Origin of the sequence: Anaerobacillus sp. MEB173, from assembly GCF_052119505.1 — a bacterium.
GTDB lineage: Bacteria > Bacillota > Bacilli > Bacillales > JBJMAU01 > JBJMAU01.
In genome coordinates this window covers 1-57,671 of record NZ_JBJMAU010000015.1, presented here as the reverse complement: position 1 = coordinate 57,671, position 57,671 = coordinate 1, and the positions used below count along the sequence as shown (strand labels likewise).

Below are 57,671 nucleotides of genomic sequence, written 5' to 3'. Positions count from 1 at the left end.
TGTCTTCATGCCCGATTTAAATGGTGGAGGTAGAACAGAAATGGTAATCCATTATAAGTGTCCAAATTGTGGTGCCGATATGGTGTTTGATAGTAATTCAGGGAAACTTTCATGTGGCAGTTGTGGCCGTAAAGATGATATTGAAAGCTTTCCGAAAGAGAATATTTTGAATGAATTTTCGGAAGGGGAAGCAGTTGAGTATCATTGTAAAAACTGTGGAGCAGTCATCTTAACTGATGCGGATACGACTGCAACGAAGTGCAGTTTTTGTGGTGCAGGGGTCGTTCTCGCAGACAGATTATCAGGGAACCTTGCTCCGGCTTTAGTTCTGCCATTTACAATTAGTAAGGAACAGGCGACTGAAGCATTTAAGACATGGTGCCGTAATGGACGGCTAACACCGAAGGGATTTATGACCGCCAATCGAATTAAAAGTATAACTGGGATGTACGTGCCGTTTTGGTTGTATGATTTACATAGTGCCGGAAGCGTGGACGCTGTTTGTACGAAGGTGCGAACCTATACGAGAGGGGATTACATTTATACCGAAACGAGCTATTATGATGTTCACCGAGGTGTTGATTTAACCTATCGGAAAGTACCGGCAGATGCCTCTGAAAAAATGGATGATATGCTGATGGATAAGCTGGAACCATATGATTATCGAAATCTTAAAGAATTTAATACACCGTATTTAGCGGGATATATTGCTGAAAAATATAATTATGATGACAAAGAGCTGTTCCCAAGAATTAAGCAGAGAGTTGATAAGTATGTAGATTCATATATTAAATCAACAACATCTCAATATACGACGACAATGATCAAGAGAAGAAACATTGATACGAATCAAAAGCATGCCTATTATACACTAATTCCAGTCTGGATGGTTTGTTATGATTATAATAAAGCAGAGCACATTTTTGCGATGAACGGACAGACTGGGAAAATCGTTGGTAAACCTCCAATTAGCTATAAAAAAGTAGCCGCATGGTTTGGTGGAATAGCCGGAGTGACGTTTGTAGCGCTGAAATCACTGGCCTTGATATTTGGGGGTGGATTCTAGTGAGAAGGAAACTGTCTGCAAGTATGCTGCTGATCTTTCTCATGTTCAGTTTTATCCAAAGCCAAATAGTAGCATCAACAGAGCAAAAGGTATACGATTTTGCTGAACTTTTAACTGCACAACAGCGAGATGAAGTGGAAAGGCTTGCGGATTTGTATAGTGAACAAAGTGAAGTCGATATAATTATCTTAACAACAGCACAGACAGATGGTAGAGATATCGAAAAATACATGCAGGATTTTTATGATGAGATGGGGTTAGGCTATAATCAGCCTTTTGGTGATACGGTGATTTTAACGATTGATATGGAGAATCGAGAGGTTTATGTTGCCGGTTTTTATAAAGGAATGGAATATATAGATAATGATCGGGCACATGTCATCCGCGAGAGCATTACCCCTTACTTGTCTAATGGCGATTTTTTCAGTGCTATTACGACGTATATTGAATTAACGAATGAGTATATGGGGATTGAGCCTGAAGTACATGAAGATAATCAGATTCCAATTTCGCCAGGTAATGATCAGATCTATGTTCAACCTGGTGTCAAATCTGAAAATCTTTTTTATCAATTATGGTTTCAGATTTTTGTTTCGATTTTCGTTGGTGGTGTCAGCGTTGGTGTAATGGCTTACCGTTCAACAGGCCGTAAAACGACAACAGCGAGAACATATTTGGATGATAGCAATTCTGCAGTAACTAGCAGTAGAGATACATTTGTAAGAACAACGGTTACAAAACGTAAAAAACCGTCCAGTAATAATAATAATTCTGGCGGCGGCGGATTTGGCGGGGGAATGACTGGTGGTGGCCACTCCCATAGCGGAAGTAGAGGCCGCTTCTAAAGGCAAAGGGGGAAGATGATGTTTTTTCGAAATCAATTTGCTAATGTAGTTGAGTGGGAAGAGTTTCGCGATGATATGATTTTTTGGAAGTGGTGCAATCGAGAGATCAAAAAAGGGAGTAAGTTGATCATTCGCCCTGGTCAGGATGCGATTTTTATGCATTCAGGTCGGATCGAAGGGATCTTTAAGGATGATGGTGAATACGATATCGATTCGCAAATTATTCCTTTTTTATCAACTTTAAAAGGATTTAAATTTGGTTTTAATAGCGGAATGAGAGCTGAAGTTCTTTTTGTGAATACGAAGGAGTTTACGGTGAAGTGGGGAACGCGTAATGCAATTCACATGCCTCACCCACAGCTGCCGGGCGGAATTCCGATCCGTGCCAATGGAACATTTAATGTGAAAGTAAATGATTATATTGCTCTTATTGATAAAATTGCTGGAATAAAAAATAGCTATTATATAGAGGATGTAAAAATAAGAATTACTTCAATATTAGATCAGCTGTTAATGGAGTGGATTAGTAAAGAAGGAAAGGATCTTTTTAATTTACAAGCAAATGCCGCTGATATTTCAAAAGGAATTCGTGAAGATCTTGATATGAGTATCATCGATGACGGACTAACCATTACGAGATTTAATGTAATGAGCTTCAATTATCCAGAAGAAATTCAAAAAATGATTAATAAAACAGCATCACACAGTATGATTGCTGATTTAGGGAAGTATCAGCAAGTCGAAATGGTTGATGGCATGGCCTCAGGAAAAACGCAAGGAGGCGGAGCGGCTTCAGACATGGCGGGAATGATGATGGGGATGAACATCGCCAAGGAAATGATGAAGAACATGGAGCAAAATAAATCAAATACCGAAAAACCACAACAGAGCCAAGACAATGAACCTCAACAAAATGAATCGAAAGCAAAGGTGAATTTTTGTCCTAACTGTGGTGCTAAAGCAACGGGTGGTAATTTCTGCTCGAATTGCGGACATAAGTTAGTTTAGGTGCAAAACAAGAAATAAATAAAATTCCCTCTTGTTCCATACAATCATCATTAACAAGAGGGAAATTATTGGTTAATATGAGTTTTCATGTTTGAATTACCTGCCAATTTTTTTGATTTTTTTTAAGCTGGGCGTGGTGTATATTCTGGTCCATCTGGCTTTTCTACCGGTTTCAAGCGGAAAACTTTTGTTTCCTTAGCAACATCTCTTGTTATTTCTTTTGCTGCAGGCTTCATAATTTTCTCTTTTTTTACTTCCATTTCACAAAAATCATGACAAATCATATAGAAATCTTCGAACATAATTAGAGACATCATGGAAATTCACTCCTTTCATATATGGTAGGGGAAATTTGCCTCCCTTCACTATTATTATATACTTTGGAAAAAAAAGTATATTAGTTAAATGTGAAAGTTTTTAGAATGATTTTAATAATTATAAAGTACTAGGTTATTTGTCACATGACTATTTAAACGGGAGATAAGAACTGTATTGTCTGTGTTACGATGGTAATTTATTAAGACGGACAGATTACTCGAGTAAACCATGAAAATAAAGCTAAAATTATAGCTATACTAGAAAAGTAAAGTACATCATAAAGGAGAAAGATAAGATGAATTTTGTAACATTAAATAACGGTGTAAAAATGCCCCAACTAGGCTTTGGAGTTTGGCAAGTAGAAGATGAACATGCAACTGCTGCAGTTTCAAAAGCGTTGGAAGTTGGGTACACGTCTATTGATACTGCGATGATTTATCAAAATGAAGTAGGTGTTGGGAAGGCAATTCAACAGTCAGGAATTCCGCGTGAAGAGTTGTTTATTACAACGAAGGTTTGGAATAGTGATCAGGGGTATGAAAATACGTTAAGAGCATACGACGAAAGTTTAGAGAGGCTAGGGCTAGATTATGTTGATTTATATTTAATCCATTGGCCGATGCCAGAGGTTGATCGGTATGTGGATACATATAAAGCATTAGAAAAGCTGTATCACGATGGACGCGTAAAAGCAATTGGTGTTTGTAACTTTGAAATTGAACATTTAGAGCGGTTATTAAAGGAATGTGAAGTAACTCCTGTGTTAAATCAAATTGAGTGTCACCCGTACCTGGCTCAACATGAGTTAAAAGAATTTTGTTCAAAACATAATATTTTTGTGGAAGCATGGAGTCCGCTTGAACAAGGGGGAGAAGTGCTAAAAGACAAGGTTATTACCGACATTGCAAAGGCACATGACAAAACACCAGCACAGGTAGTATTACGTTGGCATTTACAAAATAAAAGCATCGTCATACCTAAATCGGTAACACCTGCCCGAATCGAAGAAAACTTTCAATTATTTGATTTTGACTTAACTGCTGAGCAAATGGCAGAAATAAACAAATTAAATATTGATCGACGAAAAGGCCCACATCCAAATGACTTTCATGTACGTTAAAAACAATGGCAGAGAAACGTAAACAACTGTTTATGTTTCTCTGCCATTTTATTCTTTCTGAAAAATTTAACGGAAGTTTTTCATAATCCGTTTTGCTCTAATATAATCTAACGCTTCTTTTAGTAATTCTTCTTCTACTATTTCATTGTCAACAATTAGTTTATTAGTCCCTTGTAATAAGCCCATATCAGAAACATAATGGGCAATTGTGGCATTATTTTCATCAGTAGCCTGGTTCGGTATATCAGAGTATCCGATAAGGTAATCAATCGAAGTTCCAAATAAATCGGCAATTTTCTTTAATGTATCCGTTTCGGGGGAGCGGATGCCATTCTCATAGCCTGAAACAGCTACTTTTGAAACACCAATTCTGTCACCGACTTCTTGTTGGGTAAGGCTCTTCTGTTTTCTTAATCGTTTTAGGCGTGATTTAAAGTCTGGCATGAGAAGGTCCTTTCTACAAAAATAACTAGTTAAATTATATCAAGTTCTCTTCTATATTAGCAATTTTCATTTAACACCGATCGATAAAAAAGACAGGAATCGGCTCAGTCAACTTGAATATAAACATTGCGAAAAATAAGCCTATTTGAAATAATTGTGCTAAGCAACAGAAATATCGTTTCCATGAATGGACGAGTATGATGAGGTGAAACATGGTTAATCTTATATATTCAGGTAAATATACGAATGTTGAAGCGTGTCAAATTTCAAATGACATTTTGAAGGAAACGTTTCAGGAAGCAATGGCTATTCATAAAACATTATTGTTACATAACAAAAAAATAGCGTATTTCTTTATTGATCCGTTACTTAACGCCTTTGAAGCAGCGAATCAATTCTATTTTAATATCTTTGAATGTAAAGCAATTTCGAAAATCAATACATATAAAAGCGGGGCAAGTCCAATCCAAGCGTTAGCAGACGCGAAGGAGCTTATAGAGAGTGGGTTATATGATGCCGTTTTTCTGTTTGGTCATGAGCCTTTACTAACAACTAAGAGAGTCTATGGTAAAGAAGCCGTGACAAAGGCGATGAGTATTTTTGACAGTCATACTATTATCCAATGCTACAACGAACTCGCTCATAAGCTTTGTGATGAACTGGAATTGTCTGAAGATCGATTTATGCAATTGTCTGATCAATTATATAGCAATTATCTTAGAACTTATACTCGCGTTACAGGTTATGAGGTTTCCAAGCTTAGAGGCAGGGCTCTCGATGAGCTTCACGCCGATTTGTTTAAGTTGACTGATTGTGCTAACCCAAATATTGATTTTTCCGGGGGGCTGATCTTAGCAAATGATGAAAGTGCGACGTTATTGCAGATTTCACCTAAAGATCGAATTACTGTTTCAGGGGTGAGCTATGCTATGGTAGCTGGGTCTCCTGAGAAAATTAGTGAGATTGTTGGCACAAAGGATAATATCTTTCCACATTTGCGCACTGCATTTCAACAAGCGGAGCAGCAGTCAAACATCAAGGTAATCGAACATTTATATAATAGAAATCTTTATCTTGAGTCGTACACGTGTTATCCACCTGTTCCAATCGCCTTATTACTGGTGTCAGGGATAATTTCAAGCATTGACGAATTACCACATTTCCTAGATCAATATGACATCACAATAACGGGCGGGATGAACCTTGCAAAAGCACCTTGGAATAACCCTGCTTTAAATGGAATGATTGAGATGTATCAAAAATTAAAAAAAGGACCTGTATCGTATGGTTTAGTCCATGGAAATGGCGGGATTGGCGAAGTACAAGGTATCGCTATTTTTGAAAGAAAGTAAATTCAGCAAGGCTGAGTATGGTTTTTGGTATTAGTTGTTCACATTACTACCTGTACTTTGAGTTCGTTCAACAAAAAGAAACTATTATTCATGGAATGATATAGATTTAGGTACATTATAAGTAGTCGTTATAAAAGTGAACGTTCGAAAGGCAGGGATAAAAGTGAACAGCTTGTTTAGTGTAAATGAGAAAGTTGTGTTAATTACAGGTTCGACAAGAGGATTAGGGTTATGCTTAGCCAATGGATTTGCTGACGCAGGGGCAAAGGTTGTCATAAACGGGAGAAAACAAAGTGATGTAGACAAAGTCGTTGAGCAAATCCAATGCTCTGGTGGAAGGGCAACAGGAATTGCATTTGATGTGGCAAATAAATCGGAAGTGGAAACATGTATAAAAAAAATAGAGGCGGAAGTAGGACCGATCAATGTACTCATTAATAATGCGGGGATTCAAAAACGGGCTCCACTGGAAGAACTTCGCATCGAGGACTGGAAAATGGTCATCGAAGTAAATCTCAGTTCAGCCTTTTATGTATCGCAAGCTGTTTTTCCATATATGAAAGAAAGAGAAAATGGAAAAATCATCAACATTACATCATTGAATGCGGAGGGGGCTCGTCCAACAATAGGGAATTATTGTGCGGCAAAAGGCGGCCTAAAAATGTTGACGAAGTCTATGGCAACAGAATGGGGAAAATTCAACATTCAGGTCAATGCCATCGGGCCTGGTTATTTTATTACCGATCTCACTGAGAAGCTTGTAAATAACCCGGATTTTGATGCTTGGGTAAAAAGTGAAGTGCCGCTAAACCGCTGGGGAATACCAGAGGAATTAATAGGGACTGCCATTTACCTCGCTTCAGCTGCATCGAATTATGTCAATGGTCAGACTGTATATGTAGATGGCGGCTGGCAAGCGTCCCTTTGATCAATGAATGCTTTAGGCTTCTTCACCTAGTTGTTTAAATAATTGAGTATAGAGTTTTTCTTCTTTTGCTGCTGAAATGTTCACGCCGTCAACGACGACAAAAGGATGATGCTTACACGTTTTACATTTTCCGAGACAGCCTTTACGTTTAATTTTTTTATCAGGGAAAAGTAATTTCAGTGCTTTAAATAATGGTTTTGTTTCAAAGTCATTTTTTTTACAAAAATATACCTTTTTCATTATAACCACCCTTTTTATATATGATAATGATTCTCATGATCATATATTAGCATAGAAAATAGGATTCGTCATTATATTTTTTATTTTCAAAATATTTAATTGTATTAAAGGTAAGGAAAGAAAAGATGTTACAGTTTAGTATTGGAGGGGAAAATGATGAGTCAACAATGTCCGTTTTGTTCTATTGAAGATGTAGTTTTATCGAATCAATCCGCCTTTGCAATTTATGACAAATTCCCGGTAAATAAAGGTCATTTGCTTATTATTCCACAGCGGCATGTTCGTGATTTTTTCGAGACTACGGATGATGAGAGACAAGCATTTAATGAGCTTTTGGAAGAAGGAAAGAAACTGTTGGATTTGACGTACAGCCCTGATGGCTATAATATTGGCATTAATTGCGGTAAAGCAGCTGGCCAAACGATTTTTCATGTGCACATCCACCTTATCCCTAGATTTATTGGAGATATGGATCGGCCTGGTGGCGGTGTACGCGGAGTGATTCCAACTAAACAAAAATATTAAAAGCTATTTAGCAAAAGCATCCACTAGAGTAGTGGATGTTTTATTATGTTGAATTTCTTTTTAACGTTAAGGAATAGGATATGACGGCAAAGGATGATGAGGTGTGGATGGCGAAATATAGTATATTCCGTATTATTTTAATCATTATTTGAAAATACGACCGCTATGTTCGTGAAAATTTTTATGTGTTTGACATATCTCACTTACAAGAACTTTCACAAACGACATAATAAGAAAAAGTTTCGTTACTTAAGGACTGGGGTGATAGTATGAGGAAGTTAAATAAAGCTGAAAAGAAAACATTGCTAATTGCGGTGATTGCTATACTCGTACTATTGTCTATTCGACTGCTTTCTAATCCATTACACGAGATGTATGACCCGATCAATCACCTTGCTGTTCATCTTATTTTAGAGTTTTTTAGCATTACGATTTCTTTTGCCATTTTTCTCTACGGTTGGCTTACATATCGTCATTATCAATCTCAACAGCTATTAATGATTGGAGCCATCTTTCTGGCCGTTGGTGTATTAGATTTATTTCATACATTAACATTTAAAGGAATGCCATATTTTATTACAGAAAGCTCGATTCAAAAAGCAACTTTATTTTGGCTTGCTGCCCGTTTTACAGAAGCGATATTTATGTTAGCGGCAATCCTTTTACCTAGAAAAAACAACAACGAGAAAGACTATCGGTATGTTTTTCTTGCAATAGCAATGAGTTATGTTAGTTTCTTTGCATTTGTTATTTATATGTTTGAACATTCTTTTCCAGTATTAGTTATTGAAGGGATGGGAACAACACCGCTCAAAAATGGAATTGAATATGTAATTAGTCTGATACATATCATTGCAATTCTTATTATCTTTACTTATTATCGGAAAAATCAAAACCCGGCTGAATTATCGATTGCGCTAGCCTTTTTCTTTTTATTAGTCTCCGAACTCATTTTTACTATGTATAAGAGTGTGTACGATTTTGATAATTTTCTTGGGCACCTCTATAAAGTAATTGGTTACTATTATTTATTAAAAGGTTTTTTCTTTCCGGCAATTGATGAACCGTTTACGCAAAATAAATTAATAAAAGATCAACTATCAACGACACAACAGCAATTTAAAGCAATGTTTGATTTTTCTGCTGATGCGATTGTCATTATTGATTTACAAAGAATAGTACTTCATGTAAATCCAGCATTTCAAAAAATATTTGGCTATCATCCAGCTGAAGTGATTGGAAAACCTTTGCCAATTATACCTTCTGAAAAAGAAGATGAGGCAAAGCGATTGTTTACTAAAATAAAGGCCGGGGAATCGGTAATCGACTTTGAAACAGAAAGACAACGAAAGGATGGAATGTTAATTCATGTTAGTTATACAGTTTCTCCTATAAGAAATGATGAAGGAAATGTCATTTTCTTTTCGATAATTGTTCGTGATATAAGCCATCGCAAGGAAACAGAAGAACTACTTATTAAATCGGAAAAGCTATCGGTCGTCGGTCAGTTATCAGCCGGTTTCGCTCATGAGATACGTAATCCTTTAACAACGATTAAAGGTTTTATTCAATTAATTGAACGGAACTCTAACGATGAACATAATCAGTATTTTTCTTTAATAAAATCTGAATTAAATCGAATTGAGTTCATTACAAACGAATTTATGTCCGTTGCTAAACCACAAGCACTTCAATATAAGAAAGAAAATATCTCAAATTTGATTTTTGAGGTAACAAGATTTATGGATCCACAGGCGCTAATGTACAATGTTCAAATTTTTACATCAGTTGAAGAGGGACTTCCCCCTATTACGTGTGAAGCAAACCAACTAAAGCAAGTACTCATTAATTTGTTGAAAAATGCCATTGAATCAATGCCAAAAGGTGGTAATGTATTTATAAAGCTTTCACGAATAGATGAGCAAAGTGTTTCGATAAGCATTACTGATCAAGGCTGTGGTATTCCTGCTGAATTGCTACCGAGGTTGGGGGAACCATTCTATACTTTAAAGGAAAAAGGGACAGGATTAGGGTTAATGGTTACTTATAAAATTATTGAAGAGCATAATGGGACGATTGAGGTGGATACAGAGCTTAATAAGGGAACAACGTTTACAGTTACATTACCAATTGATAGTTGAATTGTGTTATATATCACGATTGCGAGAAAATAAAATAGAACAAATACAGACGCTTACCAATATGATGGTGAGCGTCTCTTTTTTATATGGTTTCGACAAAAGTTTAGCTATTTAACTCCTTTTTTCGAGGATGTTCTTTCAATTTATCTTTCTCTTTTTTCGAAATAAAGAATTTATTGAAAAAAGTTTAAATAAATAGTGGTAAATATTTCTCTTGTGTTATATAATTATAAAAAAATAAGTGATTTGTTATATAACAAAGAAACGTTAAACAAAAATAAAACACAAAGGGGTAGTTAACATGATGAAAATTGATTCAATCGCTCGTAGAATACTAGGATGGAAATTAAATAGATGGGATCGTTGGTATGATCGGGAAAAGGGAATTTTTATTCAGACATCTGATTTTCAGCCAGAACAAAATCTTGACCATGCAATGTTAATCGTTGAACGACTAGAACAGTTAGGCTATACGTATAGAAAACTTGGAGCAAATGATGTTTGTTTTAATGATATCAGAGCGACAGGAAATACGTTATCACAGGCAATTACAAATGCAGCATATTCAGTCGTTTTAAAAACCTCTGTTGTTGATACGAGTACAGCTGAATATCAAGTATGCTAATCAAATTACAAGTTTAGTAGTTAATAAGAGTTGAAAAAGCAGAGCTGTTTATGCTGAAGTCAAAACGTGTGAAGTGAATAATTTTAAACTGAAGAGCTTACATTTAGTAGGGTTTGAGGAGAGGAATTTAGATTGTTATCCCAATTAAAAAAGTTAATAAAACAATAAAGGATAGTTACGTAGATGTATTTTCTACTACTATCCTTTTTATTCTCTTTGGATGATACGTTGATCAATCACCATAGCGTCACCTAAATGCGGCAAACTTGCACTGGACAAGGTGCGTCTGTTGGACATTTACATACGCCACGGAGGTCACTAAGCTTTCGAATGATTATATGACCGTCAACGATGGCAATTGTTCCTTCATCGCGCCATTGATTTAGGAAGCGGTTTACACTTTCTCTTGTCATTCCGATAAAGTCACCGATCTCTGTGTTTGTTAATTTTACATCGAGCTTGATCCCATCAGCACGAATGATTCCATACGTATTACTCATACGAATTAAAGTAGAAGCAAGTGCCCCTTTTTTACCGAATAATAGTAAATCACGAAACTTTGATTGGTTTTTTTGGTAGGTTACACCTAACCAATTCATAAATTCCATTGAAAAGCTGCCAAATTCGAATAATAGATTATGCAAGTCCTGTACATCAATGACACCAATTTCAACATCTTCTAGAATGGCCGCTGTATAACTATGAAAAGCGTTTCCTAATCCGGAATAGTCCCCTAGTAATTCACCCTTTTTTGCGATTGAAAGAATAAGGTCTTTACCGTCTTCTGTCGTTTTCATCAATTTTAAACGTCCAGAGCGAACGAAATAGAAGTTACTTGCTGAGTCACCCTCCCAAAATAAGTATGTGCCCGCCTTTTCTTTCATCGGTTTCATTAATGCTTCTAGTTTATGAAAGTTTTCCATTGAAAAGTAATCCTCGATACCATTATAAAAAGTGTGGCTTTGTCTTTCCGCTATATTCATCATTGCCATTGTAATTCCCCCTTCAAAACTTATCTTACTTAGATAATAACATTGGCATTGTGGGAATGTTATCGGGGGAATTCCTGAAAAACAATTACGAAATCCCCTATCTTTAAGTGAGGAAAATCACACAAGTGCTCAGTGTATGTTAGTAAAACCCTGAAAAAACATACAGGAATCAGGGATACTGAAAAGATAATCAGGGAATTCACCGAGTTACATTGAGGACAAAATGGCTTAGAATAAAGATATAGATTAGACTAAATAAAGGGAGAGGGAGCATTATGGGACAAGATTACAGCACAAGTTTACAATCCCTCATAAATGATAGTAATAGTGATTTTGCTGCATTGGCATTTGTTGATTCGCGGAAACGGCATATACATTGGAAACATGTATCGGGAAGTTGCAGCCAACGTTTAAAAAAAATGGTTGGAAAGCCAGGCATTGACTTATCAGGTATGGTTGTTCGTTTCGGGGATGTCATGATTGTTGATAATTCGGATGCAAATATTAATGAAAAGAGGCTGGAGTTTCCCAGTATGGTTGCAGAAGGCCTATACTCAGCAATGGCTTCTCCAATTGCGATTGACGGACAGATAAGCGCTGTATTAGTCGTAGGAAGTCGGACGGAGCGTACGTATACACAGGCTGATATCTGCTTAATAAAAAAGGAGGCAGAAAGGTTCGCTTCAATGATTAAAGCAAAACTGAATATAGTTACTTAAAAGGGGATGTTTCAAAAGTGAAAGCTCTCCTCGAACGTTTACAAAATATGAGGTTAATCACGGATCAACTTCTATATTTTATGGTCGAGGTGACTGTTACTTTGCTTTTGAGACAACCCATTTTTTATTTGAATGATTGGTATGTTCGTGTCTATTAGTAAATTCACAAACCTTTCAGGTCCTGAAAGGTTAGAAGGTTAGAATTATTTTTGGCTAATGGCAATTTGCAAACTAATCAACATCAAAAGGCCACCTTTTATATGTGGACAATTAATCCGTACAAAGTCCTAATGATGTTGCGATTCCTGCCCGTTTATTTTGTTATACTTTGTGCAATTACGAACAAATTGTCTGGACCAGGCATTAACGTAAGGAATATCGCAACACCAAGAAAAGACAAGATTACCATGATATCCATTTTATCCCTCCATCATGATGATTTTATTATTTAACATGAATTAATGGTAGTATATAAACAGATATGAGTCTAGATATAAAGAGTGAATAGTCGGAAAAAATTTTTGCGGACAATAGATGAAAGAAGTGGTAGAGATGACAACAGAAAAATTATATTATCACGATCAATACATACGAACGTTTTCAACGAAACTACTAAAGCAGGATAAGGATGAAGGAGGGCATAACTATGTCGTGTTAAAGAAAACGGCATTTTATCCTACCGGTGGGGGACAGCCTCATGATATTGGAACACTTCAAGATGTAAGTGTGATCAATGTTGAGGAGGTTAAAGGGGAGATCCGTCATATTATTAATCAGCCGCTTAATGTCGATGATGACGACGAGTTAGTTGGAATTATTGATTGGGAACGTCGCTTTGATCATATGCAGCAGCACGCGGGGCAGCATATTTTATCCGCAATATTTGAAAATTTTTATGGATATAAAACCGTTAGTTTTCATTTAGGGAAGGAAGTGTGTACGATTGATCTAACTACTGCCAATCTTACTGAGGATGAAGCCGTGCATGTTGAAAGTAAGGCAAATGAAATCATACTTGAAAATCGGCCAATCGAAACAAAGTGGGTAACTGAAGCAGAGTTATCCAATTATTCGCTTAGAAAAGAATTATCAGTTTCAGAAAACATTCGGTTGGTGATTATACCTAATCTCGATGATAATGGCTGTGGTGGCACACATCCTGATTCGACCGGACAAGTTGGTTCTTTGAAAATTTTGGGCTGGGAAAAACAAAAGAAAAATATTCGTGTGTCTTTTGTATGTGGGAAGAGAGTTTTGAGGCAGTTTCATGATAAACACCGTGTTATCCAGAATGTCACGAGTATATTAAGTGTTCCGCAAGAAAAAATCGAGACTGCGGTAGAACGGATGGTACAGCAAACGAAAGATTTAGAAAAAGCGATTGATGAATTGAAGCTTGAGCTCATTGAGCATGATGCAATCCGGTATATGAAAACGGCGGAGAACATCCATAGCTATAAAGTGATAACAGCAATTTTTACTAACCGACCAATCGTTGAGTTACAGCAATTGGCGAGAGTAATTGCGACGAAAACGAACGATAATCTTGTTTTGTTCATCAATGAAAATGACAATAAGCTTCAGCTTATTTGTGCGCGAAGTGTTGAATTGAACTTGAATATGAATCAGGTAGTGAAGTCGATTTTACCGTTGATAAATGGGAAAGGTGGCGGGAACGAATTGTTTGCCCAAGGTGGAGGAGAGAAGACGATTTCAGCTCAACAATTAATGGATGAACTGATAAATGTGATAGCTAACTGATGAACAGATTACGATAACCCTCTCTATGTCAAACTAATCTATACTTAGAATTTTTCATTGTTGAATGTTAAATAATAGGTACAGTGTATATTGGATAGGGAGTGTTGAGGACTTTGATCAAGTTACAGAGGAAAGTGTTATTATTAAGTACTATTCTGTCACTATTTCTACCGGTGCATCTATATGTTTATGCAGAGCCTTATTTAGCTCCCGATGTTGTTATTGACGTTGGACATGGTGGGATTGATGGTGGTACATCATCTAGTGGAGTTTTAGAAAAAGACATTAACTTAGAAGTTGGTCTTAAATTATTTAATGAATTAAATAAAAAATCATTTAATGTTGGGATCACAAGAATTAACGATGCCACGTTAAGCGATGAAAGTCAATTCACTAACCTAAGTCGGCATATGAGGGATTTAAAGCAACGAATGATAATTGCTAATACTCTCAAACCTAGGGTGTTTATTAGTTTGCATGTCAATTGGTCAAAAAACAAGAAACGTAGAGGACCAGTTATTATTTATCAAGTGAGCGAAAAAAGTCTTCAATTGGCTCATCTTGTACAGGGACATTTGAATGAATATTACGGTGTAAATAAGAATCCGTTTAAGGGCAATCCTTATTTTCTGATGAAACATTTGGATATGCCATCAATTATTGTTGAGTTAGGCTATCTTAGTAATTCCAAGGATTTCGGTATTTTGACAGATGAAGAGTCACAAGGCGAGCTCGTTGATGCAATGGTTCGAGCAGTTGAAGAATACTTTATGCTGTATCCGCATGAGAATGTAACAGATACTGTAAACCGTGGAGCAATATTTCAATCTCGAATTAGATAGTGCTGAGGGTCCTATCAAATATACAAAGTTATTTATCAAAAAAAAGATAGTAAGTACAGAAGAAATTCTGCTTACTATCCTTTTTGATCTGATTTATATACGGCAAATAGCTACTGGACAAGGGGTATCTTTCGGACAATTACATACTTCACGTAAGGCGCTTAATTTTCTAATGATAATGTATCCATCTTCAATTGAGATCGTTCCTTCGTCGCGCCATTGGTTTAAAAAACGGTTTACGCTTTCTCTTGTCATCCCGATAAAGTCACCAATCTCTGTGTTCGTTAATTTAACATCGATTTTGATTCCATCTGCTCTCATGATTCCATAAGTGTTTCCCATGCGAATTAAAGTGGAAGCAAGTGCCCCTTTTTTACCGAACAGAAGGAGATCACGGAACTTTGATTGATTCTTTTGATAGGTTACACCTAACCAGTTCATAAACTCCATTGAAAAACTACCAAATTGACAGAGTAAGTTATGAATATCTTTCATAGAAACCATTCCAATTTCAACATCTTCAAGAGTGATTGCTGAATAACTATGGAACCCGTTTCCTAATCCAGTATAATCACCAAGTAGTTCACCTTTTTTGGCAATCGAAAGAATGAGATCTTTACCGTCCTCAGTTGTTTTCATTAATTTTAACTGACCTGAGCGTACAAAATAGAAGTTTTTTGCCTGGTCACCTTCCCAAAATAAATATGATCCTGCTTTTTCTTTGATTGGTTTCATTAATTCTTCTAATTTATGAAAATTTTCGCTTGAAAAGAAGTCTTTAATCCCGTTGTAGAATGTATTCTCTTGTTTCGCAGCTAAATTCACCATCGCCATTGTTACATTCCTCCCTAAAACTTATCTTACTTAAATAATATCATTGGCACTGTGTAAATGTTATCAGGGGAATTCCTGAAAAATAATGACGAAAACCCCGATCTTTCAGTGAGGAAAATCACATCATATGATCCGGATGAAGTAATAAACCCTGACAGGAAGCGGAGGATATAAGAAACACCGAAAGAAAGATCAGGGAATTCACTGAGGGAATACACCTAGTAAAGAACATATAAGGGATATCATTTTAAATGGTTATCTTAAACCGATATAATTTACGTAATGGTAAAAATGATTGAGGAGGGGAATACGGCAGAATTTCATTAAAAAGTTTATAATAACAAAAATTGGTAATAATTATATTACAAAATGATTTCTAGCGGGAGGAAAGAGTATGAATTTACAAAAAGAAAAGTTTGCTAAAGGATACTCGGTATTTGCGTTGATTAGAGGACTTAATTTTTTGATAGAAAATGATATTCGAAAATCAATAAAAAATAATGAGTTAACCTTTCCATCCTTTCGCGTTCTATGGATTATGTATTTTGATTCAACGATTACAATGAAAGATCTTAGCTATCTAATTCAAACAGATCTTTCCAATGTATTTCGCCAGTTGATAAAATTAAAGGACATAGGCTTTGTTACATTAGAGAATGGTGAAGATGCAAGGACAAAGAAAATCTCTTTAACCAAAGCAGGGAGAAAAGTTGTTCAAGATTTTATCAATCAAAACAGTACTGGCTCAGAGTTACAAATTGTTAACCTAATTGAAAAAATTCCAAAAGAAGATTTCCACAAATTTATTGAAGTTTTAACTTTGTTAAGTAATCAATTGGTCGGAGAAAATTACAGTGAATTTATAGAAAAGTCGTCAAAAGAACTAGTTAGAAACAATGCAGAAACTGCTTAAACATAATATTAAGTATTGTTAATGCCGATGTCTACAGTATTTGTAAATGTCGGCTTCTTTGTGTTGTATTGATAAATTTGCGAATGCAAATAATTTTGCCTGTTTGAATCATACTATAGTTAATAAATTTTGAGAATTTGTCAGGAGGGAAAAGAAGAATAAGTTGAACCATTAACTTTATTCAGACCTAAATAATTTGAAATTATTGAAATGAGGAGTTAAAAATATGCCAAATCCATTTGAAGCGTTTTGGAATACATTAAAAACAATGACTGATTATGATACAAAGGCACCTTTGCATGTTGGTGAAGTGATGACGTGTTGGACGTATTTGGCAGGGATTAAAGATATGCTGAGATATGAGGAAATTGGTTTAAATACAACAACTGATGATGAAGTTAGGGAAATGCTCAATGATGCGTATACAATGTGTAAATCACAGGCGGATCGTCTAGAATCATTTCTTATAAAAGAAGGAGTACCTCTACCTGAGACTGTCCCTCCTAAGCCACAAGCACAGACGAATAATATTCCTGCAGGTGTAAAAATTTCGGATGATGAGATAGCCAATGGTGTCTCAATTAAAATTGCATTAGCCATTATCGAATGTGCCACCGGTCAATCTCAATCGATACGCAGTGATGTTGGAATGATCTGGGCAGAATTTCAGTCTGAGATGCTTACTTTTAGTACAACATTAAAGAAATTGATGAACAAAAGAGGATGGCTCAAAATTCCGCCATATTATTCGGCTGCATATGAAACGAAATAAGATTCTTTTTATGATAGAATAACAAATAAAGCGTACAGCTTTGTGCTGCACGCTTTAAATTGCAAAGGCATGATTCCCGATAGTTTTGATTACTTTACGAGTGAAAATCCAATCGCTTGTAGCTGTTTTTGGGTTATAAAAAAACAATAATTCCTTGTCTTCGTTTTCTGGATTGGTTAATGCTTCATGAACAGCTAGATGTGCTTCTTTATCGGCAGGTTCACTAATCGATCCGTTACTAACCGGTTCAAATGCATTTTTTTGATAAATCACTTCTTCGATTGTATCAGGGAATTCCTCGTGTTCAACTCGATTTAATACTACTGTAGCAACAGCTACTTTTCCTACATACGGTTCCCCTTTTGCTTCAGCATGAACAAGACGAGCAAGCAGTTCAGTTTCTTCATTTGAAATGGATAGTAGTTCTTCTGAAGTTTCTATTTCATTCATTGCTGGTTGAATATAGAGTAATTCTGTTAGCTTTACTTCATTGCTTTCAATCCCGTTTATTTTATAAAATAATTGGATGGTTTCATCATTTTGAATTGTATCTTCAGTTTCAGCATTTACTTGCGTTGTTGGAATAACTAGATAGGTAACAAAGAATAATAGGAATGTTATCATTAACATAAATAACTTTTTCATTTGATATCTCCTCCTGTTTATTTATAGAATAAATGTGTCATCGTTTTTTTTCTTAACAACCACATCTTGTAGAATAAAAACAGGCCCATATTCAAGGCTAACAGGAAATCAAGAGTAAAACATTAGTGAACGATTGGGTGGATTACCATTATATAGCTTGTGCAATAACTTAATCTTCATTTAATTGAGGTATATCGAATTAGGCAGGCTCTTCTTTACAATGAGTGACTTAATGCGATACTATATCTAAAGAAAGAAAATGAGAGGAGGGTATTCGAATTGCTCTCACAAAAAGAAAAAGAGTTAATTAAAGAGTACATATCGAAAAATTCATCGTTTACGTTAATTGATTTATGCAATTACTTGATCGATCATGGTTCGAGTAGCAGTACTTATTTAACTGGGAAATATAAAATTTACCCTTATGCTGCCATTTTTATAGAATCTTATCTACCTCAACCAATGGTAGACATTAAACACAGTGAAAATAACGTTCACTATAAAATTATTGGTGAGCTTTCGAATCAAGCTGAGGATAACAACGATGTACTGAAAGAGAAAAAAGAGGAAGAACACAAGCAAACAAAAGAGGAAAGTCCAATACCTGAATCTCAACAGCTAAGTTTGTTCTAAGTGTGACCAATCCAATTTATTTTTACGGGGGGGATCTGATTTGATCAGATGCCCCCTTTATTCGTTCAACAACAGACTTTAATCTTCTTTTTTGATTATATTATCTAAAAAAAAACATTTACATAAATCCATAAGGGTGAAAAATGTCACATAAAAGCACATTTTTACATGGTAAAATTAGTTTATAATGACTTTAAGGAAAGAATTGTAGTTTAATGTAAGTTTAAGAGAAAAGGATAAACGTGCTATTTCTAGATTGTTTCAAAAAATATAAGGGGTATGAACTTGAAAAGGGTAATAGAACCAGCGATACGATTAATGAATCATTTAAACTATCCCCAGAAATTCACCTTAATAGGGGTGATAATTTTATTTCCTGTTCTTTTCTTCATCTATACAATTATTGCTGACATTGATAGAGATGTATCGTTTACAAAAAAGGAACAATTGGGAGTAGAGTATAATCTACATTTGAAATACTTAATGGATGATTTTCAACAGCATCGAGGCATGTCGCATGCATATTTAAGGGGATATGTTGCGTTTAAAGATGATATTAAAGAAAAAAAACTGCAAATTGAGATGAGAATTGAAGACATTGATAATGTCGATGACAGGCTTGGGGAAACATTGAAAAGTACAGAAAAATGGGAAGCGATTAAAGAGCGGTGGAATCATTTCGAACGTGATGCCAATTACTTAACAGCTGTAGAAAATTATGAAGAGCATACCCGGTTAATTGAAGAATTATTACAGTTTATGAGTTATATAGGGAATACGTCGAATCTTTTTCTGGATTCTAAGCTGACAAACTATCATTTAATTACCACTTACTCTAAGCTCCCATACATGGCAGAAAAGCTCGGACAAGCAAGAGGACTTGGTGCAGGTTATATTGCTCAAAAAAGTTTGAGTTTCGATGAAAGAACTGAATTGTTTATCCGTTCAATTTTAATAGATTCTACTTTAAAGGAAATCAAGCAGGGAGTAGAGCTCATCCTCAAAGAAGATATTCCGCAAAAAGAATTAATCGATTTATTAATCACTGAAACATCCATCAACACAAATGGGTTCTTGTATCAGCTAGAAAATGATTTGTTGCAAGCAGCAACCGTAAATATGGATTCGAGTTATTATTTTAATATTGCAACGAAGGCAATTGATAGTGCGTTGAATTTATATATTGTCGAAGCGAAGATATTAAATGACTTGCTAGAAAAAGATATTAGGGTTCTTGAATCGAAACGAAATGGATTAATTATCTTATCACTTGTTATATTACTTACTGTAACGTATCTATTTATTGGTTTTTTCCTCTCTGTTAGAAATACAATTGCAACACTGGAACATACAGCATCACGTATGGGGCAAGGACATTTAGATGAAAAAGTCAAACTCGATACAAAAGACGAGCTTAAGCTTGTTGGTGATTCCTTCAACAAGATGGCTGAAGCATTTCGAATGAAAATTAAAGAACATGAAGAGATGACAGAATCTTTGCGGCGAAGTGATGAGCGATTTAGAAAGATCTTTACTCACTCGGGTATCGGAATCGGTCTTAGAAAACCAACTGGCGAAATTATTGAAATCAATCCTGTTTTAGAAAAGATCACTGGGTATACTCGTAAGGAACTTGAAAATATTCCGATTACAAAAATCTCAGAAGCAGTCCAACCAGAAGGAAGGCTATTTCAAGAATTAATTACAGGGAAACGTGATGCGTATAGTATTGAAAAAAAATATTTTCAACCGAGTGGTCAAATCGTACTTGGGAAACTAACAGTTACACTATTCCCATCAGATGACCCTCAAGAAAACTATTACATACTAGGTATTGTTGAAGATATTACTGAGAAAAAGAAAATGGAGCAAGAGCTTAAAGATAGGGAGAAATGGTTTCGATTTATTACTGAACACTCCACAGACATTATTACAAATCATAAAAAGGATGGTACATATTTGTATGTCTCACCTGTGATGCAAGATATATTGGGGTATCATCCAGACGAATTGATCGGGCAATCCCCGCTTGATTATATCTATAAAGATGATCAAGACTTAGTAATAAAAGAAATATCAGAAGTAATCGATCCAAATTATAATGATATTAATACATTTAGTTACCGAATGTTAAAAAAAGATGGGTCTTTTACATGGATTGAGACGACTGCCAGAAGCTCTTATCAAGAAGGTGGCAGGTTAGGGGAAATTATCGCGGTTTCTAGGGATATAACAAAACGTAAAGTAATCGAAGAACAGCTGAGGGAAACAAATGATATTTTACAAAAACTTTCATCGCTCGATGGTTTGACTGGAATTGCGAACAGACGGAGTTTTGATGACTTTTTACAACGGGAATGGCATCGAGCTTATCCGTTGTCATTGATTATGCTAGATATCGATTTCTTTAAAAAGTTCAATGATACATACGGACATCAACAAGGTGATGTTTGTTTGCAAAAAGTAGCCAATACATTAAAGAATACTGTTAGACGTTCCACTGATTTAGTGGCTCGGTATGGTGGTGAGGAATTTGCGGTTGTCCTCCCGAATACCGATGCAGATGTTGCTTATCAATTAGCTGAAAACATACGAAATAACATAAGCGGTCTAAACATACCTCACGAAGCTTCATATATAGCTGATTATGTAACAATTAGTGTGGGTGTTGCAACAGTTGTCCCTGCTCAATATAAGGATCCGAAAGAACTGATTGAGAAGGCCGATCGAGCTCTCTACAATGCCAAGAATGAAGGCAGGAACCAGGTGAGGGTGAGTGAAATGTGATGATTTTAAGTAAAATAAATAACGTTGTATAGAAATTAGAAAAGGATAGAAGGGAGAATATTTTTCCCTTACTATCCTATTTTTTAGCGTTTTAAAGATTTTTATGTATAAATTTGTAAGGAAGTGTCATATGAGGTCAAAAAAGGAAATAATTATATAATTCTATATTATTTATTAAGAATTATTGTTAAGATTAATATAGTAAATAATAGTTTGATATAAATTTAAATGTGGATTGGAGGAGGGAAAAAGTTGAAAAAAATAGTTGTAGGAATATCTGGGGCAAGCGGAGCGATATACGGAATAAGGACACTAGAGGTATTGAAGGAGCTAGGTATTGAAAGTCATGCGATTATCAGCAATGCAGCGGTCCAAACAATCCATTATGAGACTTCGTATAAAGTAGAGGATGTACTAAAACTAGCAACGAGAACGTATGACCAACGCGATATTGGTGCAGCTATTTCAAGTGGCTCATTTAAAGTAGATGGAATGATTGTTGCTCCATGTTCAATCAAGACACTTTCGGCAGTTGCTAATAGTTATAATGATGAATTAATAACAAGAGCAGCTGATGTTCAGTTAAAAGAACGAAGAAAGCTAATACTTATTGTAAGAGAAACTCCATTTAATTTAAGTCATTTACAACATATGACGTTAATTACCCAAATGGGGGGAGTAATCTTACCACCAGTACCTTCTTTTTATCATAAACCTAAAACAATTGATGATATTGTCAATCAAACAGTTGGTAAGGCTTTAGATCAATTTGGAATCGATGCGAATTTGTTTGAAAGATGGACAGGAGAATAAGTGAATAATGAAATGACTTTCTCAAATAGTGGGATAGTCATTTTTTTATTTTGAGAATTTTGGTAAAATTTCTAACAAAAGTAATGAAAATATCTGATAATTTAGCAATAATCTATATAAATCCTAGTTTTTGATAAGATGTTCTTTGTTAAATGTTAAGTTGTTAATCAGTATTGTTATTATTTATTAAAATTTTTTATAATATACTGAAAATTATGAATTGACAGTAAGAGTTAATTAATGGTAGATTTGGTTTAAATATTCTTATATGAAGGGAATGTTGTTTCATAAATTAAGAATGAAATTATAGAGATGGGAGAGAGTGCTATCAATGGAAAAACTTTTTGATAAGATTGTCCGTGGTCAGCTTGTACTAGAGGATAAAGTAGTGCTTGGAGAAATAGGGATAACGTCGGGTAAAATATCTGAAATTTCTGATAAACAAGGCTTGCTTGCGTCTAATCATATATTAGATTTTGATAAAAAATATATTTTTCCAGGTTTTATCGATGTTCATCTTCACTGCTTTAGCAATCCGAATGAAGGTTTTACAAATGTGTCACACTCTGCCGCGGTAGGAGGTATCACAAGTTTCCTCGATATGCCGTATGACCTGCCTAACCCAATAAATAATGTAGAAGAGTTTAATTGTAAAAAAGAGCGCTTACAAAAAGAATCTGTTGTTGATGTTGGATTGATTGCAACGATAAAAAAGCAAGGTGGCTTGGATCAAATTGCACCTCTTGCTGAGGCAGGAGCAGCTGCATTCAAAATGTCACTCTTTGAGACTGACCCTTACAGGTTTCCAAGAATACCAGATCATGAAATCTTACAAGCGTTTGAATTAATTAAAGAGACTGGATTACGAGTGGGTTTTCATGCTGAAAACGATGATATCATTAATCCGATTGTCAACCAATTTATAGAGGAAGGCAAAGTATATCCCCTCGCACATCCTGAGAGCCGGCCTCCTGTTTCTGAAACAAGTGCAGTTGTAAAGCTGTTGGATTTTGCTTATTGGACTGGTGTAAAGCTACATATTTTTCATGTTACCCACCCACGCTGTATTGATTTAATTCAGCAATTTAAGAAGGATGGTGTTGATGTTACGTCAGAGACATGTTCCCACTACTTATTATTAAATCAGGAAGATTTAAATAAGTACGGTCCATTGGCAAAAATGAATCCGCCATTACGGTCAGCTGATTCAGTCGAAGGTTTATGGCGGCAATTAAAGACCGGTGACATTGATTTTATTACCTCTGATCACGCGCCATGGTATTACGAAGATAAGGCAAAGGGTAATGACAATATCTTTAAGTCTCCATCCGGACTACCTGGTGTTGAAACTTTAGTCCCGCTAATGTTTGATGCAGCAGTAGCGTCGGGAAGAGTTGCGCCAGTCGATTTTGCAAAACTATTATCTACGAATCCAGCGCACTACTTCAATATAAAAAATAAAGGTGCCATAAAAATTGGATACGATGCTGATCTTACTGTAATCGATGGGGATGAACGTTTTCAAATTAAGGCTAGTGAGTTTCAATCATTAGCAAAGTGGTCGCCATATGATGGCATGACTTTACAAGGTAAGGTGAAGCAAACGATCGTCCGTGGAGAAACAGTTTATGATGGTGAAAAAATTGTAAAGGATCCTGGGTTTGGAAAGTTTATCACCGGCATAGGTGGCAAAGAAAAGGTAAAACAGTAGCGAATGTTCAATGATAAAGAAATAAGGAGGGGTCATATGATTAAGTTTGATAAAGTTGGAAAAGTCTATGACGACTTTACTGCACTAGAAGAGATTAGCTTTGAAGTAGCAAAAGGAGAGCTAATCGCTTTAATCGGTCCTAGTGGATGTGGTAAGACAACGAGCTTACGAATGATCAATCGTTTAATTGAACCTAGCTCAGGAACGATTTATATCGATGGGGAAGATATATCAAAAAAAGATCCAGTCGAACTAAGAAGAAATATTGGGTATGTTATTCAACAAATTGGATTATTGCCCCATTTAACAATCGGTAAAAATATTGGACTTGTACCAAAATTAAAAGGTTGGAAAGAGAAAGAGTATTCGAACCGAGTCGATGAATTATTAGACATGGTTGGATTAGACCCAAGGATATACCGAGATCGTTATCCTTCTGAATTAAGTGGGGGACAGCAACAGCGAGTGGGAGTCATTCGCGCACTGGCTGCTGAGCCGCCGGTTGTATTAATGGATGAACCATTCAGTGCGTTGGACCCAATAAGTCGAGAGCAATTACAAGATGAATTAGTACGATTACAGAAAGAGATTCACAAGACGATTGTGTTTGTTACACATGACATGGATGAAGCACTAAAAATAGCAGATCGTGTAGCAGTTATGTTAAATGGTCACATCATTCAATTGGATACACCAGATGCAATCATAAAGAATCCAGTGAATGATTTTGTTAAAGATTTTATTGGTGAAAAACGATTAAACAACCAAATCGATGAAGGGAAACAGAAGCTAACAGTAGGTAATGTCATGAATGTGCAATCCTTTGATATTTTTGTTGATCACAGTGTTTCAGAAGCATTAACGCTACTTAACATTACGGGAGCGGATTGTCTGGCTGTTACAGATCATAATAAGAAGCTGTCAGGTATTGTCACAAAGGTAGATTTAGAGAATAATGCTTCAAAAGGTGACACCCCTATTGAAATGTTACTTGAAAAAAATATCCCTACGATTGATATCAAAGATAAGTGGGAGAATGCTACCAAGATATTGCTTTCATCAAATGTAACTGGAATTCCAGTTATTCAACATAACGAGGTAATTGGGGTAGTAACACAAAAAAGTATCTTAAAGAATTTAGCTATATTAGATGAAGTGAATGTGTAAAAAGAGTAGGGGGGATTGCTGTGAATGATATAAAGCTGCTTTGGGAAGTTTATACAACCCGTACAGATATGATTATGAACGGGTTAATGCAGCATATTTTTATGACAGTTGTTACGATGAGTATTGTTTTGGCAATAGCGGTACCATTAGGAATTTATTTAACAAGAAATCAAAAATTTGCAGACCCAATAATAGGTGTGACAGGTGTGTTTCAAACCATTCCAAGTATTGCGTTATTTGGATTTCTAATGCCTTTTGTAGGTATTGGATTAAAGCCTACAATTATTGCTTTAGTCATGTTTGCATTACTCCCTGTCCTACGGAATGTTTATACAGGAATTAAGGAAGTTGACCCAGCATTAATAAGTGCGGGTAAAGGAATGGGGATGACTGATCGTCAAATACTATTTACAATCCAAATTCCATTAGCTTTGCCGGTTATTATGGCGGGGATAAGAACAGCAACGATCATGACAATTGGTGTAGCAACAATCGCAGCTTTTATCGGAGCCGGTGGACTTGGTGAAATTATCTTTCGAGGTGTTTCATTAATGAGAAATGAATTAACACTAGCAGGAGCAATACCAGCTGCAGCTCTAGCACTAACTGCTGACTTTTTACTAAAGAGAATCGAAAAATGGGTTTCACCACACCGTAGAGCAAAGAAAAGTTCACTCAAACCAAAACCAGTGTCAGAAAGCAATATTGCTCAACAAAATTAAATAAAAATTGGGGGAAAAGCTATGAAAAAAATTGGTGTTCTTCTAATAATGTCGTTGTTGCTTATCGTTACCGCTTGTTCTGGTGCTCAAGGAAGCAACTCAGGATCAGGTGAGGATGAAACAACTAGAATTGCAATTGGAGGAAAAAACTGGACTGAACAAATTTTGTTAGTTCATCTTATGGGTACATTATTAGAGCATCATACTGATCATGAGATTGTTCATCGTGATGGTTTAGGCTCTTCAGATGTACTAGTTCAAGCGTTAACAGATGGTGATATTGACCTTTTTGCAGATTATACTGGTACAGGCTTGATTAATGTATTGGGTTTAGATCTTGAAGAAGGTGATACACCTGAATCTGTTTATGATAGAACAAAACAAGGTTATGAAGAGAAGTATGGATTTACTTGGTTAGAGCCATTAGGGTTTAGTAATACATTTGCATTAATTTTAAAAAGAGAGACAGCAGAAGAATTAAATGTTAAAACAATTTCTGATTTAGTACCGCATATGTCAAATCTAGTTCTTGGATCAGATGCACAGTTTTTTGAAAGAAAAGATGGATATAAAGGCTTGGCTGAGGCATACGGAATCGAGGGTTTTAAAAGTAATAGCGAGATGGACATCGGACTTGCATTCGCTGCATTAGATGAAGGGAACGTCGATGTTTTAGTTGGATATTCAACGGATGGTCGAATCCCTGCACTTGATTTAGTTGTTTTGGAAGATGATAAAGGGTATTTCCCTCCTTATTATGCGGCACCTATTTTAAGAGAAGAGACTCTTAACCAGTATCCAGAGATTGGAGAAGTATTAAATAAGCTTGCTGGTGTCATTGATGAGACAACGATGGCAGAATTAAACTCCAAAATGGACAATGATCGCATCGATGAGCGTAAAATTGCCGAAGATTTCTTACGTGAGGTTGGCTTAATCGACTAATAGAATTACGGATCTAATATTCTTATAATTCAAAATAGAAAGGAAAAAATATTATGAATATCATTGATCTTTCGTTAACTATTGATGAAGAAACTCAATTTGCCGGTTTTCCAAGAAGTCTTGTATATGGAAAACCAGAATCCTCTACAAAAATTGTTGAGGTTGCCTCACTAAAAGAAAATAAAGTTCAGTCCCACAATTTTACGATGTGTACTCAGCACTTTACCCATTATGATGCGCCAGCTCACTTTCTGGAAGATGGACTGAAAAATCATGAGGTGCCCATTGACTCGTTTATAGGGGAAGCAGTTATGTTTGATATGCTTCACAAGGAACCAGGGAGTTATGTAACTGCAGACGATTTAATACAGACTGGAGTGAAAGTAAAAGAAGGTGATATTGCTGTCATTCGAACCGGCTGGACAGATGAGTCCTGGGGGACCTACCGTTTTTGGGATGAAATGATTGGTTTATCCACGTGTGCTGCAGAATGGTTAATGGAACAAAAAATAAAATCAGTCGCAGGTGACTTTATGCTCTGTGATTCACCACTACATCCGCCAGAAGGACGAAAGTGGGATTCTGAAAATTGGAGTCCTAACCATTTTACCTTTTTAGAAAATAATGTAGTGATGCTAGAATGGCTAACGAATTTAAAATCTATTAAAAAGGAAAGATTTTTATTTGGATGTGTTCCTATTAAGTTAAAGGGGACAGATGGTGCACCGTGTCGGGCATTTGCAATCGAAGGGTTATCTTTATCGTAAGATCAATTTGATCATGAGATTACTAACTTAGAATGAAAGGGGAGAAAGTCATGGCTTCAGATTCGAATAGGACACTAGAAAAAGGGCTAGAAATGTTATTTCAATTTACAGAAAGACAACCCGTACTAGCTGTTAAAGATATCATGACTTTGCTAGATTTACCGAGAAGTACAGCTTACCGGTTATTAGATACGCTAAAAAGCAAGGATTTGATTCAAGAATGTGGATCTGGCCGATATAGTTTAGGGCTGAGTATTCTCCAATTGGCGAAGGTTGCAACTGCGGGTATGGATCTCCTTCAACTTGCCACACCGATCATGGAAAGTTTATCAGAAGAAACAGGCGAAACCGTTATCCTATCAGGTGTCGTTAATAATAAGGCCATATGTATCGACAGAATTGAAAGCACCCAAGCGATAAAACTAACATTTGAGAGAGGAAGACTGCACCCGCTGCACGCGGGTGCCTCTGCCAAAGTGCTGCTCGCATTTATGGACAAAGAAAATCAGCAAAAAGTATTGCAACAGCTAAAAAAAGAACAGCTTATTGATGATATTGAGATTGTAAAACAAGCACTTAACAAAGTGAAAGAGCAAGGGTATGTCATTAGTAGTGAGGAAATTGATGTAGGAGCATGGGCAGTTGCTGCGCCGGTATTTGGTGCGAACGGTAATATTATTGCTGGATTAACAGTGGCAGGACCAAAGTTTCGCGTCAATATTAAACAAGAGAATCTTATTACAGATCTCTTACTTGCCAAAGTTAAGGAATTAAATGAAAAACTTAAGGTTACTGAAATTAATTACATTTAATAAGCAGTACTTGTTAAAGAAGGAGGGATTCTAGTGGTCATAAACGGTCAGGATATGAGATCTGCTCTTCAAATATTAAAAGAAAACAAAAGACTAACAACCGTAAAAGGAGAAGTTGATCCAAACTTTGAGTTAGCGGCAGTTTTAGCTCAAAATCCCGGGAGATCAGCCGTAATCTTTGAAAATGTTAAAGGCTACGAGGTACCTGTTGTTGGTAATTTAGTCGATCGTAACAACTTTGCATTGTCTTGTGGGATCGATAACACGCTAGAGGCATCTCTCAGCTTAATCAATAAAGGAATTGAGAATCCAATCACTGCAAAAGTAGTGGATCAAGCGCCGTGCCGGGAAGTCATCATTACTGGTGCAATTGATATTATGAAGCACATCCCTGTTACGACATTCTTTGAAAAAGAAGCGGGCTTCTATATCAGTGCAGGCCTTATTGTTGCAAAGGACCCTGAAACAAAGAAAAGGAACGTATCAATGAACCGCCTATTAGTGTTAGGGCCTGATAAGTTAATGATCGGAATGTCGCCAAGTCATCATTTGCATCGTTTATTAGAAAAGGCACAAGAACGAAATGAAACGTTAGAAGTATCAATCTCGTTAGGAAATCATCCAGCTACATTAGTTGCTGCAAATGCATATGTAGACCTGGGATTTGATGAATTTGATATCGCCGGAGGAATGTTTGGTGAGGCGTTAGACCTTTCCCCTGGTATAACCGTCGATGTAGAGGTCCCTGCTGGATCAGAAATTGTCATTGAGGCAGAGTTTGTCCCTGGTGAACTATATGAAGAAGGACTTGTTTCAGAGTTTCATGGGATGTATGTTGACTATGGAAAAAGCCCTGTTTTAAAAGTAAAAGGGATCACTCATCGAAAAGATCCAATCTATCAAGTGATCTTACCTGGTAGATTCCATGAACATTTTATTATTGGGGCTATGGCGATTGAGACGACAACATATCGACATATTCGAGCTGCTGTACCTCGAGTCAAAGAGGTGTTTATTACTGAAGGTGGAATGGGCAGATCACATTGTGTAGTAAGTTTATCCAAGCCAAGAGCAGGTGAAGGTCAAAAAGCTGCATTTGCTGCTTTTGCCCACTGTAATCTTATTAAACAAGTAACAGTTGTTGATGATGATATTGATATTTCTGATGCAGTAGATGTTGAATGGGCTTTAGCTGCTCGAATGAAGGCACATCGAGATATTTTTATTGTTCCAGGAGTACGAACAGACCGTGCAGAGGCTGTTGTTGAAAACGGGACAGTCTCAAAAATAGGAATCATCGCATTACGAGAAGAAACAGCACTACCAAAAGCCGAAATTCCAAAGGATATTATGGAAAAGGTGAAAAATGAGTGGAGTAAATACGAGGTTCAGGAGGAAGAGGAATGCTTGGTAACCAGTTCCAAACAAACATAAATCCTGTTGTTATAACCGGGGAAGAGCTGACATTGCAAGACGTTGTCAATGTAGCAAAGAATAAGGCAACAGTTACTCTTGGAACTGGAGTTATTGAACAAATTCGCCACGAAAGAAATGCCCTGCTAGACATAACAAAAAATAGTGCACCGATTTACGGGGTTACAAGAGGTGTTGGAGCGAATAAAAACATTGAAGTACCAAAAAATTTAATCTCTGAATACCAGACTCGTATTCTTCTAAGTCATTGTATCGGAACTGGCCCATTTTTTTCTGAAGAGATTGTGAGGGCAGTAATGGTGACGAGAGCAAATTCTTTAGCGAAAGGAAGAACTGGGGTTCAGCCGGAAATCCTTGAGATGTATGTAGATATGCTCAATTATGAGATTCACCCACTCACTCCTTCACAAGGTTCAATAGGTGCTGGTGATTTAGGCCCTATGGCTGAAATGGGTTTGGCGTTCATAGGGAAGGGAGAAGTCAGCTTTCAAGGTGAAGTAGTTCCAACAAAACAGGCATTCGAACAGGTTGGGTTAACACCGATTACATTGGGACCGAAAGATGGCTTAATCCTATGCAGTCATAATGCCGTTTCAATTGGTCATGGCACATTACTACTTGATCGCTATGCGGCTCTTTTGGATCATGCTGATATGGCTTATGCATTATCGTTAGAGGCATTTCGAGGAAATGTCACACCATTACACCATAAGCCAAATGAGCTTCGCCAGCATCAAGGGCAGGCTCGATGTACAAAAAATATAGTCGCATACTTAGAAGATAGCTTCCTATGGGAAAAAGGCATCCAAAGAGGGGTCCAAGATCCAATTAGTTATCGTAGTGCGGTTCAAGTTCATGGAGCATGTAGGGATGTTCTTTCCTTTGCTGCGGATGGAATGAACATCGAGCTTAATAGTGTAGGGGACAATCCATTGTTATTACTTGAAGAAGATAGGTTAATATCACATGGAAATTTTCATATTCAAACAATTGCCATGCGGTTTGATTTTCTAGGAATCCAGTCCTCTTCATTAGCAAATATGATTCAAAACCGATTTCAAAGGTTGATGTCACCAGAGTTTAGTAATTTACCGAAGTTTTTAACCTCAGATCCTGGATTAAGCAATGGTTTCTCTACTTTACAGAAAACTTATACAGCATTAGCTGCTGAAATACGGCATTTAGCTAACCCTGGTTGTTTGGACGCTTTACCTGTTGCAAATGGTGTTGAAGATCATGCCACAATGGGACCTTTCGTTATTCAAAAAATGGAGAAGATTATCGAGAAGCTAGAAATGATGATTGGTATTGAGTTAATGGTTGCTGCTCAAGCCATTGATTTACTGGACAAACCGAAATTAGGTAAGGGTACCGAAGTAGCTTATCAATGTATTAGGCGTTACATACCTAAATTGGAAAATGATCGGGTATTAAGACAGGACATCGAGCAAGCCCATAACATTATTAAGAATCGTTTTATCCTCGAAGATTTGTGCAGCATCGAAAAAGTTGAGCCAAAACTTTCATAACTTTATGTTGAGGAGTGCTGATATGAAACTTAAAGGTAAAGTTGCTATTGTAACTGGTGGAACAAATGGCATTGGGAAAGCAACAGTCGAATTATTTATCAAAGAGGGAGCGAATGTTGTTATTGCTGATTTAGATGATAATGGGGCTGTACTAGCGAAGCAGTTATCTTCTTCTCCATCAGATTGTCTATTTATCCGGACTGATGTAACGAGTGAAAGTGATGTTCGTGATCTTGTTAATGAGACTGTTTCAAAATTTGGAAAACTTGATATCCTATTTGCAAATGCAGGGATTGGAGAAGCAGCAATGGCCCATGAAATGTCAATCGCGGATTGGCAGAGGGTCATTGACATTAATCTTAGTTCCGTTTTCATTACAAATAAAATTGCGATCGAAGCGATGCTTGAATCAGGTGGTGGTTCAATCATTAACAATGGTTCTGTATTAAGTTTTGTAGGGCAGCCTTCAGTTACAGCAAATGCTGCCGCAAAAGGTGGAGTAGCTAATTTAACAAGAACTTTAGCCGTCAATTATGCCAAAAATGGCATTCGGGTAAATTCTATTTGCCCAGGGTATACACTAACTCCAATTATCACATCAAAGCCTAAAGAGTTTATTAATAAATTAGTAGCAAACCATCCAATTGGTAGATTAGCAGAACCTGAAGAAATTGCGAATGCTGTTCTGTTTTTAGCAAGCGATGATTCATCCTACGTGATTGGTTCAAATATTTTGGTTGATGGCGGTTATACAGCACAATAAAAAATTATTTTCGGAGGTAATAGCTATGAGAGTAATAGATTTAAGTTTAACAATTGATCCTGAAACACAATACCCTGGATTTCCAAGAAGTAAAGTGTATGGAAAGCCTGAATCAAAGAATGTTATTCGAAAAGTCGCTTCTGTAGAAGAAAATCAAGTTTCATCACATGAAGTAGAATTATGTACACAACATTTCACTCATTACGATGCACCATCTCACTATGTAATTGGTGGATTAAACAATGATGAGGTACCACTTGATTGGTTAGTTGGCGAAGCGGTAGTGTTTGATATGATGCACAAAAAAGCGGGGGAATGTGTATCAGCAGCAGACCTTGAAGCGTCTGGTGTTCAAATGAAGGAAGGAGATATTGTCATCATTCGTACAGGGTGGGTTGATAAAATGTTCGGTACGTTTGAGTTCTGGGAAAATATGATTACTTTATCACCAGATGCAGGTCAGTGGCTAATGGATCGTGGTATAAAGTCCTTGGTTCAAGACTTTATGACGTGTGATCATCCACTTTACCCACCAAAAGGACGTGAATGGGGAACGGATCAGTGGGCTCCGAACCACCAACTATTTTTAGGGAACAATGTATGCTTAATTGAGTGGTGCACAAATTTAGCTGAAATTAAAGAGGAAAGAGTACTACTATGTTGTGCGCCAATTAAGTTAAAAGGTACAGAAGGTGCACCATGTCGTGTATTTGCGATTGAGGGTGTATTAAACAATAAGTAAATTCCAAGAGGCAATCACTAAAACTTTTTTAGTGATTGTCAATTTTTATACTGTTAACAAGTGAAAGGATGGTTTAAATAAATGATCACAAAGGATTTTCAATTAAAGCCAAATACGGCTCGAATCCAAAATGATATTGAAACATTGGCGAAATTAGTTGATTTAACAAAGCCGGGCTGGACACGAAGACCATTTACACGTTGGTATGAAGAAAGCAGAGAATGGTTAAAAAATGAAATGACGAAATATGGATTAGAAGTTAGCATCGATTCCGCTTCAAACTTAATTGGTAGAATTCCTGGAAAAGAAGAGGGTTTAGCACCTATCATGATTGGATCTCATACGGATACGGTTATGGGAGGAGGACGTTTTGATGGTATTATCGGTGTGGTAGCCGGACTAGAAATTGCGCGAAGAATAAAGGAAGAAAACATTCAGTTAAGACATCCACTGGAAATTGTAGACTTTACTGCAGAAGAGCCGAGTGAGTTTGGTATTTCTACAATTGGCAGTCGTGGTATGGTTAATAACTTAACGGATGATATGTTACAACGAAAGGATCCTTCAGGACTAATTCTTAAGGAAGGAATCCGTCAAATGGGTGGACACCCTGAACGGATTCGCCAACAAGCAAGAAATGAGGGCGATGTTGCACTTTATTTAGAATTGCATATTGAACAAGGACCTGTCCTAGAACAAAACAATAAAAAACTAGGAGTAGTGACGGGCATTGTCGGCATCCAGCGCTATCGAGTAATTGTAGAAGGGAGACCAAATCATGCCGGAACGACACCAATGAATATGAGGCTTGATGCCTTACCAGGTGCGTCAGAATTAATTTTAGCATTAGAAAATATTTGTAATGAAACATATTCTGAGCAAGTTGTTGGGACTGTTGGCAAACTGAATGTAGAACCTAACGGATCGAATGTGATCCCGGGAAGAGTTGTATTTGATTTAGAAATACGATCACTAGAGACAGAGCTCATGGAGCAAATAATGAATAGACTGATAGAACGAGGACAATCTATTGAAAGCTTGAGAGGCTTATCGATTTCGTTCGATTGCTTATCAAAATCGGAGCCAATTAGAGTAAATTCCAGAGTGATTGATACAGTTAAAAAAGGCTGTGAGCAAACAGCAGAGACGATTACGCTGCCTAGTGGAGCGGGTCATGATGCTAATCAATTAGCAAAGATTGCTCCAATTGGAATGATCTTTGTACCAAGTAAAGATGGAAGAAGTCATTGTCCAGAAGAATGGACATCATATGAGGATGTTGCTTTAGGAGTAGAAGCGTTAGCACGTTCTTTAATTCTTTTTGATAATTAGAATTTTTAAATATTAGCGAACAGTGTCTGGCGCTGTTCGCTATACTAGTTTATTGCTAATTACATTCATTCAATTAGTATTCTCATTATTACATATTATCTTTTTTACACTACAATAGTTGCATTTTTATGTTCATGTGACTTTTCACACATTAAATCAAATAGTAATTTTGTAAAATTTAAAAAGAGAGCTTTTTTGATGAATAGAATTACTAATTGAATGGGGTTGCAGAATTGTTTCAAATGAATAATAACATCGAAGTCCTTCTATTAAATGTCCTATTTATTATCGTTCCAATTTTACTCTATCAATTATTTTGGATTGACCGGGACAAAGGGAATCATAAGGTAAAAAAAGTTATTCCGATTTTGTTTGCCTCGGGATCAGTTATTTTATGTTTAGGTTTTCCCGTTGTATTTGCACCAGGATTTACATTTGATTTACGCCACGTTCCTTTACTCCTCGGTACTTTGTATGGTGGTTTTCGTTATGGGATCATTCTCTTTTTAACGATTGCTTTTTATCGACTTTTTATTGGTGGAGAAGGCGTTTATATTAACTACTTTGTCATCAGTTCAATTATTTTGACTGGTCTTTTCCTTAGAACATTTTACTTGAAAATAGGGCTTAGTTTTAAAGTGTTGCTAGCATCCTTGATGTCGATTGTTTCTGCTTCAATGGTATTTTTCTTGTTTTTTATTTTTTATAAAAATGAGGCTGCGAGCATAACTCTTGTTGAATCTCTGTTTCCATATGCACTTATTCAAGGATTAACTACGGCATTAACGATTTATTTAATTGAAGCGATTCGCAGGAATATTTTGATAAGGGAGCAGGCGATTCAAACAGAAAAAGCACAAGTCGTCAGTCAGTTAGCAGCAAGTATTTCACATGAAGTACGAAACCCGTTGACCGTTGTTAAAGGCTTCTTACAATTATTACAAAGTGATGATGTATCAACTGAAAAAAGAAAAAATTATGTGAATCTCTCATTAAGCGAATTAAATCGGGCGGAAACAATCATTAATGATTTCCTTTCGTTTGCAAAGCCAAGTACAAAAAAAATGACACAAATTAATATAATTGATGAAATGAAGCATGTTCAAAATATCCTTTCACCTTATGCGTTAATGAACCATGTTCAAATCAAACTAGATTCAAGCGGAAAATATTCGTTCATAGGAGATCAACAAAGTTTTCGCCAATGTCTAATTAATATGGGGAAAAATAGTATAGAAGCAATGCCACAGGGTGGTACACTGCACTTTGTTGTATCAGGATTAAATGATACGATCCTAATTGATATTAAAGATACTGGGGAGGGAATGACGAGTGATCAAATTGAAAAATTAGGGACGCCCTATTTTTCAACAAAAGAAAAAGGAACAGGACTAGGAATGACAGTTGTCTTCTCGGTCATTGAATCACTTGGAGGACAAATCAACGTAAAAAGTGAATTAGGTGAAGGAACTTGTTTTACAGTAAGATTGCCAGCTGTTACCACTTTGGCTAATCAAAAGATCAATTAACTCAATACTCAATACATACATAACGAACTAAACTATTATTTTTAAATAAAGAGGAACAAAAAAAGAGCGAATTATTTCGCTCTTTTAATGTACGACATGACCTCGTTCAAAGTGATTCATTTCTGTTAATTCAATTATATAATCATAATTTTCAATTGTTTTTTTAATATTTTCTTTCTCTTCCATCGATAAGTCCGGGTTTTTCAATTCTGCCATTAATGAATATTTTACAGCTTCTAAAGTTTCCATAACTTCTCTGTAGTCCATATTCCAACACCCCTTGTGCTTTTATAATGTAAAAAAATTTTTGTGAAATGACAAAGCAATGTAATGTAATGAGGAAAATTATTTTTTATCTAACTTAATTATACATAATTTTATTAAAGCGATTTCATCGAAGATATTGCCAATCTGCGAAGATTTAATGAATGATTTGTGAATGATGTATGTAATACAAAGTACATTCTCTATTAATAGGCATATGATAAGTTGATAAAACTGTGAAGGGAATGAACAAATATGTATTATGGGTATCCATATCCTTATTACACACATGTACAGACACCACTTTACCGTTCAGAACATATGACACGAAACGGAGATGAACAACTTGTTGATGCAATTCTTTCTGCAATAAAAGGTGAAGCTTCAGCAATTAACCTATATCAGCGATTGGTAAGTGTTGTACCAAATCAAAAGCATAAATATGATATTCTTCAGGCTTTGGAAAGAAAGAAGGCCAATTTTACTCAATTTACGAATGTATATTTGACGTTAACCGGAAGACAACCACGGTACAAAATAGATAAAGTTCCGTTTCACAGTTATAGAGAAGGTTTACAAAAAGCGTATGAGGCAGAGAGAAAAGGGCAGGAAGAATATCAACGTAGTTGTATACTTACGCAACATCCACAAGTTCGAAATGTATTTTTGGGGGCAATAAATACTGAAAACGCTATACGGTTTCGTTCTATGAATGATGAGGTATTAAATCAATTAACAGATTATGGACCAGATCCATTTGTTGTTAACATTGAGGAGGCTAGTAAGAAAAACAACACGTTCCGAACAGCGTTATGGACTGGAGACCATCTGCAAGTAACGTTAATGAGCATTAATGTTGGTGAGGACATCGGTTTAGAGATGCATCCGGATCTTGATCAATTTATCCGTATTGAAGTAGGTCAAGGACTTGTACGAATGGGTGATAGCCAAGAACACTTAGATTTTGAAGAAGAAGTTTATGATGATTTTGCCTTCGTCATCCCCGCTGGTAAGTGGCACAACCTTATTAATACAGGGGATACTCCAATCAAACTGTATTCAATTTATGCTCCGCCTCAGCATCCATATGGAACAGTTCATGAAACGAAAGAAATTGCTATGGCTGCCGAAGAGCACCATAATCACTAATTATTCAACATTGAAAAAGGGTCTCATCCATATTATATATGTGATGGGCTCTTTTTTGTTTGTTATAGTAATTAAGAAAAATTAATTGGTTAATCTAAAGTAACGACTAACCATCCTGGTTCTTCAGCTTTTGTTATTTTTGCATTCATTTCTTTTATTTCTCTACTTATGTACATTAAATCTGATTCTTGTAGATTTATTTTTCTTTGAGAAATAAGTGAATGTACTATGTACTGGGTGAATTTTGTATAGATATTCAAAAGAACCACTCCTAATTCTTTTATTAACTATCATGTAAAACTGCAAACAAATAATGATTTTTTACTTTAAAACTTTACGTTCATACTAAATGACGTAATTAATCATCATTAAATAACAGATAATGAACGTACCTATAAGCATAAGCATTGGCCTTTGTCTCCTTTTCGTAAAACCATTTCTACATATTTAATATAATTTGATTTTATTAGATTTTTATATTTATTGTAATTAGGGACTTTCCTTATTTTTTGTAATGAACTCCCCTAAAGGTTGATATTAATAACCCTAACAATGAGTTTTATCTAGAAATTCTTGATTTTATTCAAAAATATTTTATTCCTTTTTTTGTCACTTATGTGATGCATCTCACGGTAGTCAGAAAAAATCTTCGATAGAATAAGGTTTATTATTATTGAGTTTTTTTGAAAAATTAGTTTTGTTTTAAATCAAAAAGAGGTAGGGGGAGTGCATAAATGAAAAAAACGGATTTACCTCTCGTTTATTCTTGTTCCGGCTGTTCTTCTGCAGCACAAACGGCAAATATGATTGCCATTAAGATGGATCGTCAAAAGATTGCAGAGATGTCCTGTATAGCAGGTGTTGGTGGTGATGTACTGCCGCTTGTTAAAACAGCAAAGTCGGGACGCGAAATTATTGCAATTGACGGTTGTACCTTGTCCTGTGCCAAAGCCTGTTTAGGCAGGCATGATGTGATACCCTTGCATCATTTCGTCCTTTCTGACTTTGATGTTCCAAAAATTATCGGGGAAGATCCAAATCCTGAACATTATCAGACAGCATATGACCAAATTTTAGAGTTGACTGGAAATAAATTATAGGAAGAAACAACAAATTAAAAACAAAGTAAATGCGTTAGAGACTGATCTCTAGTGCATTTTTTGTTTTTACAAGCCATTGCGTCCAATAAAAATAAAAAGTATAGAGATGCCAAATTTTAGGTAAGTTTTCAATTGTGTGGTAAAGTAACGTTGAATAAAAAATATAGGGGTGCAAACAATGAAGCAACTTACAAGTATCGAAGAAATGAAACAATTTGTTCAGCAGCCAGGAAAACACTTGCTATTCAAGCATAGTACCACGTGTCCAATTAGTGCAAAAGCCCACGAAGAAGTAGTCGGCTTTGTGGATGAAAGCGGTATCTCTGCAGCGATCGTCTTAGTGATTGAAGATCGCCCTGTTTCGAATCGAATTGCTGAAGATTTTGGGATTAAGCATGAATCGCCGCAAATTTTCTTACTTGAAGATGGCAATGTTCGCTGGAATACATCTCATTGGAAAATTACGAAAGCAGCGCTCATGGAGGCTGTTAAAGCATGAGTGAGAAAGTGATCGTTTATTCTACCGACGGGTGTGTAGAGTGTAACTTTGTGAAACAAATGTTAACCGAGGAAGGTATACCATTTGAGGTAAGAGATGTGATGGCTAGTGAGGAATATCAACGGGAAGTCGAGAAATTTGGTTTCTTGGGTGTGCCTGTTACAGTGTTTGGAGATTTAGCGATAAAGGGTTTTACACCAGAATTGAAAAAACTTGTAGAAAAAGCGAAGAAGTAAGAAAGTGATGACTCTAGGGTTCCTACTGGACCTCTGGAGTCATCTTATTTTGTATCAAAGTGTTTTTATCTGAAGACACTACCTATTATTCTTAATACGAAACTAATATTCATATATAAGAAAATATTGTTGACCAACTGTATGTGTTTTGTTATTCTATAATTAACTTTTATTCATATTAAAAAACTATTAATCTTATAGATATGGTTTATAGATGGACAGGAAAAGGAGAGATAGATAAATGAATGGACCAATTTATAATATCTTAGAACAAAAGATTGAAATACTGCATCAAGTTGATAGTCATGACCTTGCTCTTGTTGGACCAATACAGCTTCCTGTTCAACTCAATGATAGAGAAGCAACATTTCAATGGTATACATGGCTTTCGCTGCGTGACTTACCTTCGGATAAAGACGAGCTGTTAAAAGCGTTACCGACAGCTGATCTTGCTTCAGCACAACAATCATCAGTTTTAGTGTATGGTGATTTTTCGAGTGCAGATCAAGCATTTATTCGCTTCCATAGTATTTGTCATACTGGGGATATCTTTGGCAGCAAACGCTGTGACTGTGGTTTTCAATTGCAGCAGTCGCTAACTATGATTGTAGAAAATGGCAGCGGAGCCCTTTTCTACTTAGCAAATCATGAAGGCCGCGGCATCGGCTTATTTTCGAAGTCATTAGCATACATCTTGCAGCAAGAAGGATTTGATACGGTTGAGGCAAATGAACATCTAGGATTTGAGGATGATCACCGCACCTATAGTGAGGCGATTACTGTGCTTAAAACGTTTAGAGTAAAACCAGTCAGTCTAATCACAAATAACCCGAAAAAAATTACTTCTTTACGTGAAGCAGGAATGATTGTGGACCGTTCAGTACCATTATGGGGTGACATCTCAGCACACAATAAACGATATTTGCAAACGAAAATTGAAAAGTCGGGGCATATGTACAGAGTAGATTCAGAATTATTTAGTTCATGAACGGAAAAGGTGAGGACGATGCATCTAGAAACTGATGTTTGTATAGTTGGTGGCGGACCTGCGGGAATCGTATTAGGTTATTTACTTGCAAAAAATGGGATATCCACCATTGTGTTAGAACGCTCGAACGGTGGAAAGAGGGAATTTAGAGGTGAACATATTACGTATGAAACAGAGATGCTGTTAAAGGAGCATCAATTGTTTGAGAAAGTAAAAGCAAAAGGCATTCTTAAAATGAAAAAGGTAGAATACTTTGATGACGGTCAGATTGTAAAAAGTATTGAGCCGAGCACAGAGGTAGGTCATGTTGGTATTCACATCCCGCAACCTCATTTACTTACAGCAGTAATCGAGGAATCAACACGTTTTCCGCAGTTTCAATTGTTAATGGACACTACAGTGACAAAGTTGCTTCAAGATGGGGATGGTAGTTATCGCGGTGTACAAGGGATAAGAGACGGAGAGGAAGTCACAGTTTCGAGTTCGCTCGTTGTCGGAGCGGACGGACGTTTTTCTACAATAAGAAAGCTAGCTAACATTCCGACCGTCCATTTGTCTCATGGATATGACGTCTTATGGGCAAAAATCCCGGCTCCGAAAGACTGGAAGCCAACAACAAGGATGTTACTCGTTGATGGACATCAGTTAGCACTTTTCACACAGACTGGCGGTTTTATCCAAATTGGATGGAACATTAAAGAGGGTGCTTATTCCTCTTTAAGGAAAAAGCCAATCGAACCTTTGCTTGAGCCTCTAATGAAGAATCTTCCGGAATTAAGGAGTATTGTAAAAGAGCATCTCCAATCTTGGGATGACTTTGTCTGCTTGAAGGTAGAAAGTTCTCGCTCTGACACATGGGTGAAGGATGGTTTAGTGATAATTGGGGATGCAGCTCATACGATGACGCCAACAGGTGCAATTGGAATTAACTGTGCGATAAAAGATGCTCATGTGCTTGCACCGATTATTAGCGAAGCGATCCGTAAACAAAACACAAGTACCAAGCAGCTCAAAGTGTTTGAAAAAGACAGAAGAGCAGAGGTTGAGGCGCAACAGAAAAAACAAATTGATAGTGAAAAGTTGTTCAAACTGCAATTTGCTCCTGTGCAACTTATTTGAGTTGTCAGTCGGGGCAATGATGCACCCTTTGAGCGGACATATATGTCCGCTCTTTTGTCATGGGTGTGACATTTTTGGGTAATAAACAAGAGAGTTTACGATATTTACATATATTGTAATTAAATGGAAATAATAGTATTGAGATAAATATCCTAAGGAGAAAACAATGAAACACTTTATCTTAATACTAAGTATTATTCTTTATAATTTATTTCGGAAGTCTTGGCGAGCTATTCCTAAATATTATAAAAGTTTAGTTTTTGTCAGCATAGTTAATACATTTTATTATATTGTCTGTAAAAGGCATTTGGTATGGGAATTTATGCCAGTTGGGATAAACTGGAAAGTAATTAGAGTAGCTCATGTAATTATTGTTACACCGTTACTAGTCCTTTCATTTTTGTCTAAGTTCCCGCAAACCTTAACGAAACAAGTTCTTTATCTTATGAAAGCTGTTTTTGTGGCAAGTAGCATTGAACTACTCATCCATAAAAACAAGCTGATTCAATATAAGCATGGTTGGAATATTTATTGGACAAGCCTCCTCTATATGAAGATGTTTGTTTATAGTTATTTATTTACGAAGAGACCAATGATAACATGTGTTCTTACCTTATGTTCAACGATATTTTTCATCGTAAAATTTAAAGTTCCAGTTACCAAAAAACATGTGTTTTCTTCTAGATTTGACAAATGGGTAGACTATTTCTACCATTCGTTTTTAGAAGATGTATTTTAACATGTTTATTTGCTTGGTTCCATTAGTAAGCTTAAGTTTGTGTTGATATTTCATACGTTAAACGACTTATAATAAAGATTCATATTGAATGGAAGCATTCCCATATGTACAAGGGGCAATGCTTTTTTTATATATTTTGGAAGATTTCCACTATTTATATGGTAATATATTGGTATTATGTTCTGCGGTTGGAAAACGATGGTCAAAGATGTCCTGCCAGTGCTTAAAAAAACTTAATGTCCCCTAAGAAGATAAATCGTAATGTAGGAGTGAGAGAGATGGGTAGCCAAAATAAAATACACTATGGCTGGATCATAGTTTGGATTACATTTTTTGCAGTATTAATTGCAGCTGGAATCAGGTCGGTCACGGGTGTTATGATTGTTCCGTTAGAGCAGGAATTTGAGTGGAGTAGGTCAGCGATTTCGCTTGCTTTTGCAATTAATTTAACGTTGTATGGAATATCAGGTCCCTTTATTGCGGCGGGGATGGAGCGAATCGGTATCGTAAAAATGATGGTTTACGGCATGCTTTTGTTAGTGCTCGGAATGGTAGTCAGCATGCTTATGACTGGAATTTGGTCACTTTATTTAACATGGGGTATCATGATCGGAATTGGTTGTGGTGTCTATCTTACTGTTCTCTCAGCGAGGGTCGCAAATAACTGGTTTGATGAACGCAGGGGATTTGTGCTTGGACTTCTTATGTCAGGGACTGCAGCTGGGCAGGTGATCTTCCTTCCATTCTTATCTTATGTAACGGAAGCCTACTCTTGGAGGGTTGGTCTGCTGTTTTTTCTTTTTTTATGTGCCGTGATTATACCTGTGATCGCAATTTGGATGAAGGATCTTCCTGCAGACAAAGGTTTATTGCCTTATGGAGCAGTTCAACAACATATTAAGACATCTCAAGTTGAACCAAAACGTAATCCGATTAAAGAAGCGTTTGATGTTCTTCGTATTGGTGTCCGTTCATTACCGTTTTGGTTATTGGCGCTTAGCTTTTTTATTTGCGGCTTTTCGACTGTTGGATTAATTAGCACACATTTTATTCCGGCTTCTTCACATCATGGTATACCTGAAGTACATGCTGCTAGTTTACTAGCATTCATGGGTCTATTTAATATTATTGGAACAATGCTGTCAGGCTGGTTATCAGACCGGTTTGATAATCGTTGGCTCTTATTCTGGTATTATGGGTTGCGAGGATTGTCATTACTCGTATTACCGTTAGCATTTGAGTTAAATTCTTATGTATTGCTTATTGGTTTTGCGGTTTTTTACGGGTTAGACTGGATCGCTACTGTACCACCAACGGTTCGGTTAGCATCAGACTACTTTGGTAAGGAACGAGGAGTGACGATTTACGGTTGGATCTTTGCTGCTCATCAAATTGGGGCAGGGGTAGCAGCATTTATAGGCGGCTACTTTTATGAAATATTCCATGGATATACGATTACATTTTTAACAGCAGGGGTTCTATGTGTAATAGCTACTCTTTTTGTAATCATGGTCAAAAAGAAGCCAACAATATCAAAGGCTGCATAGTGAAGTAACAAAAAAATGAAAAGTGATTACATGATTGACAAACCGCCTTGTATTATAATCTAGGCGGTTTGCTTTTGGTTTGGACGCTTTAATTTTAATCCGCATTTACAAAGTAAACTATGTTTTAGTTTTTTAACCTCTGTTTGACATATTGGGCATGTTTGTTTCGATGATTCCATTATAACCTTCTCCTTTCATTCTAGAAGTAAATAAATCTTGTTTGTAAAGGGAGTCAGTGGTGAAGGGTTATGTTTGCTTGATGGATAACAGGTACTTAAGTGGACATCTTATATGAAAAAGAAAAATGATAGTATTGAGAAAAATAAATTATAAATGAAAATGAATTGTTATATTTCCATTGGGAATTACTACTTATAATATTCAGTTCATTGTACGATGTTACACATTTTTCATTGTTATCTTTAATTAAAATGATATCATTTTTCATTAATAAATCAATGTATTTTATTATAATAATTATTAAATAAAAAGAAATATTTATTATGGTTACTTTATAGTGTCTCTGAAGGTTAGTATTTTCTTATATTGCTCATACAAGCAAATATCTTTAATTTATTACAAACAATAGCGGGGAAGAACAAGATAGTCGCTGTAACACTAGTACATTATTAAATTTTGGTTATTTTTACACAGTGTTACATGATGTATAGTGTAACACTTGGTTTGATCGTCTCTCAGACTTATAAGAGATGAAAATCATTAAAGCTATTTTCGTTTTCTAGTTTGGAATGGGGATGTTTCAACAGAAATGGTATGGTACAATAGCCAACAGCAAGAGTTGGAAAGGGGATAATAACATGAATAAGAAGTGGTTACTAGGAGTATTACTTGCCGTACTATTAGCAGTTGTAGCTGGATGCGGTGGTGTCGATGAATCAGCTGAGGAAAATAATGATGGTACTGATGTGCAGGAGGAAGAAACTGTTGGAGATAGTGATGGAGCTCCTGAGGACGGAGAAGGCAATGAACAGATGGAAATGCCTGAGCCTGACTTAGAAGGCATTCCTGATGTTGTAGCGGAAGTAAATGGTGAAGAAATATCGAAAGAAGAATTTGTAACGACTTACGAAGGCCAATTTATGCAGTTAGCGATGCAATCCCAGATGTTTGGACAAGAGGTTGATCAAGAACAATTAAAACAACAGATTGCAGAAAGTTTAGTTGGTCAGAAGCTTCTCATACAGGAAGCTGAAAAAGCTGGTTTTGAAGCTTCAGAAGAAGACATAAATGAAACACTTGATGGAATCGCAGCTCAAAATGGACTTGCATCGAAAGAAGAGTTCCTGGCTGCTTTGGCTGAACAAGGCATGGATGAAGACGAAGTAATGTCCCAAGTAGAATTACAAGTAAAAGTTGACAAGCTTATTGCTAGTGAGTCTGGGGATATTCAACCAACCAATGAAGAGATCGAAGAATATTATAATATGGTAGTAGCACAGCAAGAACAAATGGGTGGGGAAGATGTAGAAATTCCATCTTTTGAAGAAATAAAACCACAACTTGAGGAAGAAGTAAAAAATCAAAAAAGAGCAGAAGGAATTCAGGCACTTGTAGAAAAGCTCACTGAAGAAGGCGACGTTACAATTTATTTATAATTATTACTAAATCAGGTTCAAACTTTGGACCTGTTTTTTTTTCGTGTTACTAAGAATTTCTTAGGAAAGGGATTTCGATAATCCCTGCGCGTTAAGGTTAATACTGGAGATGAAGTGCAAAAATAATGACTAATGAAAGTGTATAAGTGTTAGTAGATAGTCTACATATATTGCCAACTCCCTGAATTATTGAAACTTTCTATTTAAGAACATCGTAAAAAATGTGGAGAGGAGTGATACAGAGATGGCTTTACAATTGAAAAATGTGACAAAGCGCTTTGGGGATTTTACGGCTGTTGATTCATTGTCACTTGAAATTCCTAGCAGTGAAATGTTTGGCTTTTTAGGTGGGAACGGTGCAGGAAAAACGACGACTTTCCGTATGATTCTCGGGTTGCTTGACCAAACAGAAGGAACAATCACTTGGAATGGAAAAGAAATTAATTATACGACAAGTCCTGAAATTGGCTATCTTCCAGAGGAACGCGGCTTGTATCCAAAAATGAAAATTAGTGAACAAATTGTTTACCTTGCTCGGTTACGAGGGATGAAGAAGGTTGATATTTTAAAGGAATTGGATGTTTGGCTGCAGCGTTTTCATGTACCTGAGTACAAACATAAAAAAGTGGAAGAGCTTTCAAAAGGAAACCAGCAAAAGATCCAATTTATTGCGGCAGTGATACATAAACCAAAATTATTAATCCTTGATGAGCCATTTAGTGGCTTGGATCCAGTAAATGTAGAACTATTGAAAGCAGCGGTGAAGGAAATACGTGACTGTGGAACGACCATTGTTTTTTCTAGTCACCGGATGGAACATGTTGAGGAATTGTGTGAAAAGCTTTGTATTATGCATAAAGGGCGTCCAATTGTTCATGGGGATTTGAAATCAATCAAACGATCGTTTGGGAAGAAAAACGTATCGATCCATGCTGATTTTGATTTAACCTTCCTGCAATCGGTATCGGGAGTTGTAAAAATGAAAGAAACAACGGAAGGCGTATTGCTTCAAGTCGAGTCAGAACCTATTGCTGAAAAGGTGTTTCATGAGGTCGTGGCTAAAGGCTTTGTTAGGAAGTTTGAATTAGAGGAACCGTCATTACATGATATTTTTATCGAAAAGGTGGGAACTTCCTATGAGTAATTTTTGGATTATGCTTGCTCATGCTTATTTTTCCAAGTTGAAATCAAAATCATTTATTATTACAACTTTGATTGTTGCTGCAGGGATTTTTATTTTATCGAACATGGGGCAGATTATTGACTATGTTCAAGGTGATGACAAAAGTGAAAGTATAGTGGTGATTGATGAAACGGGTGTATTATTTCCACAACTAGTCGAGCAAGTAAGCATAATAAATGAATATATCGATCTCGAAGTCTCAAAGCAAACGATGGAAACTCTTGAAAGTCGGGTAGAAGAAGGGGATTATACTGGATTACTTATTCTTTCATATGATGAAAAAGATTTTCCTAAGGCGTTGTATAAATCGCAATCTCTTGCTGCTAGTATTGTACCTTCAGATTTGCGCGTGGCATTACAAACAATCAAGTCCGATCTTGCGGCAACACAACTCGATTTAACTGTTGAAGAGTTGGCTATTTTGAATGAACCGGTCTCTTTTACAAATGAAGCATTAGTTGAAGGTGCGAAATCAGAGGAAGAGTTAAACCAAGCAAGGGGAATTGTCTATGTATTATTGTTCTTTATTTACTTCGCGGTTATTATGTACTCGAGTATGATTGCTATGGAAGTGGCGACGGAAAAGTCCTCACGGGTGATGGAAATCTTAATTTCTAGTGTATCGCCAGTGAAGCAGATGTTTGCCAAAATCATTGGTATTGGTTTGGTAGGACTGACCCAGATTACGTTATTTTTACTGATCGGTTCTGCATCTATAATGAGTAATCAAGAAGTGCTAGTAGGTGGATTCTTTGATTCATTCGGATTTAGTGACCTTTCAGTTTCGATTATTATTTATGCGATTCTTTTCTTTTTACTCGGTTACTTTTTATATGCTACACTTGCTGCATTACTTGGTTCAATCGTTAGTCGGATTGAAGATGTGCAACAAATGATTTTTCCAATGACATTATTAGTCATGGTTGGCTTTTTCATATCAATGTTTGGTCTTGGGAATCCAGAATCAACCTTTATTACAATCTCATCGTATATCCCGTTTTTTACGCCAATGGTAATGTTCCTAAGAGTGGGAATGCTGAATATTGCAGCAATTGAGCCAATTATAGGCATTTTCATCCTTGTTGTTACAATCGCCATTCTTGCTGTATTTGGAGCGAAGGTATATCGTGGTGGAGTATTGATGTATGGAAAATCAAACTCATTCAAAGATATTAAAAATGCGATTGATTTAACGAAAAAATAAGAATAATAATTTGGTGAGCGCAGAGAATTATATAGAAATAAGAGATAAAATGAAGAAAAGAAAGGAAGACATATGACAAAGGAAAAAGGAAGTAATGAAGCAGGGTGGAATTTTGATAACAGCTATAGACGCCGTTTGCCGGAATCGTTTTTTACAAAGCTTAATCCGGCTCCGGTCCGTGATCCTCAGCTGGCAATCGTAAATGAACGGTTAGCGAATGATCTTGGGTTGAAAGCTGCTGCACTGAAAAATGATGAGAGTGTAGATGTGTTTGCTGGGAATAAGATTCCCGATGGTGCTGAACCACTAGCTCAAGCTTATGCTGGCCATCAGTTCGGACATTTTAACATGCTTGGCGACGGAAGGGCAGTGCTCCTAGGCGAGCAGATCACTCCCGAAGGTAACCGTTATGATATTCAGCTTAAAGGTTCGGGCCGAACACCTTATTCTCGTGGTGGTGATGGACGGGCGGCGCTTGGTCCGATGCTTCGTGAATATATTATTAGTGAAGCGATGCATGCCCTTGGCATTCCTACAACCCGTAGTCTGGCGGTAGTGACAACTGGGGAGCCGGTTTATCGTGAAACCGCTCAGACAGGTGCCATTCTAACTCGAGTAGCAGCTAGCCATATACGTGTCGGCACATTTCAGTATGTTGCACAGTGGGGGACAAAGGATGAACTCAAACTTTTGGCCGATTACACGTTAGAGCGCCACTTTCCAAATGTGGAACTAGGTGAAAATCGATATGTTACACTGTTTCAGGAAGTATATAAGCGGCAGGCTGTCCTGATTGCGAAATGGCAGCTTGTCGGCTTTATTCATGGAGTCATGAACACCGACAACATGGCGATCAGTGGAGAAACGATTGATTATGGGCCGTGTGCTTTCATGGATAACTATGATCCGAAAACGGTCTTCAGCTCGATTGATATAAATGGACGGTATGCTTATGGCAATCAGCCGCAAATAGGTGGTTGGAATCTTGCCCGGTTTGCTGAAACGCTGTTACCGTTGTTTGAGGCTGATCAGGAGCAGGCAGTTAAAATGGCTCAGGATATGCTGTCAGATTATATTGAGCTATATCATTCAACTTGGCTTTCAGGAATGAGAGCGAAACTAGGATTATTTCATGAGGAGGAACAGGATGAAGCGCTTATTAAAGAGCTCCTCGGCATGATGGAAAAGTATCGTGCAGATTATACGAATACGTTTCGTGCCCTTACATTTGATAAGCTAGACGATAGTGATCTGTTTACTTCAACAGAATTTTCACAATGGCATTTAAAGTGGCAGGAACGATTAACCAGACAGGAGCAGTCAAAAGATGATACGGTTCAGTTGATGAAAAACAGCAATCCAGCGGTAATTCCTCGAAATCACAGGGTGGAAGAAGCACTTGAAGCAGCGGTAAGAAATGAGGATTACAGTGTCATGGAGAGACTTCTTAAGGTGCTTTCAACCCCGTTCGGGCATACGATAGAACAGGAAAAATACGCGACGCTTCCTTCGCCGTCGGGACGACCGTACCGGACGTATTGTGGGACGTGACCTTGTTTTTAATAAAAATTGCGCTGCAATCTCATGTTAGAGAGCTGCGCTTTTTTTCTTTTTAGTACATTTATTTACAAGGTTCACATGTATATTATGAAAATCCCACATTCAAATTAAATTCTTGTATCATCAACTAGTATGTATTTGTTAAGGTAAGATAATAAAAGATGCTAAGTAAACGAATCGTCGGTGCACTCTCTATATTATTTTCAACAATTCCTCACATTCTACGATATTATAATGGTAGTATTTTATTAACTAGTAGAATAATCAGATTATACAGAGAAAGGATGTTATCCTTGAAAAATAAAGCGAAGAGGAGAATTATCTGGTTAGATAGTTGGGACATTGAAGAGTTGGAATCGTGGTTTTCCCATATGTCATTACAAGGGTGGAGGCTTGTTGGGCTTAGTCATTTGTTTGCTAAGTTTGAGCAGTGCGATCCTGAGGTGCGAAATTATCGCTGTGATGTGTTCAAGCTATTCGATGGCGAGGAAAGAATTCAACAATATAAAGAAGCGGGTTGGGAGCATGTCGGCTCACGACACTCCATTTATGTGTTTCGAGAAATTAATTGTGAGAGTGGAATTGAAATGTATACGGATGCTTCCGAGCAAGCTGAGTCTTTTTCAACGCTTAAAGAAAGTATCTTCATGAGGGGAATACTTACGTTGGTCCTATCCTTCTTTTTGATGGTTTTGGCGTTAGGAAAATTGAGTATTCATCCCATGGGAAACTACATACATGATAGATTTGTAGATTCATTTTTTTTGCTTGTGACTTATCTTTTTGTTAGCTATACAATGGTGAGCGGGATGATCCATATGTCAAAGCTAATGAAAAAATTAAAGTCAGGAAAGCTACTAGATCATAATGTTGATTATAAGAGAAAGCTGAAGCGAAAAAAATGGATCGCTAGTTTTGTCCTTTTTATTGTAACTCTTTGGGTGATCTCGGTTTTTACGAATTTTCTCACAATAAAAGAAGAGAGATTTTCACCTATTCCACCTGGGGAATTACCTGTTGTTCAGCTTTCTGATTTCATGAATGAGTCTGAATATAGAACCGATCTTGATGATCCTTTCAATTACTTTAAAATTAATTCAAGCATCTTAGTACCTAAGCAATATGAGTTAATACAGACTGTTGAAGTCCCAGGGGTCATGTGGGAGGACAACAGTGGAACGTATCAGCCTGCAATTTGGTCTTATGGTTACGAGGTTCGTACTGAATGGATTGCAAAAAAATTCGTTCAAGCAATCATCGATCAGAACACATCTCTGAATCAAAGTTATGATCGTGTACTTACAAGCCGTTTTGATGAGTTATGGGTGAGTGAGGAAGATCATATTATGTCGTCCTTTGTTGCTAGAGAAGATCATCACGTATTCTTGATCGTCTATTTTGGAATGGAACCAATTGAAACAATGATAGAGGGAGCATTTACAAAAATAACAGATGATTAACTAATGGCATGATAGTAAATCAAATGTTTTTCATGTAAATATACAGAGTTATAATGATTCTTGGGGGGGAAGTGCATTAAAAAGTCGGATCCTTTCGGTTAAGGAAACCGACTTTTTTATTGGACTTGCTTATCATATTAAGAATTCCTCATTCAGAAGAATTATTTATTTAAAGGAAGGAAAATGGTAAACGTAGTGAATTCATCGTTTGAGGAACATGTTATTGTACCATTATATTTTTCAATGATATTTTTACAAACATACAACCCAATCCCTGTTCCTAACTCCTTTGTAGTATAGAAAGGCTCAAAAATTGTTTTTCTAGTTTCATTAGGAATAGCTGGCCCATTGTTTGATACAGTAATAATGATGTGTTCTTTTATTAGATCACAATTTACGGTTACTTCTTTTTTCTTTTTATTTAGAGTTACAGCATCAATTGAATTCATGATGATATTTAAAAAAACTTGCTTCCATTCATTTTTGACAACTTTGATCATACACTCATTATTTATGTTGGTAATTATATTGATATCTCTGTCAACAATACTAGGATATAAAAAATTAATAATCTCATCTATAAGCGTCTTAAGAGAAACATTTTCCATTCGCTCTTCTGTAACGATATGCATTTTTGACGTGTGAAGGAATTGGGTGATTCTAAAATTTAATTGATCTAATTCCAGGTCGATAATATCTAAATATTTAAGTTCTGGATGATCGTTTCTTAATAATTTAATAAAACCAATAACTGAAGTTAAAGGGTTTCGAAATTCATGAACAAAACTTGAGGACATCTGACCTAAAAGGGCCAATCTATCCTTATGAGTTTGTCTAATATATAAGTTTTTCTCCTGTAATTCTTTATCCTTTAATTTCGTATAGTGGGTAACTGCGAAGTAACAAAAATGATCGAACTGTTCATTGATTAATTCGATAACCGGTTCCAACTCTTCTAACTTGATACCTGATTTAAAAACATATTTAATGATGATGCTTCTTCCTAAGTTGACATTATATACAAATTCCCCAATGTTACTATTTGCTTCAACCTTTTCTTTGGCAACTTTATAGGCTAAATGTTTTAGATCACTTAAAGAAAGGCCCTCAATGAGCGATTTTATGACAATTTTAAGCATCATATAGCCATTTTGTCGAACTTGATCATCCATAGTATCGATTAAGATATTATCTTCCCAGGTTTTTACGTAATATGCTTCATTCTGAGTAAGGTATTGAGCGATTGTCTCAAACCTGGAATTCTTATTTGACGTCAAAATGTTCACCTACCTTAATTGGTTCTAACTGTAAAAAACGAAAAACAAATGGATAAGTATTAATCAAGTTCTTTAGTCATGAACACACTTTTTAGGTGCTAAAGGTGATTTACTTTATGATTAATCTTGTATTTGTTCAAAAAGCTATAAATTAATAGTAAAATTATATCACTTTTTTTATTGTTAATAGTAGAAAATCAGTAGAAAATTAACGGGAATTTTTGCTGGAAAAGTTGGTAGATTGCATATATATGGTATAGCCTTTTTGGAGGAATTTTAAATCTTTACAGCAAAAAAGCAAATTCACCATAAGTGATTTGCTTTTTAAAAATTGAACAAACAAATTTATTGTATTAGCTACGTTTTAGTGGCTTTATTCAGTGTTGATTATTAGAAATACAAAACAAATTTAAACAGGATTAGAAATGTTTGTGAGTACCGTTTGTTAAGGAGTTTGTAAGAGGGAGTCCATTTCCTCTTCGGTTACGAATTTCCATTTAATATCTTTAGAACTATCCTTATCAACTGATTCAAGAAGTTGATCGATTTCTTCATAGGTTAGTTTCGTTATTCGTTTATTCATATCGCTCTCACCTTCCTCTTTCAATATAACCTTTCGAGGATGGTCTTATGTATATGAGGGTCGAAATGCAATTCAATTTAGAAGAGGATTTTGGTAAAAATATGGTCAATTTCTTGAAGGAACAAAAATGGATATCTCGCAAGTAATATAACGGCTCCTTCGAATACAAAATATAGAAGTTGATGTGCGATGGAACCTCTATAACTTTTCGGTCGAGGAGAGTGTCACTTATGAGACATCCTTTTTAATTATATCTTACAGCCCTTCAGGTGGATATGGTGTTGGAGTCGGATCTGCATATTGTGAGTAGTTAGCATCAATATAATCACGTATTTCAGTTAGTGGCTTTCCATCTTCTTTAAGTCGTTGCACATCCAGTGCAATATCAATACAGATGCCTCATCCAGCGCCATGCGGATCATAAACAAGTAGATCCTCTGTTGTGTTTTCGTTATTGATAAAACAATCTTTCACATTATTGTGATTGAAAGGCTCTACAAAACAATTACAATAACAAGGAATGTAATCCAAATATTCTTCATCCTTGACATCGACAGCATATTGATAAGCATCCAGCGCCCCAGGATATGTTGCTTGATAGACATAATCAGGGAAATTGTATAGGGCGAGTACGTCTTCTGCTTGTTCATTACTTGAACTGCAACCAACTGCAATAACTAAGAGTAAGACGAGTATCATTCCCATCAAAAAGCGGTGCTTCATACTACCCCTCCTAACTAAGAATACATAGTTCTGCTTATGAAATTATTTTAATAAAATGAAATTGATAGTATCATTATATGCGAACTTTGTCATTAGATGTTGAAATATATTCGAAGTTCATAAATTGTCCAATATTTTTTATATTCTTGAAAAACCTTCTGCTTCCAAATAGTTTGTTGCTTCTTTGTATGTTGTAAATGTACCATCCAAAAAATCATCCGCGTAGACGTTCCACATCTCATCTTCCTTTAACAAGGTAAGTGTTACGGTATTGTCATTGATCCAAACTTCTTCTGCAGGATCTTGTAATTCCTCAGTTTCCTTTGGCGTTAGAGATAAAATTGCTTTTCTTATTGTTGAACGCAGGGCTTTTTCAGTAAAGTCGCGGATATTTACCATTCCTTTGTCATTTGTCTGATAGCCAGTCATTTTTCCGGCATAGACAAAGCCATTTCCATTAGGATGCAAATGATAAACAACATTCTTTTGATCATAGGAGCTGTCAGGGTATTGAAAATTGACTCTTCCTAATGAGACATCTTTTCTTTCTAACTCAGTAAATGATTCAATGATTGTTAATTTTTCTTCAAATGTTAACATGTTTCCTCCAATGTGTTGTCTGAAATAGTAGCTTGATTAGTATACCATAATAAGTAAGAGGTTTTGTGTCTATGTCAAAGTGTAGGCTCAGTGTTACTAATAGGAAACTTCTTACGTCTAATTATAGGAAAGTGCAATTTTCAGTAAAGAAAGGGTAAATTATTGAAAAAACAATTGATGGAAGTTTCATTTTATGGGGTAATATAGAAGTTGAAAATCTGAACAATGGAAGCAAGAACGACAATTATTTTTAGAATAGAGAAGGTACTAACTAAGATGAATAATATAACCGAAAATTGGAAAAAGAATATTATCCTCTTTTTAAGCAGTCAGACGATTTCACTTTTTGGGTCGTCGTTAGTCCAATATGCAATTTTTTGGTATGTAACGCTTTCGACTCAGTCAGGGATAATGATGATGATATTTATTATTTGTGGCTTTATCCCAACCTTCATCCTGTCACCGTTTGCGGGAGTGTGGGCAGATCGCTACAATCGAAAAATATTAATTATTTTAGCAGATGCACTAATTGCGATAGCGACACTCGTTCTCGCGATTGTTATTTTAATGGGATATGATGCGATTTGGTTGCTATTTTTCATGGCGGCAATTCGGGCAGCTGGAACAGGAATTCAAACGCCAGCAGTTGGTGCGATTTTGCCGCAAATCGTTCCTGAAGAGCATTTGACGAAAATAAATGGGATCAACGGAAGTATTCAAGCGGTGATTATGTTCGTATCGCCAATGGTCAGTGCAGCGCTGTTGACAATGTCTTCGTTAGAGCTTATTTTCTTTATTGATGTTATTACTGCGGCAATTGCGATTTTTACATTACTAATATTTGTAAGAATTAAAGTACATAAGAAGGCATCTGAGCAGCAGACAACAAGCTATTTCAATGATTTCAAAGAAGGGATCACCTACATAGGTCATCAAGCTTTTTTGAAAAGGTTTTTTCTGTTTTTTGCGATCTTTTTCATGTTAATGGCACCAGCAGCCTTCTTAACGCCTTTGCAAGTAACGCGTAGCTTTGGTGAAGACATTTGGCGCTTAACAGCGATTGAAATTGCCTTTTCCGTCGGCATGATGGCAGGTGGAGGAATTATCGCGGTATGGGGAGGCTTTCAAAATAAAATCCATACGATGACATTAGCAAGTACAATGATGGCAATTTGTACGTTTGCCCTCGGTGTTTCTCCAATCTTTTGGCTTTATCTCGTGTTTATGGCGGTATTTGGTGTTGCGATGCCAATTTTTAATACACCAACGACAGTTTTATTACAGGAGAGGGTAGATCCTAATTACTTAGGGAGAATATTTGGTGTGTTTGGAATGATATCGACTTCGATGATGCCGTTAGGAATGCTTATTTTCGGTCCGATCGCTGATGTGATTCAGATCGAATGGCTTCTTGTTGGTACAGGGATACTGATGTTAGTTCTGACTTTATTCTTTGGTCGAAACAGAGTATTATTAGAAATCGGAAAGCCGGCAGAGAAGGAATCGGCAAATGAAAAAATATTTCTAAGAAAATAAAAGAGCCAGGTATCCATCGTGGATCCCTGGCTTTTCCCGTAAACAACAAACAAACATAAACAAATTAACAAAGGAGCGTTAACTTACATCCACTCTAACATAGAAGGAGAGATTGTTCATTGGTGAATCTTTTCCAATATTTTGAGGAGTGTATAGTGCTAATGGATTGCCATAAAAACAATAAGAAATTATCTTATGAATTATAGAGACGGTGGTGAAGCTATTATGGGAAAATCATTTGCGAAATGGTATGACATTGTTATGAGTCCATTAGAAAATGGAAATTTCAAACCAATAAGAAGGAACATGCTTAAAAAGGCATATGGTTCTGTTCTTGAGGTAGGATCAGGAACAGGTATTAACTTTCCTTATTATAATTCTGTTGACCATGTTACGGCGATTGAACCTAGTCAGCCTATGATTGAACGATCGAGTAAGAGGATAAGAGAGTCGTGTGTCCCTATAAAAGTGATAAAAGGGCGTGCTGAGCATATCCCATTTGCTGATCAAACCTTTGATACAGTTGTGGCTACGCTAGCGCTTTGTACAATTCTTAATCCGGAAGCGGCAATTCGGGAAATGAAAAGAGTGTGCAAACGAGAAGGGAAAATCCTTTTGTTTGAACATGTAAGGATGAATCACCCATTTCTTGCCAAACTTCAGGACTGGGTTACACCTTACTGGAAAAAGGTGAGCGACGGCTGCTGCTTGAATCGAAAAACAGTTCAGTTGATCGAAGCGAATGGACTTCAAGTAGTGAATCAAAAAACTTATTACAAAGGGCTGTTTATTTTGATGGAAGTAAAGAAAAAAGATTTGGAAGAGGATGTCATATAAGTGACAGCGCTCCTCGAACAATTACAAAATATAGAACTTCTATACTTTGTAATGAGGTGACTGTTACTTAGAGACATCCTCTTTTAGGCAATGCGAGATATCATTATCGAATTCCTAGTGCCCCATAGAAAAATGGTAGTAACAGTCTGCTTAACTTAGCATTCATGTTTCTTGTCACATTTACTATACGGAGTACCTTAACATATAATGTTGGGAAAAAATGAAAAAGTAGATTCAACATGTATCCCTCCACATTGCTTTCATTTTAGTGTTAGATGGTAACACTGTTTTTATTTTTCACAAATAAAGAGGATTTCATTTATCACTATGGCATTATTTTTCATCAATAAACTAACAAATATAGAACGGATGATTTACCACCATTCTGGAGATATTATTTGTTAAGTTTAATGGAGGAGGATCTTTTTATGGAAGATAAATCCAAAATTCGGTTAACATCTGCTGAATTGTCGTGTTTATGGACTCAATATATTAATGATACGCTTGCAACATGTGTAAATACATATTTTTTAGAGAAGATAGAGGACGAGGAAGTACGTCCAATTATTGAGTTCACATTAAATGAGGCGAAAGAAAACCTTTTAATTATGCAGGAAATCTTTGAAAAAGAAAACTTTCCGATTCCGATTGGATTTACTGACAAAGATGTAAACCCAGATGCTCCGAAACTGTTTTCAGATACATTCATTTTAATGTACTTACGGTATATGTCTATTCTTGCACTTGCTGCCAATAGTGCTGCACTTGGTCTAGTAACACGTCCAGATGTTGTTGAATTTCATCAAAGGGTGCTAAAGAAGGCGATTAAATTACAGGATCTTACTCGTGATTTAATGTTAAAACAAGGGACTTATATAAAGCCTCCTTATATATCACTCCCGGATCATGTAGATTTTGTAAAAAAACAGCAATTTTTAGCGGGCTTTTTCGGGAAAAAGAGGTCTGTTACGGCAGTGGAAGTTACTCATTTATTTTTTAATGTACAAAGCAATGCAGTAGGAAGAGCATTAATTATAGGATTTTCTCAAATTGCGCAAAAGGAAGAGGTAAAGCAATTTTTAGTTAGGGGGAAGGAACTTGCTCAAAAACATATGAAAATTTTCAGTGACTATTTAATAGAGGAAGACCTGCCTGCCCCAATGAGTTGGGATACGTTTGTTACCGACTCTACTACAAAGGTTTTTTCAGATAAATTACTTGTCTTTCATATAACAGCGATGATTGCATCAGGCATTGGAAACTATGGAATGGCGATAGCGGCGAGTCCTAGAAGAGATATAGGAATGAAATATGCGTCATTAATTCCGGAATTAGGGCTCTATGCTGAAGATGGCACTAATCTCATGATTAAGTATGGCTGGATGGAGGAGCCGCCACAAGCAGATGACCGTGAGCAATTGATAAAAAGATAATGGTACTTGATCAGCCATAATAGATATGGTAAGTTATTATTCCTGAGCAAAAAGATAGTTTTCCTCAAAAAGATTTTAAAAATAACTACTTGCGCAGAATTAAATAACGTGATATAGTGTTACTTGTCGCTGATGAGCGAGCAAATACATTTGATTCTAACGAAATAACTTTTGAAAAAAGGTGTTGCGCAGAATTAAATGATGTGATATACTAAATCTTGTCGCTGAAAACGACGCAAGTC

57 protein-coding genes and 1 pseudogene are annotated in these 57,671 nt (G+C 36.3%); 45 read left to right on the top strand and 13 right to left on the bottom strand.

The features are described 5' to 3' along the window. The first annotated feature begins 40 nt into the window (after positions 1-40). The 3 genes from ACJ2A9_RS19325 to ACJ2A9_RS19315 are packed head-to-tail and all read left to right on the top strand — an operon-like array spanning position 41 to position 2,919. Positions 41-1,066: a TFIIB-type zinc ribbon-containing protein gene (locus tag ACJ2A9_RS19325; protein ID WP_441423330.1), complete on the top strand. Its 1,026-nt coding sequence runs from the start codon at positions 41-43 to the stop codon at positions 1,064-1,066. Further along, positions 1,066-1,911: a TPM domain-containing protein gene (locus tag ACJ2A9_RS19320; protein ID WP_441423329.1), complete on the top strand. Its 846-nt coding sequence runs from the start codon at positions 1,066-1,068 to the stop codon at positions 1,909-1,911. Before ACJ2A9_RS19325 ends, ACJ2A9_RS19320 begins: the two co-directional genes overlap by 1 nt. 15 nt (positions 1,912-1,926) lie before the next feature. Continuing rightward, positions 1,927-2,919, top strand: coding sequence for an SPFH domain-containing protein (locus ACJ2A9_RS19315; protein ID WP_441423328.1), 993 nt, complete (start codon positions 1,927-1,929; stop codon positions 2,917-2,919). A 122-nt stretch (positions 2,920-3,041) separates the two neighbouring features. On the opposite strand, the gene ACJ2A9_RS19310 is transcribed toward ACJ2A9_RS19315, so the two are convergent. Then, positions 3,042-3,236 (bottom strand): hypothetical protein, encoded by a 195-nt coding sequence (locus ACJ2A9_RS19310; RefSeq protein WP_441423327.1) that lies wholly within the window; start codon positions 3,234-3,236, stop codon positions 3,042-3,044. A gap of 296 nt (positions 3,237-3,532) precedes the next feature. On the opposite strand from ACJ2A9_RS19310, the gene ACJ2A9_RS19305 reads away from it, so the two are divergent. Continuing rightward, on the top strand, positions 3,533-4,357 hold the full coding sequence (locus ACJ2A9_RS19305; RefSeq protein WP_441423326.1) for an aldo/keto reductase: 825 nt from the start codon (positions 3,533-3,535) through the stop codon (positions 4,355-4,357). Between the two features lie 66 nt (positions 4,358-4,423). Here the strand turns inward: ACJ2A9_RS19305 and ACJ2A9_RS19300 are convergent, their stop codons facing one another. Beyond that, the gene (locus ACJ2A9_RS19300) at positions 4,424-4,801 is read right to left on the bottom strand and encodes a helix-turn-helix domain-containing protein (protein ID WP_441423325.1); all 378 of its coding nucleotides are present in this window, start codon (positions 4,799-4,801) and stop codon (positions 4,424-4,426) included. 212 nt (positions 4,802-5,013) lie between these two features. On the opposite strand from ACJ2A9_RS19300, the gene ACJ2A9_RS19295 reads away from it, so the two are divergent. Next, complete coding sequence (locus tag ACJ2A9_RS19295; RefSeq protein ID WP_441423324.1) at positions 5,014-6,153, top strand: hypothetical protein; 1,140 nt, start codon at positions 5,014-5,016, stop codon at positions 6,151-6,153. 136 nt (positions 6,154-6,289) lie between these two features. After that, positions 6,290-7,081 (top strand): glucose 1-dehydrogenase, encoded by a 792-nt coding sequence (locus ACJ2A9_RS19290; protein WP_441423323.1) that lies wholly within the window; start codon positions 6,290-6,292, stop codon positions 7,079-7,081. A gap of 12 nt (positions 7,082-7,093) precedes the next feature. Here ACJ2A9_RS19290 and ACJ2A9_RS19285 read toward each other — a convergent pair whose 3' ends face one another. After that, positions 7,094-7,321, bottom strand: coding sequence for a DUF1450 domain-containing protein (locus ACJ2A9_RS19285; RefSeq protein ID WP_441423322.1), 228 nt, complete (start codon positions 7,319-7,321; stop codon positions 7,094-7,096). Between the two features lie 156 nt (positions 7,322-7,477). Here ACJ2A9_RS19285 and ACJ2A9_RS19280 point away from each other — a divergent pair, with 156 nt between their 5' ends. The 3 genes from ACJ2A9_RS19280 (at position 7,478) to ACJ2A9_RS19270 (ending at position 10,612) form a co-directional block, all read left to right on the top strand. After that, a complete protein-coding gene (locus tag ACJ2A9_RS19280; protein ID WP_441423321.1) occupies positions 7,478-7,846 on the top strand; it encodes an HIT family protein in 369 nt (122 codons plus the stop codon). A gap of 269 nt (positions 7,847-8,115) precedes the next feature. After that, a complete protein-coding gene (locus ACJ2A9_RS19275; RefSeq protein ID WP_441423320.1) occupies positions 8,116-9,987 on the top strand; it encodes an MASE3 domain-containing protein in 1,872 nt (623 codons plus the stop codon). Between the two features lie 301 nt (positions 9,988-10,288). Further along, a complete protein-coding gene (locus tag ACJ2A9_RS19270; RefSeq protein WP_441423319.1) occupies positions 10,289-10,612 on the top strand; it encodes a BC1872 family protein in 324 nt (107 codons plus the stop codon). A 251-nt stretch (positions 10,613-10,863) separates the two neighbouring features. On the opposite strand, the gene ACJ2A9_RS19265 is transcribed toward ACJ2A9_RS19270, so the two are convergent. After that, entirely contained in the window at positions 10,864-11,604 is a 741-nt protein-coding gene (locus ACJ2A9_RS19265; RefSeq protein ID WP_441423318.1) for a Crp/Fnr family transcriptional regulator, read from the bottom strand. A 275-nt stretch (positions 11,605-11,879) separates the two neighbouring features. On the opposite strand from ACJ2A9_RS19265, the gene ACJ2A9_RS19260 reads away from it, so the two are divergent. Continuing rightward, positions 11,880-12,323, top strand: coding sequence for a GAF domain-containing protein (locus tag ACJ2A9_RS19260; protein WP_441423317.1), 444 nt, complete (start codon positions 11,880-11,882; stop codon positions 12,321-12,323). 276 nt (positions 12,324-12,599) lie between these two features. Here ACJ2A9_RS19260 and ACJ2A9_RS19255 read toward each other — a convergent pair. Further along, positions 12,600-12,741: pseudogene (locus ACJ2A9_RS19255) on the bottom strand (LysE family translocator); the annotation flags it as partial. A 134-nt stretch (positions 12,742-12,875) separates the two neighbouring features. Between ACJ2A9_RS19255 and ACJ2A9_RS19250 the strand changes: the two are divergent. Next, positions 12,876-14,084 (top strand): alanyl-tRNA editing protein, encoded by a 1,209-nt coding sequence (locus tag ACJ2A9_RS19250; RefSeq protein ID WP_441423316.1) that lies wholly within the window; start codon positions 12,876-12,878, stop codon positions 14,082-14,084. Positions 14,085-14,197: 113 nt separating this feature from the next. Further along, on the top strand, positions 14,198-14,926 hold the full coding sequence (locus ACJ2A9_RS19245) for an N-acetylmuramoyl-L-alanine amidase family protein (protein WP_441423315.1): 729 nt from the start codon (positions 14,198-14,200) through the stop codon (positions 14,924-14,926). Positions 14,927-15,019: 93 nt separating this feature from the next. On the opposite strand, the gene ACJ2A9_RS19240 is transcribed toward ACJ2A9_RS19245, so the two are convergent. Further along, a complete protein-coding gene (locus tag ACJ2A9_RS19240; protein WP_441423314.1) occupies positions 15,020-15,760 on the bottom strand; it encodes a Crp/Fnr family transcriptional regulator in 741 nt (246 codons plus the stop codon). A 394-nt stretch (positions 15,761-16,154) separates the two neighbouring features. Here ACJ2A9_RS19240 and ACJ2A9_RS19235 point away from each other — a divergent pair, with 394 nt between their 5' ends. Both ACJ2A9_RS19235 and ACJ2A9_RS19230 read left to right on the top strand, forming a co-directional pair. Further along, positions 16,155-16,673: a MarR family winged helix-turn-helix transcriptional regulator gene (locus ACJ2A9_RS19235; RefSeq protein ID WP_441423313.1), complete on the top strand. Its 519-nt coding sequence runs from the start codon at positions 16,155-16,157 to the stop codon at positions 16,671-16,673. 226 nt (positions 16,674-16,899) lie between these two features. After that, positions 16,900-17,445: a DUF3231 family protein gene (locus tag ACJ2A9_RS19230; RefSeq protein ID WP_441423312.1), complete on the top strand. Its 546-nt coding sequence runs from the start codon at positions 16,900-16,902 to the stop codon at positions 17,443-17,445. A gap of 54 nt (positions 17,446-17,499) precedes the next feature. On the opposite strand, the gene ACJ2A9_RS19225 is transcribed toward ACJ2A9_RS19230, so the two are convergent. Next, the gene (locus tag ACJ2A9_RS19225; RefSeq protein WP_441423311.1) at positions 17,500-18,090 is read right to left on the bottom strand and encodes a cell wall hydrolase; all 591 of its coding nucleotides are present in this window, start codon (positions 18,088-18,090) and stop codon (positions 17,500-17,502) included. Between the two features lie 279 nt (positions 18,091-18,369). Here ACJ2A9_RS19225 and ACJ2A9_RS19220 point away from each other — a divergent pair, with 279 nt between their 5' ends. From ACJ2A9_RS19220 to ACJ2A9_RS19150, 15 genes are all read left to right on the top strand, one after another. Further along, positions 18,370-18,723: a hypothetical protein gene (locus ACJ2A9_RS19220; RefSeq protein WP_441423310.1), complete on the top strand. Its 354-nt coding sequence runs from the start codon at positions 18,370-18,372 to the stop codon at positions 18,721-18,723. Positions 18,724-19,008: 285 nt separating this feature from the next. Then, the gene (locus ACJ2A9_RS19215) at positions 19,009-21,510 is read left to right on the top strand and encodes a diguanylate cyclase domain-containing protein (protein WP_441423309.1); all 2,502 of its coding nucleotides are present in this window, start codon (positions 19,009-19,011) and stop codon (positions 21,508-21,510) included. Positions 21,511-21,738: 228 nt separating this feature from the next. After that, positions 21,739-22,323: a UbiX family flavin prenyltransferase gene (locus tag ACJ2A9_RS19210; RefSeq protein ID WP_441423308.1), complete on the top strand. Its 585-nt coding sequence runs from the start codon at positions 21,739-21,741 to the stop codon at positions 22,321-22,323. A gap of 331 nt (positions 22,324-22,654) precedes the next feature. Then, entirely contained in the window at positions 22,655-24,034 is a 1,380-nt protein-coding gene (locus ACJ2A9_RS19205) for a dihydroorotase (protein ID WP_441423307.1), read from the top strand. A gap of 36 nt (positions 24,035-24,070) precedes the next feature. Next, a complete protein-coding gene (locus ACJ2A9_RS19200) occupies positions 24,071-25,201 on the top strand; it encodes a betaine/proline/choline family ABC transporter ATP-binding protein (protein WP_441423306.1) in 1,131 nt (376 codons plus the stop codon). A gap of 68 nt (positions 25,202-25,269) precedes the next feature. Further along, entirely contained in the window at positions 25,270-25,923 is a 654-nt protein-coding gene (locus ACJ2A9_RS19195) for an ABC transporter permease (protein ID WP_441423344.1), read from the top strand. 21 nt (positions 25,924-25,944) lie between these two features. Then, entirely contained in the window at positions 25,945-26,868 is a 924-nt protein-coding gene (locus ACJ2A9_RS19190) for a glycine betaine ABC transporter substrate-binding protein (RefSeq protein WP_441423305.1), read from the top strand. Positions 26,869-26,921: 53 nt separating this feature from the next. Then, positions 26,922-27,635 (top strand): cyclase family protein, encoded by a 714-nt coding sequence (locus ACJ2A9_RS19185; RefSeq protein WP_441423304.1) that lies wholly within the window; start codon positions 26,922-26,924, stop codon positions 27,633-27,635. A 50-nt stretch (positions 27,636-27,685) separates the two neighbouring features. Next, positions 27,686-28,447 carry an IclR family transcriptional regulator gene (locus ACJ2A9_RS19180; RefSeq protein WP_441423303.1) on the top strand — a complete coding sequence of 254 codons (762 nt, stop codon included), beginning with the start codon at positions 27,686-27,688 and terminating at the stop codon, positions 28,445-28,447. A 33-nt stretch (positions 28,448-28,480) separates the two neighbouring features. Continuing rightward, positions 28,481-29,881, top strand: a complete 1,401-nt coding sequence (locus tag ACJ2A9_RS19175; protein WP_441423302.1) for a UbiD family decarboxylase — start codon at positions 28,481-28,483, stop codon at positions 29,879-29,881. After that, positions 29,851-31,410 (top strand): HAL/PAL/TAL family ammonia-lyase, encoded by a 1,560-nt coding sequence (locus tag ACJ2A9_RS19170; RefSeq protein WP_441423301.1) that lies wholly within the window; start codon positions 29,851-29,853, stop codon positions 31,408-31,410. The genes ACJ2A9_RS19175 and ACJ2A9_RS19170 overlap by 31 nt, the downstream gene beginning before the upstream one ends. Before the next feature lie 22 nt (positions 31,411-31,432). Then, positions 31,433-32,173, top strand: coding sequence for an SDR family NAD(P)-dependent oxidoreductase (locus ACJ2A9_RS19165; protein WP_441423300.1), 741 nt, complete (start codon positions 31,433-31,435; stop codon positions 32,171-32,173). 25 nt (positions 32,174-32,198) lie between these two features. Then, entirely contained in the window at positions 32,199-32,915 is a 717-nt protein-coding gene (locus ACJ2A9_RS19160) for a cyclase family protein (protein ID WP_441423299.1), read from the top strand. A gap of 81 nt (positions 32,916-32,996) precedes the next feature. After that, positions 32,997-34,247: a Zn-dependent hydrolase gene (locus ACJ2A9_RS19155; RefSeq protein WP_441423298.1), complete on the top strand. Its 1,251-nt coding sequence runs from the start codon at positions 32,997-32,999 to the stop codon at positions 34,245-34,247. A 242-nt stretch (positions 34,248-34,489) separates the two neighbouring features. Next, entirely contained in the window at positions 34,490-35,776 is a 1,287-nt protein-coding gene (locus ACJ2A9_RS19150) for an ATP-binding protein (protein WP_441423343.1), read from the top strand. An 84-nt stretch (positions 35,777-35,860) separates the two neighbouring features. Here the strand turns inward: ACJ2A9_RS19150 and ACJ2A9_RS19145 are convergent, their stop codons facing one another. After that, the gene (locus tag ACJ2A9_RS19145; RefSeq protein WP_441423297.1) at positions 35,861-36,043 is read right to left on the bottom strand and encodes a DUF3896 family protein; all 183 of its coding nucleotides are present in this window, start codon (positions 36,041-36,043) and stop codon (positions 35,861-35,863) included. A 252-nt stretch (positions 36,044-36,295) separates the two neighbouring features. Between ACJ2A9_RS19145 and ACJ2A9_RS19140 the strand changes: the two genes are divergently transcribed. Next, positions 36,296-37,189: a cupin domain-containing protein gene (locus tag ACJ2A9_RS19140; RefSeq protein ID WP_441423296.1), complete on the top strand. Its 894-nt coding sequence runs from the start codon at positions 36,296-36,298 to the stop codon at positions 37,187-37,189. An 89-nt stretch (positions 37,190-37,278) separates the two neighbouring features. Here ACJ2A9_RS19140 and ACJ2A9_RS19135 read toward each other — a convergent pair whose 3' ends face one another. Next, positions 37,279-37,449, bottom strand: a complete 171-nt coding sequence (locus tag ACJ2A9_RS19135; RefSeq protein WP_441423295.1) for a hypothetical protein — start codon at positions 37,447-37,449, stop codon at positions 37,279-37,281. Positions 37,450-37,923: 474 nt separating this feature from the next. On the opposite strand from ACJ2A9_RS19135, the gene ACJ2A9_RS19130 reads away from it, so the two are divergent. The 12 genes from ACJ2A9_RS19130 (at position 37,924) to ACJ2A9_RS19075 (ending at position 50,440) form a co-directional block, all read left to right on the top strand. Further along, positions 37,924-38,289 (top strand): putative zinc-binding protein, encoded by a 366-nt coding sequence (locus ACJ2A9_RS19130; RefSeq protein ID WP_441423294.1) that lies wholly within the window; start codon positions 37,924-37,926, stop codon positions 38,287-38,289. A 178-nt stretch (positions 38,290-38,467) separates the two neighbouring features. Next, the gene (gene ytxJ / locus ACJ2A9_RS19125) at positions 38,468-38,788 is read left to right on the top strand and encodes a bacillithiol system redox-active protein YtxJ (RefSeq protein WP_441423293.1); all 321 of its coding nucleotides are present in this window, start codon (positions 38,468-38,470) and stop codon (positions 38,786-38,788) included. Then, positions 38,785-39,024 (top strand): glutaredoxin family protein, encoded by a 240-nt coding sequence (locus ACJ2A9_RS19120; RefSeq protein ID WP_441423292.1) that lies wholly within the window; start codon positions 38,785-38,787, stop codon positions 39,022-39,024. Before ytxJ ends, ACJ2A9_RS19120 begins: the two co-directional genes overlap by 4 nt. 241 nt (positions 39,025-39,265) lie before the next feature. After that, positions 39,266-40,012, top strand: coding sequence for a GTP cyclohydrolase II (locus ACJ2A9_RS19115; protein WP_441423291.1), 747 nt, complete (start codon positions 39,266-39,268; stop codon positions 40,010-40,012). A gap of 18 nt (positions 40,013-40,030) precedes the next feature. Further along, positions 40,031-41,131 carry an FAD-dependent monooxygenase gene (locus tag ACJ2A9_RS19110; RefSeq protein WP_441423290.1) on the top strand — a complete coding sequence of 367 codons (1,101 nt, stop codon included), beginning with the start codon at positions 40,031-40,033 and terminating at the stop codon, positions 41,129-41,131. A 166-nt stretch (positions 41,132-41,297) separates the two neighbouring features. After that, positions 41,298-41,870, top strand: coding sequence for a CBO0543 family protein (locus ACJ2A9_RS19105; protein WP_441423289.1), 573 nt, complete (start codon positions 41,298-41,300; stop codon positions 41,868-41,870). Between the two features lie 278 nt (positions 41,871-42,148). Beyond that, positions 42,149-43,417, top strand: coding sequence for an MFS transporter (locus tag ACJ2A9_RS19100; RefSeq protein WP_441423288.1), 1,269 nt, complete (start codon positions 42,149-42,151; stop codon positions 43,415-43,417). A gap of 818 nt (positions 43,418-44,235) precedes the next feature. Continuing rightward, positions 44,236-45,033, top strand: a complete 798-nt coding sequence (locus ACJ2A9_RS19095) for a SurA N-terminal domain-containing protein (protein WP_441423287.1) — start codon at positions 44,236-44,238, stop codon at positions 45,031-45,033. Positions 45,034-45,277: 244 nt separating this feature from the next. Further along, positions 45,278-46,177, top strand: coding sequence for an ABC transporter ATP-binding protein (locus tag ACJ2A9_RS19090; protein ID WP_441423286.1), 900 nt, complete (start codon positions 45,278-45,280; stop codon positions 46,175-46,177). Beyond that, positions 46,170-47,420 (top strand): ABC transporter permease, encoded by a 1,251-nt coding sequence (locus ACJ2A9_RS19085; protein WP_441423285.1) that lies wholly within the window; start codon positions 46,170-46,172, stop codon positions 47,418-47,420. Before ACJ2A9_RS19090 ends, ACJ2A9_RS19085 begins: the two co-directional genes overlap by 8 nt. A gap of 72 nt (positions 47,421-47,492) precedes the next feature. After that, positions 47,493-48,971 carry a protein adenylyltransferase SelO gene (locus ACJ2A9_RS19080; protein WP_441423284.1) on the top strand — a complete coding sequence of 493 codons (1,479 nt, stop codon included), beginning with the start codon at positions 47,493-47,495 and terminating at the stop codon, positions 48,969-48,971. A gap of 302 nt (positions 48,972-49,273) precedes the next feature. Continuing rightward, on the top strand, positions 49,274-50,440 hold the full coding sequence (locus ACJ2A9_RS19075; protein ID WP_441423283.1) for a DUF2812 domain-containing protein: 1,167 nt from the start codon (positions 49,274-49,276) through the stop codon (positions 50,438-50,440). A 161-nt stretch (positions 50,441-50,601) separates the two neighbouring features. Here the strand turns inward: ACJ2A9_RS19075 and ACJ2A9_RS19070 are convergent, their stop codons facing one another. From ACJ2A9_RS19070 to ACJ2A9_RS19055, 4 genes are all read right to left on the bottom strand, one after another. Beyond that, positions 50,602-51,717 (bottom strand): histidine kinase N-terminal domain-containing protein, encoded by a 1,116-nt coding sequence (locus ACJ2A9_RS19070; RefSeq protein ID WP_441423282.1) that lies wholly within the window; start codon positions 51,715-51,717, stop codon positions 50,602-50,604. Between the two features lie 445 nt (positions 51,718-52,162). After that, a complete protein-coding gene (locus ACJ2A9_RS19065) occupies positions 52,163-52,300 on the bottom strand; it encodes a hypothetical protein (protein ID WP_441423281.1) in 138 nt (45 codons plus the stop codon). A 255-nt stretch (positions 52,301-52,555) separates the two neighbouring features. Continuing rightward, the gene (locus tag ACJ2A9_RS19060; RefSeq protein ID WP_441423280.1) at positions 52,556-53,023 is read right to left on the bottom strand and encodes a PCYCGC motif-containing (lipo)protein; all 468 of its coding nucleotides are present in this window, start codon (positions 53,021-53,023) and stop codon (positions 52,556-52,558) included. Positions 53,024-53,161: 138 nt separating this feature from the next. After that, positions 53,162-53,623 (bottom strand): hypothetical protein, encoded by a 462-nt coding sequence (locus ACJ2A9_RS19055; RefSeq protein WP_441423279.1) that lies wholly within the window; start codon positions 53,621-53,623, stop codon positions 53,162-53,164. A 276-nt stretch (positions 53,624-53,899) separates the two neighbouring features. Between ACJ2A9_RS19055 and ACJ2A9_RS19050 the strand changes: the two genes are divergently transcribed. The 3 genes from ACJ2A9_RS19050 (at position 53,900) to ACJ2A9_RS19040 (ending at position 57,429) form a co-directional block, all read left to right on the top strand. Next, entirely contained in the window at positions 53,900-55,159 is a 1,260-nt protein-coding gene (locus tag ACJ2A9_RS19050; RefSeq protein ID WP_441423278.1) for an MFS transporter, read from the top strand. A gap of 225 nt (positions 55,160-55,384) precedes the next feature. Further along, on the top strand, positions 55,385-55,996 hold the full coding sequence (locus ACJ2A9_RS19045; RefSeq protein WP_441423277.1) for a class I SAM-dependent methyltransferase: 612 nt from the start codon (positions 55,385-55,387) through the stop codon (positions 55,994-55,996). 428 nt (positions 55,997-56,424) lie between these two features. Further along, complete coding sequence (locus ACJ2A9_RS19040) at positions 56,425-57,429, top strand: DUF3231 family protein (protein ID WP_441423276.1); 1,005 nt, start codon at positions 56,425-56,427, stop codon at positions 57,427-57,429. Positions 57,430-57,671 lie beyond the last annotated feature (242 nt).

Coding starts and splice junctions, on each gene's coding strand:
- ACJ2A9_RS19325 (WP_441423330.1), top strand. CDS start 41: ATGGTAATCCATTATAAGTGTCCAAATTGTGGTGCCGATATGGTGTTT.
- ACJ2A9_RS19315 (WP_441423328.1), top strand. CDS start 1,927: ATGATGTTTTTTCGAAATCAATTTGCTAATGTAGTTGAGTGGGAAGAG.
- ACJ2A9_RS19310 (WP_441423327.1), bottom strand. CDS start 3,236: ATGATGTCTCTAATTATGTTCGAAGATTTCTATATGATTTGTCATGAT.
- ACJ2A9_RS19305 (WP_441423326.1), top strand. CDS start 3,533: ATGAATTTTGTAACATTAAATAACGGTGTAAAAATGCCCCAACTAGGC.
- ACJ2A9_RS19300 (WP_441423325.1), bottom strand. CDS start 4,801: ATGCCAGACTTTAAATCACGCCTAAAACGATTAAGAAAACAGAAGAGC.
- ACJ2A9_RS19295 (WP_441423324.1), top strand. CDS start 5,014: ATGGTTAATCTTATATATTCAGGTAAATATACGAATGTTGAAGCGTGT.
- ACJ2A9_RS19285 (WP_441423322.1), bottom strand. CDS start 7,321: ATGAAAAAGGTATATTTTTGTAAAAAAAATGACTTTGAAACAAAACCA.
- ACJ2A9_RS19280 (WP_441423321.1), top strand. CDS start 7,478: ATGAGTCAACAATGTCCGTTTTGTTCTATTGAAGATGTAGTTTTATCG.
- ACJ2A9_RS19275 (WP_441423320.1), top strand. CDS start 8,116: ATGAGGAAGTTAAATAAAGCTGAAAAGAAAACATTGCTAATTGCGGTG.
- ACJ2A9_RS19270 (WP_441423319.1), top strand. CDS start 10,289: ATGATGAAAATTGATTCAATCGCTCGTAGAATACTAGGATGGAAATTA.
- ACJ2A9_RS19265 (WP_441423318.1), bottom strand. CDS start 11,604: ATGGCAATGATGAATATAGCGGAAAGACAAAGCCACACTTTTTATAAT.
- ACJ2A9_RS19260 (WP_441423317.1), top strand. CDS start 11,880: ATGGGACAAGATTACAGCACAAGTTTACAATCCCTCATAAATGATAGT.
- ACJ2A9_RS19250 (WP_441423316.1), top strand. CDS start 12,876: ATGACAACAGAAAAATTATATTATCACGATCAATACATACGAACGTTT.
- ACJ2A9_RS19240 (WP_441423314.1), bottom strand. CDS start 15,760: ATGGCGATGGTGAATTTAGCTGCGAAACAAGAGAATACATTCTACAAC.
- ACJ2A9_RS19235 (WP_441423313.1), top strand. CDS start 16,155: ATGAATTTACAAAAAGAAAAGTTTGCTAAAGGATACTCGGTATTTGCG.
- ACJ2A9_RS19230 (WP_441423312.1), top strand. CDS start 16,900: ATGCCAAATCCATTTGAAGCGTTTTGGAATACATTAAAAACAATGACT.
- ACJ2A9_RS19225 (WP_441423311.1), bottom strand. CDS start 18,090: ATGAAAAAGTTATTTATGTTAATGATAACATTCCTATTATTCTTTGTT.
- ACJ2A9_RS19210 (WP_441423308.1), top strand. CDS start 21,739: ATGTGGATTGGAGGAGGGAAAAAGTTGAAAAAAATAGTTGTAGGAATA.
- ACJ2A9_RS19205 (WP_441423307.1), top strand. CDS start 22,655: ATGGAAAAACTTTTTGATAAGATTGTCCGTGGTCAGCTTGTACTAGAG.
- ACJ2A9_RS19200 (WP_441423306.1), top strand. CDS start 24,071: ATGATTAAGTTTGATAAAGTTGGAAAAGTCTATGACGACTTTACTGCA.
- ACJ2A9_RS19195 (WP_441423344.1), top strand. CDS start 25,270: ATGATTATGAACGGGTTAATGCAGCATATTTTTATGACAGTTGTTACG.
- ACJ2A9_RS19190 (WP_441423305.1), top strand. CDS start 25,945: ATGAAAAAAATTGGTGTTCTTCTAATAATGTCGTTGTTGCTTATCGTT.
- ACJ2A9_RS19185 (WP_441423304.1), top strand. CDS start 26,922: ATGAATATCATTGATCTTTCGTTAACTATTGATGAAGAAACTCAATTT.
- ACJ2A9_RS19180 (WP_441423303.1), top strand. CDS start 27,686: ATGGCTTCAGATTCGAATAGGACACTAGAAAAAGGGCTAGAAATGTTA.
- ACJ2A9_RS19170 (WP_441423301.1), top strand. CDS start 29,851: ATGCTTGGTAACCAGTTCCAAACAAACATAAATCCTGTTGTTATAACC.
- ACJ2A9_RS19165 (WP_441423300.1), top strand. CDS start 31,433: ATGAAACTTAAAGGTAAAGTTGCTATTGTAACTGGTGGAACAAATGGC.
- ACJ2A9_RS19160 (WP_441423299.1), top strand. CDS start 32,199: ATGAGAGTAATAGATTTAAGTTTAACAATTGATCCTGAAACACAATAC.
- ACJ2A9_RS19155 (WP_441423298.1), top strand. CDS start 32,997: ATGATCACAAAGGATTTTCAATTAAAGCCAAATACGGCTCGAATCCAA.
- ACJ2A9_RS19150 (WP_441423343.1), top strand. CDS start 34,490: ATGAATAATAACATCGAAGTCCTTCTATTAAATGTCCTATTTATTATC.
- ACJ2A9_RS19145 (WP_441423297.1), bottom strand. CDS start 36,043: ATGGACTACAGAGAAGTTATGGAAACTTTAGAAGCTGTAAAATATTCA.
- ACJ2A9_RS19140 (WP_441423296.1), top strand. CDS start 36,296: ATGTATTATGGGTATCCATATCCTTATTACACACATGTACAGACACCA.
- ACJ2A9_RS19130 (WP_441423294.1), top strand. CDS start 37,924: ATGAAAAAAACGGATTTACCTCTCGTTTATTCTTGTTCCGGCTGTTCT.
- ytxJ (WP_441423293.1), top strand. CDS start 38,468: ATGAAGCAACTTACAAGTATCGAAGAAATGAAACAATTTGTTCAGCAG.
- ACJ2A9_RS19120 (WP_441423292.1), top strand. CDS start 38,785: ATGAGTGAGAAAGTGATCGTTTATTCTACCGACGGGTGTGTAGAGTGT.
- ACJ2A9_RS19115 (WP_441423291.1), top strand. CDS start 39,266: ATGAATGGACCAATTTATAATATCTTAGAACAAAAGATTGAAATACTG.
- ACJ2A9_RS19110 (WP_441423290.1), top strand. CDS start 40,031: ATGCATCTAGAAACTGATGTTTGTATAGTTGGTGGCGGACCTGCGGGA.
- ACJ2A9_RS19105 (WP_441423289.1), top strand. CDS start 41,298: ATGAAACACTTTATCTTAATACTAAGTATTATTCTTTATAATTTATTT.
- ACJ2A9_RS19100 (WP_441423288.1), top strand. CDS start 42,149: ATGGGTAGCCAAAATAAAATACACTATGGCTGGATCATAGTTTGGATT.
- ACJ2A9_RS19095 (WP_441423287.1), top strand. CDS start 44,236: ATGAATAAGAAGTGGTTACTAGGAGTATTACTTGCCGTACTATTAGCA.
- ACJ2A9_RS19090 (WP_441423286.1), top strand. CDS start 45,278: ATGGCTTTACAATTGAAAAATGTGACAAAGCGCTTTGGGGATTTTACG.
- ACJ2A9_RS19085 (WP_441423285.1), top strand. CDS start 46,170: ATGAGTAATTTTTGGATTATGCTTGCTCATGCTTATTTTTCCAAGTTG.
- ACJ2A9_RS19080 (WP_441423284.1), top strand. CDS start 47,493: ATGACAAAGGAAAAAGGAAGTAATGAAGCAGGGTGGAATTTTGATAAC.
- ACJ2A9_RS19065 (WP_441423281.1), bottom strand. CDS start 52,300: ATGAATAAACGAATAACGAAACTAACCTATGAAGAAATCGATCAACTT.
- ACJ2A9_RS19055 (WP_441423279.1), bottom strand. CDS start 53,623: ATGTTAACATTTGAAGAAAAATTAACAATCATTGAATCATTTACTGAG.
- ACJ2A9_RS19050 (WP_441423278.1), top strand. CDS start 53,900: ATGAATAATATAACCGAAAATTGGAAAAAGAATATTATCCTCTTTTTA.
- ACJ2A9_RS19045 (WP_441423277.1), top strand. CDS start 55,385: ATGGGAAAATCATTTGCGAAATGGTATGACATTGTTATGAGTCCATTA.
- ACJ2A9_RS19040 (WP_441423276.1), top strand. CDS start 56,425: ATGGAAGATAAATCCAAAATTCGGTTAACATCTGCTGAATTGTCGTGT.